The sequence below is a fragment of the Ruegeria sp. O5 genome (assembly GCF_056535105.1).
On record NZ_JBQERN010000002.1, the window covers coordinates 1 to 54,828 of the forward strand.

Consider the following 54,828-nt stretch of genomic DNA (forward strand, 5'->3'; position numbering starts at 1 on the left):
AACCGCCCACATATCTCTTCAGTTATCCATCAATGTCAAAGAACAAAACACCCAGAGCCAAAAACCAGACCGTAACGCCAATCCCTTAGCGCAACCGCCTAAACCTCAACCTCAGATGCCCACCGTCTCTCCGGCGCGTCTCAACCGTCTTTCCAGTCCGTCAGGCCAACCTCAGTTGCGCCGGTGAAGGGGTATTTACGGATTAGGCTTCCGACCTGCAACCCCCATTTTGAAAAAACTTCACATTTCTCACTACTCTCTCATTTAAATGTTGTAAATCAATAGTTTAAACAGATATTTCGCGATTCCCATCGGCCATTTCAGGTGCAGGCTCATCAGAAGAAGAGGGTGAAATCTGCACTTTGGCTGGAATCGTCGACCCCGTCAGCAAACGACGACATCGATATCCGTCTTGAGTCACTCGATCGACGCGGGCGTACCGTTTCGCTGAATGTCGAAGAACACTTGGAAACTGACTTCAGGTCACAATTGTTTTTTTACTCAATTGACGCAGTCTCAGGTGAGCCTGGCTCGGATGGCGAACAGCGGACCGGCACAATAATGGTTCTGATAGTAGGGAAGCCAGCATGGAGTTCGACTATATCATCGTGGGCGGCGGTTCGGCAGGATCCGTTCTTGCAAACCGCCTCACCGAGAACCCGGCTTCACGCGTTTGCCTGCTCGAAGCAGGTGGGAACGGAAACGGCCTAACTGTCAGGGTGCCGGCAGCTGTCGTGGCAGCCCTTCCGGGACGACCCAAAATAAACAACTGGGCTTTTGAAACCATACCGCAACGCGGGTTGAACGGACGCCGGGGGTATCAACCCCGCGGCAAAGCACTGGGTGGTTCGAGCGCGATCAACGCGATGCTTTATGTCCGGGGTCAGCGGCAGGATTACGATGGGTGGGCCGATCAGGGCTGCGACGGTTGGGATTGGGACAGCGTATTGCCGTATTTCAAACGGTCCGAGAACAATGAGCTTGGCGCAGACAGCTGGCATGGTGACAAGGGCCCGTTACAGGTGTCACAGCAAAAGGAACCTCGCCCGATCACCCGCGCGTTCATTGAAGCCGCGCGGCAACTCCAACACCGTCATACTGATGATTTCAACCGAGGCGATAACGAAGGTGTCGGGCTGTATCAGGTAACGCAGTTTCATGACCCGACAAAGAACGGAGAGCGGTGCTCGGCGGCTGCGGGTTACCTGTTCCCGATTGCCAACCGTCCGAACCTGACGATCATTACACATGCCCACGCGAAAGGGCTGGTCTTTCAGGGTAAGCGCGCAACTGGCGTTGTTTTCAGGGTCAAAGGCAAAGAGGCAGACACCACCGTTACCGCCACTCGCGAAGTTCTGCTGTGCGCGGGAGCATTAAAAACACCGCAGCTGCTGCAAATCTCTGGGATTGGAGCAAGCGCTGATCTTGAACCGCACGGGATCGCTGTTCTCAACGAACTACCGGGTGTAGGGCGGAACCTGCAGGACCACCTCGACTTTACGCTGACCTACCGGACCAAAGACACGAACAACTTTGGGATCGGCGCAACAGCGGCAATGCGACTGCTGAAGCACATCCATCAGTGGCGCAAGACCGGTGTGTCGATGGCGGCCACACCGTTTGCCGAAGGGGCGGCGTTTCTGAAAACCTCACCCGAGCTGGAGCGCCCGGATATCCAGCTGCATTTCACCATCGCAATGGTCGATGATCACGCCCGCAAACTGCATTACGGTTACGGGTACAGCTGTCATATCTGCAAGCTTCGCCCGGAAAGCCGGGGAACCGTTGGCCTGAGCAGCGCCGACCCAATGGCAATGCCTGTCATCGACCCGGGATTTCTTGCAGATGCACGCGATCTGGACACCATGATCAAAGGCGCGCGAATGACGCGAGACATCCTGCAAGCGCCAGCTTTGGCCAAATATCGGCATAAAGAGATGTTCGGAACCGATACAGCCAAATCTGACGCCGATTGGGAGGGGCATATCCGCGCCCGCGCCGATACGATCTATCACCCGGTCGGCACCTGCAAGATGGGTACCGACGATCTGGCGGTTGTGGATCCCGAACTTCGGGTGCGGGGGATTGAGGGGCTGCGTGTAGTTGATGCGTCGGTGATGCCAACACTGGTGTCGGGAAACACAAACGCGCCAACAATAATGATCGCGGAAAAAGCCTCGGACATGATTAAGGCAGCCGCGCAGTAAAGAACCTACCGGTCCTTCATCAGCGCCTCCAACCCCACCCGGTAGTTCGGGTAGATCAATTCGACACCCAACTCATCCTTGATCCGGTCGTTTCGGACGCGTTTGTTCTCGTTATAAAAACTGCGCGCCATCGGTGTCAGATCGGCCTCGTCAAATGAAACCGCCGGGGGCAGAGGAAGCCCCTGCAACTCGGCGGCATACCCGATGACATCTTGTGGCGGGACAGGCTCATCGTCGCAGACATTGTAAACACTGCCCGGATTCGGCCTTGTCATCGAAGCTTGCAGAACCTGCGCAATGTCATCCACGTGGATACGCGAAAACACTTGCCCCGGCTTGATGATGCGCCGCAGCCCACCGCGTGTGAGCTTAGAGAACGGCCCACGACCTGGGCCGTATATCCCTGCCAGACGGAAGATGTGAACAGGCAGGCCCGGCACAGCCGCCCATTGCTCTTCAGCCAGCATGCGCCACTTTCCACGCTTGGCGGTCGGTGTTGGCGGGGTGTCTTCGTCAACCCAGCCGCCCTGGTGATCGCCATAAACAGCTGTTGTCGATAAATAACCCACCCAAGTGAACTGACTTGCCCGTTTTCGGATCTCGTCGCCCAGCGCCGCCAGTACCGGATCGCCCGCCTCGCCCGGTGCCGTTGAGATCAGCAAATGCGTCACCCGATCCAGATTTGGAACCTCACCGGGCCAGATCAGCGGGTCCGCGCCAGAGGCACGTATCGCATCTGTGCCTTCGCCATCTCGTGTGGTGCCAAAAATCTGCCAGCCTTTCGGGGCAAGAATTCGGGAAAGGGCCTGCGCAGAATAGCCGTGGCCAAATGAGAAGAGTGTCTTGGTCATGCACCGTTGATGGGCTTCAGCGCATCGGGATGCAAGCGCCGCATGGACGCACTTGAATCGAATCTTCTGATGCGCCTTTCTGTGGATATGAGCAAAAAGAAACCAGACCTGCATTCTGCCTACGCGCTGAGCTCTCCGGACGAAAACAAACGCCTTTATGCGGAATGGGCCGGGGACTATGACGACAGCTTTGCCGCGCGTGAGGATTATCAGCTTCATATCCATACCGCGCGGGCGTTTGTGGGCGCGGGCGGTCAGGGGCCGGTTCTGGACGTCGGTGCGGGAACGGGCCTGTGTGGCGCGGTGTTGTCTGGGCTTGGTGTTGGGCCGATTGATGCCACGGATATCAGTTCGGAGATGCTGGAACAGGCTATGCGCAAGGACATCTACCGGGACGCGATCGAGGCTGACCTGACCCATGGCATCCCGGTTCCGCCAGACAGCTATTCCGGCATCGTGTCATCTGGCACGTTCACACACGGTCATCTGGGTCCCGAAGTGTTGCCTGCGCTGCTTCGAGTTGCACGGTCAGGCGCTACGTTCGCCCTGTCAATAAACGCCCGCCATTTCGAAAAGATGGGCTTCAAGGGTAAGCTGCACGAACTGGAACAGGACCAGATCCGCAACCTGACCCTGCCCGAGGTTCGCATCTATGGCGATCTTGCTGCAGGACCCAATAAGGATGACACGGCCTTCATTGCATTGTTCGAACGGGTTTAGTCCCCGGACAGAACCAGCCGCGTCAGGTATACATCTGCTTTTTGTAGGCCCTCGTGCGTGTCGTCGCCTCGGCTGAGCCATCGTGATAGGTGCCAAACCACTTGTCGAACGGAATTTCGGATGTGCCGTAGTTGCACTCGAAATACCTGTGGTGGAGCTGGTGAAAAAAGTCGCCCGCCCGCGCGGCTTCGGTCTCACCGGCCTTTAGCTTCTCGAACCCAGAATGGGACAGTATCGGGCTGACCTGCTGGAACGAGCTGTGAAACAACACATGCAGCGGATGGGAAGGCACGATCAGGTGGATGAAATACGTCGTGAAATACAGCATGTTTTCATACCAGTGATTCGAAATCCCTGACCATGGCCCGGTATTGACATTACGGTGATGGACCGCGTGCACATGTTTATAAAGCCTGGGATGATGTTCCAGCCGGTGCACCCAGTAAAAATGCAGACCGGACCACATGGGAATAAACAACATCCAAACCACGAACCACACCGGCGAGCTGGCCCAGGTAATCGTCGGAACCCAGCCATTTGCCATCGCCCAGAAGATGACCCACTGGTAAATGGTCGCCACCGTCATGGCGCTGCCCAGCGTCCACCAGATGTTATCCCAAACCTGATTGCGGAATGTGAATGTTCCGTTGTCCCGTGTCAGGTCCCTGCGATCAAACTTTTTGTACATCCCCTGCCCTTTGCGCATGTACAGCCACCAGTGCAGGCTTCCTGCCACCAGAGTTTGCGGTACCATGTTCAGCAGCCAGATCCGGAACATCCACCCGGGTGCAAAGCTTTTCATCGTCTCTAATGCAGGGAAAAAGAACGCATAAGCGATGACGGCCAAGGTCATGCACAGGGTCAGGGCGGTGATTTGCAACCACGCGCCGCTGTACCATTTTAGCACGGCCGCCGGACGTGGTGGCCAACTGAACAGCGGGTTGAGGCCCACTGGCCCGTCGGGGTGGTAATGCCAGCGGGCAGCTTCGGGGTCCTGCGTGGAATCTCGCATGTTGGTCACTCTGTCTTGCATTCAGGTTGCGTAATCCGAGCCTTCTGCATCAAGTATTTCCTTGATCGCTCGAAGATGCGCTTCCGCCTGATCGGGGTAGTCGTCCAGTTCCTGCGCTGTTTTCTCTGCAATCTCATCCGACAGCACCCGCAGGGGCAGGCCTGTTTGCAGTGCCCGGATGTATGTTTCGGCAGCGCGCTCGAAATAGTAGAGCCTGTTAAAGGTATCTGCAGGGTCACTGCCCGTAATCAGAACCCCGTGGTTGCCCATGATCATGACTTTCTTCTTCGGATCAGCCAACATCCCGGCGCACCGCTCGCCTTCGCTTTCAAAAGCCAATCCGCCAAATTCTTCGTCAACAACGTAGCGGTTGTAGAAGGTCGCGGTGTTCTGGTCGATTGGCGGAAGTGTACTGTCGGCCAGTGACGCCAGAACAGTTGCGAAAATCGAATGCACATGCATGACGCAACGCGCGTGCGGGCACTGGCGATGGATCGAGCCGTGCAGGCCCCAGGCCGTGGGATCAGGTGCGCCGGGCTGGGACATCACATCCGGATCGTTGGCGTTCAACAGCAACAGATCAGACGCGCGAATACGCGAGAAATGCGCCTGATTGGGGTTCATCAGGAACTGCGTCCCGTCTGCGTTCACAGCAAGACTGAAGTGGTTGGCAACGGCTTCGTGCATGTTCAGCCGGGCCGTCCAGCGAAAGGTTGCGGCCATGTCCACACGTTCTGACCAATGATCGATGTTGGGACGAAGGTTGGTGAGACTCATGTGACGCGTCCTTTGGTATCTGCGAATGACCAAAGCCTGCATTTGGTCCGGCAATTTGACCAACGAAAAAAACGCAACTATTCCATTAGCTAAACTTATGCCGGAGTTATGTCGATGCAAAACAGGCTTCCCCCGCTTGGCTGGCTGCGCACATTCGAAGCCGCAGCCCGCCATCTGTCATTCACCGGTGCGGCGCGGGATCTGAACATGACGCAAAGTGCGGTCAGTCAGCAGATCAAATCGCTGGAAGGCCATCTGGGTCAGCCACTGTTCCTGCGACGCCCGAAGGCGCTTGAGCTGACAGAGGCCGGAATCACCTATTTGCCGGTGGTGCGCGAGGCGTTTCGGACACTGATACGGGGCACTCAGGCGGTAACTGGCGCGCAACAGAATGCGGTCCAGGTGCAGTGCAACATCAGTTTCGCCGTGAACTGGCTGGCCCCGCGTCTGCCATTATTTCAGGCTGAACACCCGGATGTTCAGCTGAACATCTTCACCGAGCTGTGGGAACCGCGCGCGATGGCTGAAGGCGCAGCAGTCGAGATCCGGTTTTCCCTTCGACCCTCAGATACAACCCGGACAGAGGTGCTGCGCTCTGAATATTACTATCCCGTCTGCGCGCCGGGATATCAGGTGTGCCTGCAAGACCTTCAGGAAAAACCTCTGTTCGACTGTTCCAACCTGTTGACCAACTGGGCGACGTGGGCTGAAGATCAGGCTCTGAATTGGCAGAATCCGCCTATTACCTACGCGACAACCTATCTGGTTTGTTTGTCAGCTGCGATGGCCGGAGGTGGCCTGTGCCTGGCCCATGACACCATCGCAGGTCATTTGATCGATCAGGGACGACTAGTCGCACCATTTGAGCATCGCGCCCCGATGCCCGAGGCGTATTATCTGCTGCTCTCCCCTCAGGCCGAGGACACGCCCGGAGCGGTTACCTTTGCGAACTGGATACGACGAGAATTCGGGTCCGAAACGTAAACCCGGACGGGTTCCTGCGCGCTGTCGGCACCTATGTCAGCTTTCGATGACTGAGTCGGGCAGATTTGCAGAATTGTGATCCGTCGGCAGTAGTAAAGAACCGGGGTTGCGCCCACGCGCGCATTCGTGAAAGTTGAGCCATGGAAAACACACCCTTCCCAACTTGGCCCGATGTCGCCCCCCGATTGATCGCAGTTGCTGCCGGACGTGAGGCAGCAGATATGGTAATAAAGGGTGGGACTTGGGTAAATGTGCACAGCCGCGAACTGCTGCCGAACCATTCAGTTGCAATCGCTGCAGGCCGTATTGCATTTGTCGGTCCCGACGCCTCGCATTGTACCGGACCAGAGACACAGGTTATCGACGCGCAAGGCCGCTTTATCCTGCCCGGCTTATGCGACGCGCATATGCACATCGAATCGGGGATGCTGACCCCTGCCGAGTTTGCCCGCGCAGTTATCCCCCATGGCACAACCAGTATGTTCACCGACCCGCACGAGATCGCCAATGTGTTGGGGCTGGACGGTGTGCGCATGATGCATGACGAAGCAATGATGCAGCCGGTCAACATCTTCACTCAGATGCCGTCCTGCGCGCCCTCTGCACCGGGGTTAGAGACGACAGGCTATGAAATCACCCCCGAAGACGTGGCCGAGGCGATGAATTGGCCCGGGATCATCGGCTTGGGGGAAATGATGAACTTCCCCGGCGTGATTCACGGAGATCCCAAAATGCTGGCCGAGATTGCGGCCACGCAGCGGGCAGGCAAGGTCGTCGGCGGACATTACGCATCCCCTGATTTAGGGCCTGATTTCGCGGCTTATGTGGCTGGTGGACCTGCCGATGACCACGAAGGCACCTGCGAAGCGGATGCCATCGCACGGGTCCGTCAGGGAATGCGGTCGATGATGCGGTTGGGTTCGGCCTGGTATGACATTGAAAGCCAGATTACCGCGGTCACCGAAAAAGGTCTGGATGCGCGCAATTTCATCCTGTGCACGGATGACTGCCACTCTGCCACGCTGGTCAATGATGGGCATATGAACCGCGTCGTGCGCCACGCGATTGCCTGCGGCTGTGACCCGCTTGTGGCCGTGCAGATGGCGACGATCAACACCGCCACGCATTTCGGTCTGGAACGCGAGATCGGATCGGTCACGCCGGGACGACGGGCAGACATCATCCTCAGCTCTGACCTGACCGAATTGCCGGTCGAACTGGTCATAGCGCGCGGGAAGGTTGTTGCGGAAAACGGGGTGATCAAGGTTGATTGCCCCCACCTGAACTGGCCCGACAAGGCACGTCGCACCGTTCATCTGAAGCAGGAACTGGCCGCGTCCGATTTTGAGATCGCGGCGCCGAAGGGTGCAAACAAGGTAAGGGCCAACGTCATTGGCGTGGTAGAAAACCAGGCCCCCACTAAAGCCCTGAAAGCCGAATTGCCGATTATCGGCGGGCTTGTTGAAGGTGAGGGTGACGTATGCCAGATCTCACTGGTCGAACGACACCGGGCGACAGGGGGCGTCACCAATGCCTTTGTCTCGGGGTTTGGATATCAGGGAAAAATGGCCATGGCCTCGACCGTGGCACATGACAGTCACCACATGATCGTCGTCGGCACGGACCGTGAACAGATGGCGCTGGCCGCGAATCGACTGGCCGAGGTGGGTGGCGGCATCACGATCTTCCGGGACGGCCAGGAACTGGCGATGGTCGAACTTCCCATTGCCGGTCTGATGTCCGACAGCCCGGCCGCTGAAGTTGCGGCCAAGGCGGACAGGATGGTTCAGGCCATGCAGGAATGTGGCTGCAATCTGAACAACGCATATATGCAACATTCGCTGCTGGCGTTGGTCGTCATACCGGAACTCAGGATCTCTGATCTCGGGCTGGTTGACGTGCGCACATTCAAAAAAATTGATCTTCTGGAACCCTTAGCATGACGACACTCCTGACACCTGAAGCCCTTTCGCCAGAACAGTTCACCGATCCCGCAGCCGCAGTTGCGCGACTGGAGGAGCTTTACACTCAAGCAACAGAATTTCTTTGCGACAGCTTCTCGAAGGTACTGCAAAATGGAGCACCAACCGCCAGATACAGGGCCTATTACCCCGAGATTCGCATAAAGACGTCGACCTATGCTCAAGTCGACAGCCGCCTGAGTTTTGGGCATGTGGCGGAACCCGGTGTTCACGCTACAACCGTAACGCGCCCGGATTTATTCCGGTCCTACCTGACCCAGCAGATTGCCCTGTTGATCAAGAATCACGACCAACCGGTGACGATTGCAGCGTCGGACACACCTATTCCGGTGCATTTTGCCGTGGCGAATACGTCAGGTCTGGTTGTGCCGCATCAGGGGGCGGCTGCTTTCACCCTGCGCGATGTGTTTGACGTGCCGGATCTGACCACCACGAATGACGACATCGTTAACGGCGTGCACGATCATGAAGACGCCGTCGGACCCTTGTCATTGTTTACTGCCCAGCGCGTCGATTATTCACTTGCGCGACTGGCACATTACACAGCGACAGATGCCCGGCATTTTCAGAACCACGTTCTGTTCACGAACTATCAGTTCTATGTTTCGGAATTCGAGAACTACGCCCGTGAGCAGTTGGCTGATCCCAGCAGCGGGTATACCAGCTTTGTCTCGACCGGGAATGTTGAGATCACGGAGCCGGACGCAGAAATCGAGCAACCGCTGAAACTGCCGCAAATGCCAACCTATCATCTGAAGCGTGAAGATGGTTCGGGTCTTACTTTGGTGAACATCGGTGTTGGCCCCTCGAATGCGAAAACTGCGACCGACCATATCGCGGTTCTGCGCCCCCACGCGTGGTTGATGGTTGGCCATTGCGCCGGATTGCGCAACACGCAGGCATTGGGTGATTTCGTTCTGGCCCATGCATATCTACGTGATGACAAGGTTCTGGATGATGACCTGCCGGTCTGGGTGCCCATCCCGCCCCTGGCCGAGGTTCAGGTCGCGCTGGAACGCGCCGTGGCCGAGGTGACCGAGCTGGAAGGGTATGAACTGAAGCGGATCATGCGGACGGGAACAGTTGCATCGGTCGACAATCGCAACTGGGAACTGCGCGATCAATCCGGACCGGTTCAGCGCCTCAGCCAGTCGCGGGCCATCGCGCTGGATATGGAAAGCGCCACCATCGCCGCGAACGGCTATCGCTTTCGCGTTCCTTACGGCACTTTGCTGTGCGTGTCGGACAAGCCCCTGCACGGCGAACTAAAGCTGCCGGGCATGGCGTCTACCTTTTATACCACTCAGGTCGGGCGTCATTTGATGATCGGGATACGCGCTATGGAGCACCTGCGCGGCATGCCGTTGGAGCGTCTGCACAGCCGGAAATTGCGTTCCTTCGACGAAACTGCCTTCCTCTGACGCAAAAAAGCAACGTTTTCCCCATATTTTTAGGGGTTTCTGCGCTACTATTCGTTGTGTTTGGCCACAATATCCCGTTACAGTTACGCGGTGAGGCCCTATAGATCGGGCACGTTAAGGAGACCAAGAAATGGCAAAACCTATGACAAAGACTCAGCTGGTTGCTGCTCTCGCTGAGGAAATGGGAACCGATAAGAAATCCGCGAACTCTGCGCTTGAGGCCATAACCGGCCTGATCACACGCGAAGTTTCCGCAGGTGGTGCAGTGACCCTGCCTGGCGTCGGCAAAATCTACTGCCGCGAGCGCCCCGAGCGTCAGGTCCGCAACCCGGCAACCGGTGAAACCTTCACCAAAGAAGCCGACAAGGTTGTGAAAATGACCATCGCGAAAGCACTGAAAGACAGCGTGAACGGCTGATCCAAAGCGCTTGGAACCATGAAAAGGGGTGGCGGTTACGCGGCCCCTTTTTTGTGCCTGAGCTTCACATTTTAAAGCCTGCGCACATGTGTCCTAAGGCATCAGAGTTCTTATTCAGACTGTAAATATGGGCTACAATCCAACACCGGTTGTCCTTGGCACGTTTTTTACGGACAACCCTTTGATTTCCTGCTTGGCCCGCTAAATCCCAGTTCTATGGAACAGGATATAACCTTCACGCGACTGCCCCTCGTCTCAGCACCTGAGATACTGGCGCATATGAGAAATCCAATTCTTGCCGAACACATGCCTCTCCTGACGCAGGATTGGGATGAGGAAACAGTCGCCGGTTTCATTCACGCGAAAGAGTCGTGTTGGGCGCGGGACGGCCTAGGTCATTGGGCAATTCTGCACCGCGGACATTATGTGGGATGGGGCGGATTTCAAAAAGAAGGTGAAGAGTGGGATTTCGGGTTGGTCTTGAAGCCCGGTGCATTTGGACTGGGTGCAAAGATAGCACGTCAGGCCATCGCATTCGCAAAGCAGGACAATCGTATTCCGTTCGTGACATTCTTGCTGCCGCCTTCACGCACGAAACTGCGCGCAATGACCAAACTCGGCGCTTATTTTGTTGGGCAAGTAGACTACGCTGGCCACAGTTTCCTCAAATATCGTCTCGACACGAACTGAAGTGAACGACAAGGAATGAGGGCCGGATCGGGCAGCCCCTAAAAAGAGTTGCGGGCCCCAATGTCGAGGCCCGCTTTTGGTACACTAGATTCAAACAATCAGTGAATCGTCTCAACCTTGTGGAAGTCCAGATCGCGATCTTCCGGCATGGCATCGATACTCATCACCTCTTTGCGCTTGGTGACCAGGATATAGACCACGCAAGCCAGGTAAAGACCGACTACGACGGCTCCGATCCACTGGATTTGTAACCACTGACTCTGGAACAGCAGCGTTAGCACAAACAGCAGCGCGACGTTGCCAGCGACATAGGTCGCCTTGCCAAACCGCTCGGCGGTCATGTTCAGGTTGTCTGTATAGAGCCTAATCAGCGAGTCCAGCGAGTTGATCACAAAGGTCACGCCCACGATTACCATCGCGATATTGGTGATGCCTGCGGTGCTGATGCCGTTCAGGTGATAGTAGTAGAGAACGGTGAACCAGATCCCCAGCGGGATCGACGGGAAGATCAACAACGCCGCCAGCAGCTGCCAGGTTTTCAAACCGCCCACAAAGCGCGAAGTAAACTGGCCAATCATGATTGACCACGCAAACCACCAGAACAAGTAGAAGGCATGATAATCGGTCAGCGGCAGGACAAATTTGTGCACATTGGTGAAATAGGCACCAATGTTACTGCCGGTTTCGATAAACCCGGTCATTCCCATGCCAGCGGCCGCCCACATACCCAGAATCAGTGCAAGGAACAGAAAGGTCGAACCGACCGACAGGATGCGCACATATTTCAAATCGGTCGACGAGTATGCTGCCGCCAGAATGACCACAAACACGATGACGTAGAAGGTGGTAACGACAGATTCTCCATCTCCGACCTCTGGCAGGTAGCCAGGCAGGTAGATCAGGAACAGGCTGGCGGTAAAGGCGCAGGTGCCGATGATGACGACGTTGTTGATCAGCTTGACCAGCGGAATCTCAAAGAAGTTCACGCGGGGTTCGATCACGCAGAAATAGAAGGCTGTCAGGAAGTAAAACGCCCAGATCAGAAATCCCCAGAAACCGAACTCGATCGCCAGTGGATTGGCAAAGGCATAGGCCGGATCTTCGGCATAGCCACCAAATTCTGTCAGCGGGAACATGATCAGGCCAACATCCAGACCGGACGTAAACAGGATCGCGATGAACGTGAAAAGGTGGACAGGTGTAACGCCAACGCAGCGCAGGTTCCACCACTTCACGACGAAGAACGCGACCAGGCCCAACGCCAGCAGAACGCCAAAAGAAAGAATGTATTCCAGAAGCACCGACAACCCTCCCTTGATATGTCAGATCCCGGAGCCGATAACTTTAATTGTTCAGTCAATCAATAAAAACATCCTCGTGACTTTCGTTGCATCACGGATGTGTCTTTTTTGACGCGCAGCGCTTGCGACCCATCGGAAAATCGGGGAAAGTCCGCGCAAAGTGACAGGGGGTCTCCATGGATCTGCGCGCCATAGCCATGGGGCTTACTTTTGCCCTGATCTGGTCGTCTGCCTTTACCTCGGCGCGGATCATCGTGGCAGACGCCTCTCCCTTGTTTTCGCTGGCTCTGCGGTTTTTGATCTCAGGGGGTCTGGGGGTTCTGATTGCCCGGGCGATGGGGCAAAGCTGGCACCTGACCCGGAACCAATGGCGGGCGACAATTCTGTTCGGTATCTGCCAAAATGCCCTGTATTTGGGTCTGAATTTCTACGCTATGCAAACGGTCGAGGCTTCGGTTGCGGCGATTATCGCGTCCACAATGCCCTTGTTGGTGGCGCTGGCAGGGTGGCTGATTTTCGGCGAGAAACTGCGCCCTCTCGGGATTTTGGGATTGTTTGCCGGATTCACCGGCGTCGCCCTGATCATGAGCAGCCGGATCAGTTCTGGTGTCGACATGTTCGGCATCGCGTTGTGCGGCATCGGAGCTTTGGCGCTGACCTTTGCCACCCTCGCGGTCCGCGGTGCGACTTCGGGCGGTAATTTCATGATGGTCGTCGGTCTACAGATGCTTGTAGGTTCAGCCATGTTGTTCGTGGCTGCTCCGATCTTTGAGGCCATCTACATCCACCCGACGCTGCCATTGGCCTTGGCGTTCACCTACACAACCCTGTTTCCTGGGCTGCTGGCCACGCTGATCTGGTTCCTTCTTCTGGATCGCATCGGCGCGATCCGCGCAGCCACGTTCCACTTTTTGAATCCGGTATTCGGTGTCACGATTGCGGCCATATTGTTGGGCGAGAAACTGGGCGCGATGGACGCAATTGGCGTTACAATCACGACATTGGGTATTCTTGCCGTACAGCTTTCACGCCAACCTGCCAGCAAAACGACTTCGGCCTAACACAAGGACCTAAGTGTATGCGTCTGACCGACCGCACGACTGTGAGAGCTCTTTGAAATATCGCTTTGCTTTCTGTACGGCAGCCCCCAGATAATGGCACAAACGTCAAATCAGCCGGAGGATCCATGACACGCTACACCAAAGACCCCACGGTTATTGCGGCGCTTTCGCCCGAAGAATTTCACGTCACCCAACGCAACGGCACCGAACGGCCGGGGACAGGCAAGTATTTAGGGAACAAGGAACCGGGTATCTACGTGGACATCGTGTCAGGCGAACCGCTGTTTGCTTCGACCCACAAATACGAATCCGGATGTGGCTGGCCCAGCTTTACCAAGCCGATCATCCATGAGCATGTGGAAGAGTTTCGCGACACGACACATGGTATGATCCGGACCGAGGTTCGCTCGAAACACGGCGACAGCCATCTGGGGCATGTCTTCCCCGACGGCCCGCGAGAACATGGCGGCCTGCGATATTGCATCAACTCGGCCTCGCTCAGGTTCATCCATCGGGATGAGATGGAGGCTGAAGGTTACGCCGAATTCCTGATCCACGTGGAGGAAATCCAATGACTGAACAACGTGCTGTACTGGCCGGAGGCTGCTTTTGGGGTATGCAGGACCTGATCCGCAAGCTGCCTGGCGTCTTGCGAACTCGGGTGGGCTATACCGGAGGCGATGTGCCCAACGCCACCTATCGCAGCCACGGCACCCACGCCGAAGGGATCGAGATCTGGTTTGACCCATCGCAGATCAGTTTCCGCGACCTGCTGGAATTCTTTTTCCAGATTCACGACCCGACCACGGTGAATCGACAAGGCAACGACCGAGGCATGAGCTATCGTTCCGCGATTTACCACGTCGATGAAGCCCAAAGAGCAACCGCCCTGGATACAATCGCAGACGTGAATGCCAGCGGCTTGTGGCCGGGAAAAGTCGTAACCGAAGTCGAACCCGTCGGCGATTTTTGGGAGGCCGAACCCGAGCATCAGGATTATCTTGAGCGTATCCCGAACGGATATACCTGCCACTTCCCGCGCCAGGACTGGGTTCTTCCCAAACGTGCCAGCGCCGCAGAATAATGCACCACCTGCCCGGCCCCTCTGAACGAGTCAGAGGGGCTAGCCCGCCGCAACCCGCGGTCGCCCGCTAGCCTCGACCGTAATCATTGCTTCGACAAACACATCATTGGCCTCGACCCGCGCGGTTTTGATATCGCGATCCACGATCACCCGGATATCTTCTGCACCGGCTTCGCGCACCGCGCCTTCCGCTTCCGACCTCAGAACATTTTCCAGCAAAGCCAGCGCATCTTCTGATGCGGAAAAATCCTTGGGCCCGTCCTCGAGATGTACACGATACCGCCCTTCGGCAGGACTTGTCACCGTGCCTGTTCGCCGTAAGGTCAACCGCCCCACGACAGCGCCAATCGCATTGGCTACGCCCGCATGTTCCGGCAGTATCATCCGGCAGCGAAGCCGTTCACCAACCGCCGGGTAATAGCTGGGGGCAGATGCCCCAAGTCCCACAACATCAACGTTCAGGGCTGCGGTCAGCGACAACAAACCGCGATGCTGCGCCAATCCGCGCTGTGTCAGGATATGCCGCGCCAGCTCCTGCGGCGAATGCCCGAAACTGTCTGGCTCCTCATCAAAAGCAGCCTCTAACAAGGTCAAACTGGTCTGTTCTGTCAACTGGTCCACGATCATCTGCGCCAGCGCTTCGGCGGATTTTGCCAACATATCTCCGGACCCGACCCGTTTGCGCGCGACCAGTTCAAGTGCCTTACGGGCGGCGTCCGCATCCCAGGCATCCACCCGCCCCAGTACATGGCTGGCATCCGACGGCGTCACGCCCGAGATCTGAATGATCCCGCGGTCCACCAACCGGGTCAATGCGCCGCTCTCCATTCGGGACCGAAGCAAGGAACCGATCGGCAAAACCTGATCTCCCAACCGCTCCAACAGGGCTTCTTCTCGCACATCTATACCGTCGTCACGTATTCCCGGCACGCGACGGGCAAAGCGCGTATCGTGCTCACCCACCGTCGTGGCCCGCAATTGCTCGTCCAGAACGGCATGGACGATCTCGGGCGCTTCCGAGGCGATCAGGGACACCGGAAGAACGCGGCGCGGCCCCAGAAAAACACCGCCCTGCAACCCCTCGGTCACGACATGCACCTGACTGTCACCTCCAAGGCCATGGGTGCGCATCGCAACTGCCTCGACCATTGTGCGGAACCCGCCCACCTGTGCCCCGGCCGAGTCTATCGCGGGCTTACCGTCACGGATCAACGCCACGTCAGTTGTCGTGCCGCCAATATCCGACACCAACGCATTCTCTGCGCCGGTCAACCAGCGCGCGCCTACAATTGACGCGGCTGGTCCGCTCAGGATCGTTTCAATGGGGCGTTCACGCGCCTGTTCAGCACTCATCAACGCCCCATCACCGCGCACGACCATCATCGGGGCCATTATCCCCAACTCGCGCAGCTGGTCCTGCGCACGCCCGATCAAACGATCGATCATCCCGATCAGCCGCGCATTCAACACGGCCGTCACGGCGCGTTTCGGCCCATTCAGCTTTGCCGACAAGTGATGCGAACATGTTACCGGAGCCCCGGTTCTTTCCGTAACGATCCGTGCGGCTTCCAGTTCATGCGCGGGATTACGGGTGGCAAACTGAGCGGCTATGGCAAAGCCAGAAATCCCTTTATGAGAGTCTAAAAACTGCTCCAGCGCGGCAACGTCCAATGGCGCAGCTTCGCTGCCAGAATGAGAATGCCCACCAGACATAACCAGGGACGGGTCCCCTTTTAACGCGTCCTTCAAACCGTGCTTTTCAAGGTCGCTGTTTTTGAATCCGATATAGATCAACGCAACCCGCCCGCCCTGCCCTTCGACCAAGGCATTTGTCGCCAATGTCGTGGACAAAGAGGCCATTGAAATCTGATCCGGCGCAACTTTCGCCTGCTCCAGAACGGCAGAAATCGCCTTCCCCACACCAATTGCCAGATCCGCGCGTGTGGTCAGGGACTTGGCCGAGGCTATGACCTCTTTTTCATCCCGGATCAGTACCGCATCGGTATAGGTTCCACCCGTATCCACCCCCAAAGCCAGCGCCATCGGGTTCTCCTTACTGTTCGCTGCAGATTGGTGTAGCGATTGGGGCCGACACGTCCAGCCTGTTTGCGGCAATTATGAAAGTTGTTCCACCGCCCAGCGCGCTGCGTCTGCCACGGTTTCATCCGGGTCATCTGTCAAACTCTGGGCCGCAGCCCTCAGTTTCGACTGCCCCGAGTTTCCAATGGCATAAAGCACGTTGCGCACAAACCGGTCGCGCCCAATCCGTTTGATGGGTGAGCCAGAGAACTTCGCTCGGAACGAGGTATCATCAAGTGCCACCAGCTCTTCCAACGCAGGCGCTGCCAGATCTTCACGCGCGGCATAGCGTATGTCACTTGCGGCAACCGCAAACTTGTTCCACGGGCAAGCTGCCAGGCAATCATCACAGCCGTAGATTCGATTGCCCAGCTTTCCGCGAAGTTCAGGCTCTACAGGGCCTTTATGTTCGATGGTCAGATAGGAGATGCACCGCCGTGCATCCAATTGATACGGGCCTGGAAAGGCGTCCGTGGGGCAGCTGTCCAAACAGGCCCGACAAGACCCGCAGCGATCAATCTCAGCAGAATCAGCGGGTATATCCAATGTTGAAAAAACAGACCCTATAAAGGCCCAATTACCCCATTCCCGACTGACAAGATTTGTGTGTTTCCCCTGCCAGCCCAACCCGGCGGCCTGCCCCAAGGCTTTCTCTGGCACGGGTGCAGTGTCAACAAACACCTTAACCTCGCCGCCCGCCTCGGCAATCAGCCACCGCGCCAGACGCTTCAGTCGCTTTTTGACCAGATCATGATAGTCTTTGTTCTGCGCATAGACAGAAATCGCCCCGTGGCCGCGTTGCTTCAAGACGTCTGTCGGGTCATGTTCCGGCGTGTAACTCTCGGCCAGCATGATCACTGATCGCGCCTCGGGCCAAAGGGCTGCAGGATCACCGCGCCAATGCGTTCGTTCGGCCATCCATCCCATCTGCCCATGATACCCGGCACCCAGGTACGCGGCCAAACGCTCGGGAACTTCTGGAACATCCCACGGGCGGCAGACACGGCACGCAACAAACCCTTCTTCAAGGGCCTGTTGTACCAGCTTTTCCTTCAAATCAGATCCGCTCTTCATCTGGCCAAAAATATCCTCGGGGGGAATCGCGCATCTGCGCGATGGGGGGCAGACAGCCCCCCTGGCGCACCCTATCAGAAATCCAGATCAGCGTAATGGGGCGGCGGCCGGAAACCCGGCACCTGATCCGCCAGAATAGAGCGAAACGCAGGGCGTGATTTGATTTTCGCATACCAATCCTTGACCACCTGACTGCGGTTCCAATCCACGTCCGAGATATAGTCCAGCGAAGACAGATGCGCCGCTGCTGCGAAATCAGCCAATGTCATCTGGTCACCGGCCAACCACCGGCGGTGATCCAGCAGCCATGCCATATAATCCAGGTGGTACTTGATGGCCTTGGCACCCTGTTTGACGTTCTTGCTGTCCGGATAGCCCTGACCCGTCACTTTTTTGTTTACCCGTTCGTACAGCAGCTTCGACGTCACCTCATGGTGGAATTTGTCGTCAAACCAACCAACAAGGCGCCGCACTTCGTATCGGGCTTCGGGGCTTTTTGGCATCAATGGCGGTTCGGGACGGGCTTCTTCGATGTATTCGCAGATCGCTGCGCTTTCCGACATCATTTGTCCGTCCAGACGCAATACTGGTACTTTACCCGCGGGGTTACGGCGCAAAAAGTCGGGGTCCTGTTCCCAGTATCGCTCTTCGACAAGCTCAACCTCGATCTTCTTTTCCGCCAGAGACAGCCGAACCTTGCGGCAATATGGAGAGAGGGGAACATGAAACAGACGCGCCATGGGCTTCCAATCGAACCAGTGAGTACCCGACAGATTTAGCCTTGGCAGGCGATGGGTTTCAATCCTCGAAACAATCTGCGCGACCATCTGCGCGGATGGTGGCCGCCCCATCCAGAATAGATGCCGCCCGCCTGCGCGTTCTCGCCGTCGGGTCAGTGACCGATCTGTTGCGCGGTGACGGCAGAATGGCGGCAATCCGCGCCGCCTGAACCGAGGTAAGTTTTGAAGCACTGGTGTTGAAATACCTTTGCGCGGCAGCCTCGACCCCAAAAACGCCATTCCCGGTCTCAGCAACATTCAGATAGACCTCAAGGATGCGCTGCTTGCTCCAGAAAATTTCGACCACAGGAGTGATCGAAGTTTCCAGTGCCTTGCGTATCCAACTGCGCCCTTGCCAAAGAAATACGTTCTTTACCACTTGCTGTGTAATGGTCGAGGCGCCGCGATTTCCGCCGTCCTCAAGCGCATCGCGAATGGCCTCTACGTCAAATCCCCAGTGCAGGCAGAAATTTGCATCCTCTGCTGCCACGACCGAACGCGCCATGATCGGGGCCATTTCCTCGATCGGCACCCATTCGCGCTCAACCTTTCCCAATCGGCGCCATTCCGACCAGATCGTATGTGTTACAGGTGGGTTCACAACCGAATACAACAGGATTATCGCAAGCAAAGCTCCGGCAGTTGCCGCAACCACACGAGTCAGCCAACGGCGAATCTGGCGCACCGTTGGTGATTTCCTGTTGGATGCCTTGTTTTTCTTACCGCTTGATTTGCGGGCTGCTTTCTTCGCCATACCTCAGCTATACGACGCGCGGTCCGGGTTTAAAACGGCCTAAATCGCGAAGGCACGCGCTTCGCGCGGGTGAACAACCGGGCGTGCGGTTTCCACTGACATCGGATCATGACCTGCCAACTCAGGGAACAAGTGCAAGACCTCGCTCTGCGTTTCACGGTCCGAGGCCGACAACGCATGCCCCGGATAGTAGCTTTCGCTTTTGCCACCATTGGCAATGACGATCTCGTGCTGCTTGAACAAAAGGTGGAAATACTCCACCTCGCCACCTTCCACCCGGGTCACCGATTTTCCATTGACCAGAGCATGTGCGGGAATCAGCGCTTCAGCGTGCCCGGACAGGTACGAGGCCCGCCAGTCTTCAACCAGCATCCGATGCTGAGGCGAAACAAGCAGCGGACGATCCAGGTCGAACACCCCGGCCTCAAACCGGATTGGGGCCAGCTTTCCTTCGGCCGCCACCACTGTACGCCCAACCCAGATCAAAGGCTGGGGGCCATGATCCACTGTGGTGACCAGATCACCGACTTCAAGATCTTCTACCGCGCGTTCCCCATCCGGGGTCATTATCATGGTGCCCGGCGTGAAACAGGGTGGACCCAGATTGCCGACATTCAGTGGCCCCTGTGTGTTGACGAAGGTGGCTGAAACAAATGTTCCCGGCTGCAGGACCTGACCGTCTGTCGGTGTGAATACCCGAGATCCGTCAGCCAGATAAAACGTGGTGCCTGTATAGGTTACGTTCCCGACGCCCGCCACGTTGATGGTAACAGTGTCCCCTGGCCAGGAATTCGTGACGTCCTGACCGTTGACGGTGTCACCGCTTGGCGCATCGATTTCGTTGTCATCATCAGCATCGACTAAAGTGAAACTGCTAACAGCGACTGCCGTTCCCGCAGGCGGCGGGTTTGCTGGATCGAAAGTATAAAACTGATCCTGATACGGTGTTGGCATCCGGTTGCCCCTGTCTGCTTATCATCTGGTGCCTAGTTCGGCCCATGATTGTCGCCTGAGTGTGAAGAAAGATTGGCGATTTTCGGATAAACGGGCAAGACCTGCACTGAAACGTCGTTAACATACGAACCCCGCGTGGTGCAAATGACACGCGGGGCCTTGAGAGACAAAAGGTTTCGGCTTACTCCGCCGGAACTGCTTTGGCTTCAACACTCAGCGGGTGACTGAGTTTGTTCAGCATTTCCTTTGGGCAAACCTGCAGGAAGTTGCCTTTTTCCACATCCCAATGCTGAAGAATATCAGCAGCCTTGCGGCTTTGCGATTCAGCAGCATGGCGCATGATGAGCGTTTTCAGTTGCTCTTCCCAGTGGTCCACAGTGACCGGGCAAGTGACCAGCGTTTCCCTGTTCATCAGCGCCTCGGCCTTGCCTGCGGGATCATACAGATAGGCCATTCCGCCTGTCATGCCTGCACCAAAGTTGGCTCCGATCGCTCCAAGGATAACGGCAACACCGCCGGTCATGTATTCACACCCGTTGGAACCGCACCCCTCGACAACAACCTTGGCGCCAGAGTTCCGGACCGCGAACCGTTCACCGGCGCGACCGGCCGCGAACAGGTACCCGTCGGTGGCCCCATAAAGAACCGTATTGCCAATGATCGTATTGTCATCTGCTTTCAGCGGGCTGACCTGTGGTGGGCGTACGACGATCATGCCGCCGGACAGGCCCTTACCAACATAGTCATTGGCATCACCCGACACTTCCAGCTTCAGACCCGGGGCCGCAAAAGCTCCCAGCGATTGCCCGGCCGAGCCTTGCAGTTTCACATGCAGATGGTCGTCCTGAAAGGTGTTCCGCATCCCGAAATTCCGCACAATATGGCTGGACACTCGGGTTCCAACGGTCCGGTGTGTGTTCTGCACGGCATAAGACAGCTGCATCTTTTCACCATCCTTCAGGAACCGGGCCGCATCACGAACGATTTCGGCGTCCAGCGTATCCGGCACCGCGTTGCGCTCTTTGTCGCGGTTGTAGATGATGTTATGTGCCCCATCGACAGTGATCAGCAGCGGGTTCAGATCGAGATCATCCAGATGAGCGGACCCACGGCTGACCTGAGCCAGCAGATCGGCCCGACCGATGATTTCATCAATCGAACGCGCGCCGAGGCTGGCCAGCAGCTCGCGCACTTCCTGCGCGTAGAAGGTGATCAGATTGACGACCTTATCCGCATTGCCGGTGAATTTGGCGCGCAGGGATTCATCCTGCGTACACACGCCCACCGGGCAAGTGTTCGACTGGCACTGACGCACCATGATACAGCCCATTGCAATCAGTGCGGCGGTACCGATGCCGTATTCCTCGGCCCCCATCATCGCGGCCATGACAATATCGCGCCCGGTGCGCAGGCCACCATCGGTCCGCAGGGTGACGCGATCCCGCAGGTTGTTCATTGCCAGAACCTGATGCGCCTCGGTCAGACCCATCTCCCACGGCAGGCCGGCATACTTGATCGAGGTCGCAGGCGACGCGCCTGTACCGCCATTGTGACCCGAAATAAGGATAATATCCGCTTTCGCCTTGGCCACACCGGCAGCAATCGTGCCGACGCCCGAGGACGCAACCAGCTTGACCGTCACCTTGCAGCGCGGGTTGATCTGCTTCAGGTCGTAGATCAGCTGCGCCAGATCCTCGATCGAGTAGATATCGTGGTGCGGCGGCGGTGAGATCAGCGTCACGCCCTTGGTCGAATGGCGCAGGCGCGCAATAAGGTCAGTAACCTTCATACCCGGCAACTGGCCACCCTCACCGGGTTTTGCACCCTGAGCGACCTTGATCTCAAGCTCCTCACACTGGTTGAGGTATTCCGCAGTCACGCCAAACCGGCCTGAAGCCACCTGTTTGATCTTGGCCGAAGGGTTGTCGCCATTGGGCTCCGGCACGAAATGAGCCGGATCTTCGCCACCTTCGCCGCTATCGGATTTCGCACCGATCCGGTTCATCGCCACGTTCAGTGTCTTATGCGCTTCGGGCGACAATGCGCCCAGCGACATACCTGGTGTGACAAAGCGTTTGCGGATTGAGGTGATCGATTCCACCTCTTCGATCGGCACCGGCTTGCCCAGTGGTTTGAAATCCATCAGGTCGCGCAGATGGATCGGCGGGTTCGATTGCATCTTGGCAGAATACTGTTTCCACAGCTCATACGAGGCCTTGTTGCAGGCCATCTGCATCATGTGCATCGAGGTCGCTTCCCACGCGTGGGTCTCGCCCGATTTACGCGCCTTGTAGAAACCACCGATGGGCAGCACATCCAGACCGCTGCTCCAGCCCTTGGCATGGATTTCCTCGGCCTTGGCCTGAATACCTTTGATGCCTATGCCCGAGATACGGCTGGTCATACCGGGGAAATACTCGGCCACCATGGCACGGCTGAGGCCAACGGCCTCAAAGTTCAGACCACCGCGATAAGACGAAATGACCGAGATGCCCATCTTGGCCATGATCTTCAGCAAGCCCTGATCGATCGCCTCGCGATAGCGCGCGACGTTTTCGGTCAGGCTTCCGTCCAGCAAACCGCGGTCGATACGGTCAGCCAAAGAATCCTCGGCCAGATAGGCGTTCACCACAGTCGCGCCACAGCCGATCAGAACGGCAAAGTAATGCGGGTCTACACATTCAGCCGAACGGACGTTCAACGAACAGAAGGTCCGCAAACCCTGACGCGTCAAATGGGAATGCACAGCGCTGGTCGCGAGGATCATTGGTATCGCAATCCGATCCTCGCCCGACCGCATATCAGACAAGACGATATGCCCGGCACCGGATCGCACCGCCTCTTCGGATTCGGCTCTGATACGGGTCAAAGCCGCGCTCAATGCGCCTTGACCAGCCTCGAAGGTACAGTCGATTTCCGCTAGCGGCGCATCAAAGTTCTCAACCAGCTTGTCCCATTGCGCGTTACCGACAAAGGGGCTTTCCAGAACCACGATCTCGGTCTGGCTGCTGTCTTCATCCAGCACGTTCTTGAGGTTGGCAAACCGGGTTTTCAGCGACATCACGCGGTATTCACGCAAGCTGTCGATCGGCGGGTTGGTCACCTGGCTGAAGTTCTGACGGAAAAAATGGCTGAGCGGGCGGTATTGTTTTGACAAAACAGCCGAGGGCGTATCATCACCCATCGATGCCAAGGCTTCCTTGCCGTCTTCCGCCATCGGAGCAAGGATTTGTTCCAGCTCTTCCACCGAGTATCCAGCAGCAATCTGGCGCTTGCGCAACTCGCCACCCGCAAAGATCGGCGCTTCGGCCACACCCGCAAGCGTTTCGTCCAGATCGTTTATCTTGCCAACCCATTCGCCAAATGGCAGCGCGCGGGCCAATTTGTTCTTGATTTGGGTGTCGCGGTACAGCTTGCCTTTTTTCATGTCGACCGCCAGCATCTGACCCGGCCCCAACGCGCCTTTTTCGGTCACGGTAGCTTCGTTGATCGGCACCATTCCGGCCTCGGACCCGGCGATGACAAGACCATCGCCGGTCACGACGTACCGCATGGGGCGCAGCCCGTTCCGGTCAAGGCCGGCGCAGACCCAGCGCCCATCCGTCATCGCCAGCGCGGCCGGGCCATCCCATGGCTCCATCACCGAGTTGCAGTAGGAATACATGTCGCGCCACGCTTGCGGAAGTTCGACCGCCTGCTTGGACCAGCTTTCCGGAACCAGCATGGTTTTTGCCATCGGGGCAGACCGACCCGCGCGCACCAGCACTTCGAAAACCGAGTCTAATGCGGCAGAATCTGACGAACCACCTGCGATGATTGGCTTGATATCTTCTGCATAGTCACCAAAGGTTCCGCTGGCCATCCGGATCTCATGGCTTTTCATCCAGTTGACGTTGCCCTTGAGGGTGTTGATCTCGCCGTTGTGGGCCAGCATGCGGAATGGCTGCGCCAGCCACCATTGCGGAAACGTGTTGGTCGAATAACGCTGGTGGTAAATCGCGAATGCCGATTCAAAGCGTTCGTCCATGAGATCGGGATAGAATACAGCGACCTGTTCGGCCAGCATCATACCCTTGTAGATGATCGACCGGCAGGACAGCGACGCAAGATAAAGACCTGAAATGCCCGACGCCAAGGCCGCTTTTTCGATGCGGCGGCGGATGACATAGAGCTCGCGCTCGAAAGTTTCTTCGTCCACACCTTTGGAGTTCGAGATCAGGATCTGCTCAATCTCGGGTCGGGTTGCATTGGCCTTTTCCCCAAGGCAAGTCACATCGACCGGCACGTGTCGCCAGCCATAGATGTAGTAACCCATACGCAGAACTTCGCTTTCGACGATGGTCCGGCACCGCTCCTGCGCGCCGAAATCGGTGCGGGGCAGGAAAACCTGACCAACAGCAATCAGTTCATTCAGCTTTGGTTCATGACCCGTGCGGCGAACCTGATCATAGAAGAAGGGAACCGGAATCTGCACATGGATGCCCGCGCCATCGCCGGTCTTGCCATCCGCGTCCACGGCTCCACGATGCCAGATCGCTTTCAGGGCATCGATCCCGGCATCCACCACCTTGCGCGACCGTTTGCCATCCACGGACACAACAAGGCCCACACCGCACGAAGAATGCTCTTCTGCCTCGGAATAGAGACCATTTTCGGCCATCCACTTGCGTTTTGCTTCTTCTGCCCGCACCCAATCGGCATCATATTTGGTCATTGGCTGTCTCCTTCGTCAGAGGGGGAATACATGGCTTCGACCTCGGCTTTGGTCATTTGCCGACGTTCACCTGCGAACGCGTATCCCTCGGGCTTTTTGTCGATATAAAGTTCAAGTTTCAGCGGGTTACCTGTCGCATTTTCAAACAGGCCAGCCGCCATTTGTGTCTGTCCGTGCATCTCACCCGGCAGCGTGATCCGATACCAGAGCGAGGATCCGCAATCGCCGCAAAAAGCACGTTCTGCCCAGTCGGACGAGGTAAATGTCTTGACCGGGCCCAGCGCGGCATAGCCTTCTTTCGCCTGAAAGGTCACCAGCATCGAACTGGTCCACCGACGGCATTGATCACAGTGACACGCCCCCAGAGCATCCCGTACAGGGGTGGCGGTGACTGTGACCGCACCACACATGCATTGGCCTTGAAGTTCCGACATTTCGAACCCTCCTGAAAACTGGGGTTATTCCGCCGCCACGGCAGTTTTGGCGTTGAACCGGTCGATGATCGCGTCAGCGCAGTCGCGCCCGTCACGGATCGCCCATACGACCAGTGAGGCACCGCGCACGATGTCCCCGATCGCGTACACACCTTCCATTTCGGTTTCCCCGGTCTGGAATGCTGCCCTGACCGTTCCCCATCGGGTGACAGGCAAGTCGGGCTGCCCGAACAAGGTGGGCAGGTCTTCAGGTTCAAAACCCAATGCCTTGATCACCAGATCGGCGTCCTCGACATAATCCGCGCCTTCGATCACTTCGGGGGCCTGGCGACCAGATGCATCGGGCTGACCCAGACGCATCTTCTGCACCATCACGCCGGAAACCTTGTCGTCGCCCGTGAATCCCTTCGGTGCACTGAGCCATTCGAATACCACGCCTTCTTCCTCGGCGTTCTGTGTCTCGCGCTGCGAACCCGGCATGTTTGTCCGGTCACGACGGTACAGGCATTTGACCGATGTCGCGCCCTGACGGATCGACGTACGCACACAATCCATCGCGGTGTCACCACCACCGATCACGACAACCTTCTTGCCCTCGGCATTCAGCCGTCCGTTGTCGAAATCCTCAACAGTGTCACCAAAGCTTTTACGGTTTGATGCGGTCAGGAAATCGATTGCCTTCTCGATCCCGGCAAGACCACTGCCCGGCATGGACAGATCCCTCGACTTGTAAACGCCCGTTGCGATGATGATGGCGTCATGCTTTGCGTGAATTTCAGCGAATTTTGCGGCGTCCACGTCGCAGTTCAATACGAACTCGACACCGCCGTCCGCCAACAGGTCGTTACGCCGCTGGACGACTTCTTTTTCCAGCTTGAAGCCCGGAATGCCATACATCAGCAGACCACCCGCACGGTCGTAGCGGTCATAGACCGTGACCTGAACACCGGCCCGACGCAGCATGTCCGCCGCGGCAAGACCACCCGGCCCGCCACCGATAATGCCGACGCTTTCACGGCGCTCTGTCGCAGGGACCACTGGTTTGACCCAGCCTTTGTCCCACGCCGTGTCGGTAATGTACTTTTCGATCGTGCCGATGGTGACCGTTCCGTGGCCGGATTGTTCGATCACGCAATTTCCTTCGCACAAACGGTCTTGCGGGCAGATGCGGCCGCAAATCTCGGGGAAGGTGTTTGTCGCCTGGCTGGTTTCGTAAGCCTCTTCCAGCCGTCCGGTTGCAGTCAGCCGCAACCAGTCGGGAATGTTGTTATGCAGCGGGCAGTGCGATTGACAGTAGGGCACACCGCATTGACTGCAACGGCTGGCCTGTTCTGCTGCTTTCTCGGCAGCGAACTCGGCATAAATTTCGTTAAAGTCTTCTCTGCGGTCATTGGCGGCACGCTTTTCCGGCATGACGCGGTCGATCTGCACAAATTTCAGCATCGGTTGCTTGGCCACGGGTCAGACTCCATGAATTGGCTTGGTTGGATTTCTTTATGCGATGCGCAAACGGATGAAAAGTCATATATGCTGACCTATTGTGAGAATTTTCCACCCCCTCACTCGAAATCTGTGAATTCTTAAAGGAATTTTAGGTACGATTCGGACCTATATGAAGACTTTCCTTTTCCCCACCACCCTTATAGCCATACACCACATAAAAAACGTGGCGGCAGCACGGCAGGGCAGATGAGTCTTTTCCACCTGATTCTCGTGGCAATCATTCAGGGAATAACTGAGTTTTTGCCCATTTCGTCTTCGGGTCACCTGATCCTGCTGCCGAACTTGTCGGGCCTTCAGGATCAGGGTCAGGCCATAGACATCGCGGTGCACGTGGGAACCCTTGGAGCGGTCGTTCTGTATTTCTGGGCGGATGTGAAGCAGGCTCTTGCCGGGGTGCCGCGCGCCCTGACCGGCCGGACAGATACGCCGCAGGCCCGTTTGGCTCTTGGTCTGATCATTGCGACACTTCCAACCGTGATTGCAGGTCTGATTCTGCATCTGACCGGGTTAAGCGAGGCCATGCGTTCGATCGCTGTAATCGGGTGGACGATGCTGGGCTTTGGCCTGCTGCTTTATTGGATTGACCAGAAAGGCCCCCAAAAGAAAGAGGCGTCTGATTGGGGTATTCGCGATGCTTTCGTCATGGGGCTGTGGCAGGTTCTTGCGCTGATCCCCGGAACATCGCGGTCCGGGATCACCATTACAGGGGCACGTCAATTGGGCTATACCAGAGAAGACGGCGCGCGGATTGCCATGCTGATGTCAATCCCAACCATTCTGGCCTCTGGCACACTGCTTGCACTGGATGTGATACGCGACGCTGATGCGCAATTGGCCCGGGATGGGGCCATTGCCGCGGCATTTGCTTTTGTCTCAGCACTATTGGCGCTTAGCCTTATGATGCGACTGCTGCGCAGTGTCAGCTTTACGCCCTATGTGATCTACCGCGTCATTCTGGGCGCAGCATTGTTGTTCATGGCCTACAGCTGATCAGATACGCAGGTTTTTCGCAGAGTTCTGAATGTCATCATACTGCCCCGACGGGCGGAACTTCCACAGATATTCCGGCAGCACCGATTCCAGAGTGGTCGGCGCAATGCCTAGGTCCGCAAAGGACTTGGCCCCGTCAGATACCACGTTGTCATGACGCAGATTCCTGACTTGATCGCGGGTCAAAATGTTGTTCGGGAACAGCTGGAAGCTGACGAATTTTGCGATATCCAGCACACCCGCCATAATCCGGGCAGCAAAAAACGGCAGGCCGACAATGATGCGCCGCCGGTGGACAACTTCAAGCATCTGCTGCATCAGGGCGCGGAAGGTTTTCACTTCCGGCCCGCCAAGCTCGTACACGCCCGGCTCAGCCTGCCCCAGAATACCTTTGACCGCTGCATGGGCCACGTCGTCCACGTAGACGGGTTGGAATTTGGTCTCAGCACCAACCACTGGCAGGAACGGACCCATGCGTGTCATCCCAGCAAATCGGTTAAAGAACTGATCCTCGGTACCGAAGATTACAGATGGGCGAAGGATCACCGCATCCGGTATGTGCTTCAGCACACCTGCCTCGCCCAGCGCTTTGGTCCGGGCATAATCGCTGGCCGCGTTTGCATCCGCACCGATGGCCGAAATATGCACCATTCGACCAATGTCCTGCTGTGCAGCCAGGCGTGCAATACGCTCGGCCCCTTCGGCCTGAACGGCATCAAACGCGTTCTTGCCCAGTTCATTCAGCACACCTACGCAGTTCACCACGACATCGGCGCTCTGCATCGCCAGCGCGACCGAGGCGTCATCGCGGATATTGCACAGCACAGGCTCAACCTGTCCCACGACGCCATAGGGTTTCACGAACATGGCTTCGTTCGGGCGTCGTACAGCCACCCGCACACGCCACCCCTCACTCGCCATACGTCGCGCGATGTAGCGACCGACAAATCCCGATCCGCCATAAATCGTCACCAGTTTCGACATGAGAGGGCTCCTGCTGAGAAATTGCGCTCTAGAACTAACGCTCGCAGGCCAGCCAAACAAGGCACTAATTCGCCGCGCCGGTCATGAAATACTCAGGCCAAAATCTCAGTTCGAAAACCGAATTCAAAAAACTTTCAAAATTCATTCAGAATCCGGTTGACGCCCCCCGCCAGTCAGCTTAAACGCCGCTCCACGACACCTGCCCAGGTGGCGGAATTGGTAGACGCGCTAGCTTCAGGTGCTAGTGTCCGTATGGACGTGGAGGTTCGAGTCCTCTCCTGGGCACCATTTATTCCTCAAAAATATATAAATTCCAAGAACTTAACGGGAAGTTCAGACCTGTAAAGGTGACACAAGAGGTGACGCAATGCCTCTAATCATCTTTGCAGCAGAAGCGATTCTGATCATGGCTAGATATACTGAACAAAAGAACTCCAATGGTGTTTGGTAATTTCGTGGGCGTGTTCCCCCAGACGTTCGAAAGCACTACCCCAAGCTAAGCAAGCGAAACAACCTCGATTTGCTCTCCAAACGAAAGACCCCAAGGAAGCGACTGTTCTGGCTCAGAGAAATGTCACCGAACAAGATGGGTTATGGAAAAGTATCAGAAGGGCCGAAAGAGTATTTCAGGTTGATGGGAAAAGACCCCGAAAGCAGGCAGGAAATGGTCGCGCTCGAATAGTCTGTCTGACGTCAGACAGAGGTTGAAAACGCCCAGTCCGAGAACAAAAGGAGGCACCATCATGGCGATGGCGGCGGGATTATCGATAAGGGCGGATATATCTTTGGCGGCAAAAAGCGGAAACTTTCTTCTCCGTTGTTTTGCGACGGAAAAGTGTGCTCCTCAGCAACAGGTACTTTTGAGCACTGTCGTTGGAATGAATGCATACCCGGCAACATTGCAGATCGTTCAGACCTGAGTGGGTAACGCAGAGGTTCGAAATCTGGCAGGCGGTTGCCCGATCTCTTTCTTGAACGCGCGACTGAACGCTGCTTCTGAGGAATACCCACTCAGATCCGCGGCCTCGGCAACACTGACACCTTTCTCTACCAACGCGCTGCGGGCAATCTGCATACGCCATGCAGTCACATATTGCATCGGTGTGATCCCAAGCTTCTCGGAAAACCGCATTGCGAAACTTGTCCGAGACAATGCCGCCCTGTTGGCCAAAGAATCGACACTCCACTGCGCAGTCGGGTCATTGTGGAACGCCGTCAATGCGCGGGTAAGATGAACATCGGCGAAACCTGCGAGTTTTCCCCCTGTTCTGGCGGTATCTTCGATATGGCACCGGATAGCCTGCGCAAAAATCGCCTCTGACATCTTCAGCGCTATCAAATCACCTCCAAAACGGCCGAACCCTGCCTCGGACCCTATCACGCGCAACGTCGCTTCCAGCCAATCGCTGGCCTCGGCGCCATAATCCCGGATGACAATGCTTGGCGGCAATCGGTCAAGCAACAGATGCCTTGATCCTTCGGCTAGTGAAAAATGACCACAAATCAGCTGGTTCTCCATGTTGGGGTCGTTGCCGCCATACACCAGAACACCCTTACCATCATAGCCGGACCTTTCCAGCACGTCATCCAGCGGCAAGGCGTCTTCCGGGCCCGAAACACGACAATTCAACGTATGCGCCGCCCCGTGTGGAACCAGGATAAGATCGCCTTTGGTAAGGCGTAGCGCCCGATCTTCTCCTGCGACGCGCACTACGCACTCACCGCGATGTACATAGTGGAACCGGGCCACGTTCTGAAACGCCGGCACCTGGATCCCCCAGGGCTGTTCGCTAAGGCTGGTGCGGAAATACAGTGTCCCCTTGAGCGACAGGCGGGTCAGAATATCACTTAGCAGATCAAGCATGGTTGCTGATATTACCAAGAGTTCGATATCTGTCTACATGTTCGAACGATAGGGCATGTCTTCTGGACGGCAGGTAATTCAAAGACAAGGCAAACTGTACGCATATCAGGGCTTCAATCAACTTTGGAGATTCCAGATGAAAACCGCTTTCCTTTCTGCTGCTCTTGTCGTCGTCGGCTATGCTGCTGTTGCAGATGAGAACAAGATGAACGATCTTGAAATCGCGCATACAGCGTATACTGCCGGTGAAATTGACATCCGCTATGCGCATCTTGCTCTTGCTGTGTCCGACAATAACGACGTTCGGGATTTTGCGAACACAATGATCCGTGATCATGCGGCCGTGAACCAAGCTGCAGGGGCGTTGATCCAACAACTGAATGTAACGCCTCAGGACAACGCCCTCAGCCAGGCCCTGGTTAAAGGTTCGGTCGAGAAACGCGATGAGCTGAGCGGGCTGCGCGGCAAAGCCTTTGATTGCGCCTACGCTCAGAATGAGCTCGCCTATCATCAGATCGTGAACAAAACGGTTGAGGACGAGTTCATCCCCAACACCACCGTTGAGCCGCTCACCAACCTGCTGCAGGATGCTCTTGCCACATTCAAACAGCATGAAGGCCACGCCGAACAGATGGTGTCTGGGCTGGATTGCGGCTGATGGCTGTACTGTCACGCAGAAAGTTTGGTGCCGTACTGGGTGCGGCACCGCTTACTCTCCTGGCTGGCGCATTGGGTGCGTCCACCGGGGCAACCAGCCATCAGGTTTCCATTCGCAAATTCAAGTTCGCGCCTGAGGAACTCGAAGTTTCGGTCGGTGATGAGGTGATCTGGACCAATCTGGACATCGCGCCTCACACCGCAACGGAACAAGAGATGCAAGATTGGGACACCGGGCCGCTAGAGCGGAACGAAAAGGCAGCCGTGGTATTCGACAAACCCGGGGTTTATGCCTATTTCTGCATGTTTCACCCGCATATGAAGGGGGCTATCGTAGTGAAAGATTAATCAGCGGCTAAACGCGGGGAACTGAGCGTCGCCGTGTTTTGATTTCTTCATCAGAGTCACCTCATTCACCCGTAAAAAACCTACGTCCAAACGCCCCAATTATTCGGTGAGATTTCCACCCGGCGCGTTTGGTAATACGATTACAGCAACATCAGACCACACTCATCGCTCGGCAATCAGACACCCGCAGACGCGTGCCAGGCAAATGAGTATTCCAATGGCTTTACACCCGGCGTGCCTGTTCAACCCGCGGCCGAAGAATACGAAAAGCACACCTGCAAGAACGAGGGAGTGTCAGAGGCAGAGTATACGCGCAAAGTTGTCGTGATATTCGGTGGCGGACCAATTCCATTCCTAAAATCCTGCTGTTTTGTCACGTTTTCCTTTTGGATTGAAATAACGCGTCGCACCCGAAGAAATCGCACGCCATTATGCGCGGCGCCTTCAGATGCACTGGTTGGTCACCGCAGGGTTATTGTGTTGAATTCGGGCCTTCAGGATGCTTTCTGCTTTGGCCTTCTTAAGAGGATTACGGGTCTATTTCCCCACGATCAGCTGGTGGGTGCGGTCTCTGAAATCACAGATTTGAATCGATGTTTCTGGATGCGATTTCGGGAAAAACGACTAAAAGTTCACGGTTGTTTACTCCACCAGCTTGGAACGCGTTGCCGACTTTGGTCCCAAGATTGTGGCCGGAAATTGGAGTAAATTTGGTTTAGGTCTGCGTTTATGCCTCAATTTTGGCGACGGAGAGCGGCCTCTATTCAACTTATTGTTATATTGAAGAAAAATGTCGATCACAAAGGCGTTATTTTTTCGATTTCCGTGGCGGCACCCTTGGTACCTTGCGCCCTGTTCAGTGATGTGAATTGTGGCGCGGCTTTGAAACCCAAGCCGTCTATGGTATTTGCCAAGCGAATCCCTACGCCGCCCGCATTCCGAGGCGTGATGGTGTTCGCAAAAGGGCCATTACGGTTCAGTCGCCGCTGTTACGACAGATGGGCCATGAATGCCTCGACCACACGCTCATACACATCGCGCTTGAAGGGCACGATTTCCGCGATCAGCTGGTCGGGCTCTTGCCATTTCCAGCGGGTAAATTCCGGGTGATCAGTTTCAATGTTGATCTGATCGTCGGCGCCGGTGAAGCGCAGCAGGAACCATTTTTGTTCCTGCCCGCGATAGCGTCCTTTCCAGATGTGGGGCACGATGTCATGGGGCAGGTCATAGGGCAGCCAACCCTCGGTTTCGGCGATGATTTCGACCAGATCAGCCGTGACCCCGGTTTCTTCCCACAGTTCGCGCAGGGCTGCGTCGCGGGGATCTTCGCCCTTGTCCACACCGCCCTGTGGCATTTGCCAGGCGTCTTGTGGGCCGTCGTTTCGCATGCCCACAAAAACCCTCCCCTCGGTATTCATCAGCATCAGCCCGACGCAGGGGCGATAGGGCAGTTTGGCGATTTCTTCGGGGGTCATTCGCGGCCTCATCGGGTTGTTCCGCCCACCTCTAGCAATCACCGGCGCCACAGCAAAGAGGGTGACGTGGGGTTTCGCGTGACAAAGTTGACGCGAACGTCAATCTAGCGGGCAAATTCTGGAGGGAGAGTTCCGCCATGACTGCGTACCCGAATATGCTGGCCCCGCTGGATCTGGGCTTTACCACGTTGAAGAACCGCGTGCTGATGGGCTCGATGCATACGGGGCTTGAGGAAACCGGCGACTGGAACCGGGTGGCCGAGTTCTATGCCGACCGGGCGCGGGGCGGCGTGGCACTGATGGTGACGGGTGGGATAGGTCCGAACCTTGAAGGCTCGGTCCTGCCGGGGGCCTCGATGATGGTGAGTGAAAAGGACGTGGCGCACCATTCCATCGTGACGCAGCGCGTACATGACGCAGGCGGCAAGATCGCGATGCAGATCCTGCACGCAGGTCGTTATGCCTATGGGCCGAAATGCGTGGCACCCAGCCCGGTGAAATCACCCATCTCTCCGTTCCCGCCCACTGAGCTGGATGAAGAGGGCATCGAGAAGCAGATCAGCGATATCGTCAACGCCGCCGTACTGGCGCAAAAGGCAGGTTATGACGGGGTCGAGGTCATGGGGTCGGAAGGGTACTTCCTGAACCAGTTCCTTGTGACCCATACCAACAAGCGCACCGACCGCTGGGGCGGGTCTTATGAGAACCGGATGCGTCTGCCGATCGAAGTTGTGCGCCGCACGCGCGAGGCGGTGGGCACCGATTTCATCATCATCTACCGGCTGTCGATGATCGATCTGGTCCCCAACGGCTCGACCCATGACGAGGTGGTGCAACTGGCGCAGGAGATCGAAAAGGCCGGGGCCACGATCATCAATACCGGCATTGGCTGGCACGAGGCGCGGATCCCTACCATCGCCACCAGCGTGCCGCGCGCGGCCTTTGCCTGGGTGACCAAGAAGCTGATGGGCAAGGTGGGGATACCGGTGATCACATCGAACCGGATCAACACGCCCGAGGTGGCCGAAGAGGTTCTTTCGACCGGCTGCGCCGACATGGTCTCGCTGGCCCGCCCGATGCTGGCGGATGCGGATTTCGTGGCCAAGGCGATTGAGGGTGAGGCCGCAAAGATCGCGCCTTGCATTGCCTGCAATCAGGCCTGTCTGGATCACACGTTCAGCGGCAAGCTGACCTCGTGCCTCGTGAACCCGCGCGCCTGTCATGAGACGGAGCTGGTGATTGAACCGGCCAAAACGCGGAAATCCATCGCCATTGTGGGGGCAGGTCCTGCCGGTCTGTCGACCGCAATGATCGCGGCCCAGCGCGGCCACGATGTTACCCTGTTCGACCGCGCTGATGAGGTCGGCGGGCAGCTGAACATGGCCAAGCAGGTGCCGGGGAAAGAAGAATTCTGGGGTCTTGTCGACTGGTACCGCACCATGATGGATGAACTGGGCGTGAAAGTGGAACTGAACCGCGAGGTAGGCGCAGATGACCTGACCGGCTTTGACGAGGTGGTCATCGCCACCGGTGTCAGCCCGCGTGATCCGCAGATACCGGGGCAGGATCGGGACAACGTGCTGAGTTACATCGACGTGCTGCGCGGCAAGGCCGAGGTTGGCAAGTCTGCTGCCGTGATCGGGGCCGGTGGCATCGGCTTTGATGTGTCCGAGTTCCTGCTGGAAGAGGGCCACAGCGCCACGACCGACCTGCCGCTGTGGATGAAGGAATGGGGCGTGACGGACCCGGCTGAGCACCGTGCAGGGTTGGCGCCCGAGGGGCCGCAACCCAGCGCGCCCGCACGTCAGGTCACCCTGTTGCAGCGCAAGAAACAGGCGCATGGCAAGGGTTTGGGCAAAACCACTGGCTGGATTCACCGGGCAACGCTGAAGATGAAGAACGTCAATTTCGTGGGTGGCGTGAATTATGAACGCATCGACGATGACGGCCTGCATGTCAGCTTTGGCGAAGAGCGCGCAGACCCGACGGTGATCGCGGCCGATACCATTGTGTTATGTGCCGGTCAGGTGTCCGAACGGTCACTGGCGGACGCGCTGATCGAGCGGGGCATCACCCCCCATGTGATCGGGGGTGCGGATGTCGCCGCCGAGCTGGACGCCAAGCGCGCGATCAATCAGGGCACGCGGCTGGCGGCGAAGTTCTGATCGCCCCGGTTTAGCGTTTCCTAGTCGGACAGCGCGAGTTTTGCACCCAGTGCGCCAAAGGCCGTTGCAAAACTCCGCCTGATCCACTTCATCACCGTTGGACGGCGGATCACATAGTCGCGGGCCAGTGCTGCGCAGCCCCCGTATCCGACGAAGACAACAAAGGTCATGCCCATAAAGGCCAGTGCCAGCTGGATCAGCGCACCCCCTGCGTTCGCCGTGTCGGCTGGCAGGAACTGCGGCAGAAACGCCAGAAAGAACAGCGACAGCTTGGGGTTCAGCACGTTGATGAGCGTTCCCGTGATGGCAATCTTAAAACTGCTTTTCGCGGTCTTGTCGGCGGTGACATCCAAGGCGCCGCCACTCCTGAGGATGCCCCACGCCATGTAGAAAAGGTAAATGACACCAAGGTATTTCACGAGCTGAAACGCCACGGCACTGGTGTGCAGCAATGCGGCAAGCCCGACGATACTGGCCACGGCAGCGGGAACGATTCCCACTGTGCATCCGACCGCGGCGGCAACGCTGGCCCGGAAACCGCGGCCAAGGCCAACGGCCAGTGTGTAGATGACACCGGTGCCTGGCAGCAGCACGACGATCATGGATGTGATGAAGAATTCCAGTGACATTCAAACCCCCTGCAAATGCGCGCAGGGTCGCGAACATCCGCGAAGATGTAAATAGCGATCGGTCCGAGAACAGGGGTTGCGGCCCGGTGTGGCCGCTGGGCGGGGTGGTGAAACTTGGCTTTGAAAAGGGTTTTCGGGGTACCGTGTCCCCGGCCAAAACACCGGGACAGGGCAACGACGATGAAACCGGATTTCCTGACCCCCTCTGTCGTCACAAAAATGCCATTCTAAGATGAACAGAAACGTATGATTGCGTGGAAAACGCAGTATCGCAGGCGTCGGGGCCGGTTTGGAAACCACTGTTTCTGCGTTTCTCATACGCAAACGATCCGATTCAAATCCCTGATATTATCCCATGTATGCCCCGATTCCGCCCAGATTCAGAGCGATAGTCGGGTTGGAAATCAAGATCTGGGGAACGAGAATGGACCGACTGACCGAAATGGAAGCCTTCGCCAACGTGGTGGACCAGGGTGGCTTCACCGATGCGGCCAAGAAGATGGGCATCTCCAAATCGGCCGTGTCCAAACACGTCTCGAGCCTCGAAGCGCGTCTGGGAGCCCGGCTGCTGAACCGCACCACGCGCCGGGTGTCGCCGACAGAAATCGGCCTGGCCTATTATGACCGCGCGCGTCGCGTTCTGAATGATGCGGGTGAAGCGGATTCGCTGGTCACATCGATGCAATCGGCCCCGTCCGGACTGCTGCGCATCAGTGTTGCCACGGATTTCGGCGTCAATCACCTGTCGCCTGTCCTGTCCGATTTCCTGGCCGTCTACCCCGACATCACCGTGAACATGGTTCTGAACAACCGCTATGTCGAACTGATTTCCGAAGGATTTGATGTGGCCGTGCGCATCGGTGAGCTGGAAGACAGCACGTTGCGCGCCCGCAAGCTGACCGAAACGGTCAAACGCATGGTCGCCGCGCCCAGCTATATCGAACGGTTCGGGCGCCCGCAGAAGATCGACGATCTGAACGAACACAAGTTGCTGCACTATTCCAGCCAGTCGTCAGGCAATGTCTGGAAACTGACCGCACCGTCTGGCGAGAAGCGTCAGGTGCGCACCGCGGGTTGGCTGAGCGTGAATGACGGCCAGTCGCTGCTGAACGCGGCCATCTCGGGGCTGGGGATCGCGTATCTGCCCAGCTACCTTTATGCCGAAGCGTTGAAATCGGGGCGGGTTGTCGATGCCATGCCGTCCCTGCCGGACGAGGTACAGGGCATTTACGCCGTTTATCCGCCCGGCCGCTTCACACAACCCAAAGTACGGGCCTTCATCGATTTTCTGGTCGATGCATTCGAAGACAAAAGCCCGATGGATTGGTAGTTTCTCCCTGAAGACCAACCTTTGGCCCGCATGTCAAAGTGCGGGCCTTTTTTTATGAACCGATCACCGTCAGGCCGATGGATCGCGCGGAAGAGCGTAGGCTTTCCATCAATACGTTCTGGCCCGGCGGCGGCGTTTCGGCATTGCGCGCCAGCAATGCGATATCGCGATTGGCATTGGGAATGGACAGCGGGCGCAGCCGTACTTCGTCGCGGTAAATGCCCTGTCTGCGGGCAAACAGATCCGGCAGTACCGCAACCCCAACCCCCGAGGCCGCCATCAAGACAATGGAATCAAGCGTTGTGCCTTCATATTCATCCGAAACCACGCCACCGCATTCGGCTGCCAGCGCATAGACGATGCGCGACAGGCGGTGGCTTTGGTCAAGGGTCAGGAACAGCCGGTTCTGCAAGTCGGCAGCTCTGACGCCCTGGGGGTCCTGCCCCAGAACGTCGTCAACGGCCACCGCAACCCAGAGGGGTTCGTTGAACAAGCGGTGCTGAACGGTATTGGGGTGATCCTCGGGCGTTGACAGGATCAGGTCAAACCGACCGGATTTCAGGCCCTGTTCCAGATCGCGGGTGTTTTCCTCGCGCACGACAATGCGTAATCCGGGGCGCAGGCGGTGCACCTCTTTGATGGCTTGCGGCAGCAGGTACGGCCCGATCGAAGGCAAAACGCCCAGTCGCAACCTTCCTCCGACAGGCATATCGTTGGTCATGGCGTGGCGCAGGTCCTTGACCTCGGCAAGGATCTTTTGCGCGCGCGAGATGAACTCTTCCCCCTTTGTGGTCACCTGAATTCCACCACGGTTGCGGTCAAAGATCCGAACGCCAAGCTCTTGTTCTACGGTTGCAATTTGCGCCGACAGGCTGGGTTGACTGACATTCAGCACCTCGGCGGCCAAACTGAACCGCCCGAGGCGGCTGACCGTGACGATGTATTCCAATTGGCGCAGGGTTGGACGCATTTCATAGCCTGAAACTATATTAAACTTATAAAGATAGTATTTGGCGAAATCAATTTTGCAAGGCACCTAGCCCTGAAACGAGGGATCAGGAGACAAGTATGCCCGGAGTGATCGAGACGCTGTCCAGCAACCTGCTGGTGCCCACCATATTGTTTTTTGCCCTAGGGCTTCTGGCCGCTTTTGTGCGCAGCGATTTGTCTATCCCGGCGGGCGCGGCCAAGTTCATGTCGCTTTACCTGCTGCTGGCCATCGGGTTCAAAGGCGGTGCCAGCCTTGCCGCGCATGGCATCCACCTGCAACTGTTCCTGACCCTGCTGGGCGGCGTGGCCCTGTCCTTTACCATCCCCTTCGTGGCCTTTGCCCTGCTGAGGGTTATGACACGGCTGGATGCGTTAAATGCAGCGGCGGTCGCAGGGCATTACGGCTCGATTTCGATTGTCACCTTTGTCACCGCCACCAGCCTGCTGGATCTGGTGGGATTGACCCATGACGGGTTCATGGTGGCGGTTGCGGCAGCGATGGAGGTGCCGGCCATTCTGTCGGCGCTGTGGCTGGCGCACAAGACCGGCGGCAATGGCGTCAAGGATGACAAGCTGTGGCGTGATCTACTGGCCAATGGATCGATTGTGCTGTTGACCGGGGCGTTCCTGATCGGGGCCATAACCGGGGGTGAAGGCATGCAGATGATCGCGCCTTTCATCGTCACGCCCTTCACTGGCATCCTGTGCCTGTTCCTGCTGGATATGGGGCTTTCGGCGGGGCGCAGCCTGATCAGCAATCGCGACAAACTGTCGGTTGGCCTGTTCGCATTTGGCGTATTGATGCCCCTGATCGGCGCGCTGATGGCCTGGGCCGTCGGTGCGGTGATCGGATTGCCGCAAGGCAGCCTGTTCCTGTTCATGGTGCTGTCGGCCTCGGCGTCTTATATCGCGGTTCCGGCCGCCATGAAAATTGCACTGCCAAAGGCCGAGGCCGGGATTTATCTGACCCTGTCGCTGGGTGTGTCGTTTCCGTTCAACATCACGGTCGGATTGCCGCTGTACCTGTGGTGGGTCAGTTGACGAGCAAGACCGCCTCGACCCGGCGGTTCAGCTCGCGCCCTTCGGGGGTTGCGTTCGAGGTGAGCGGGGACAGATAGCCGACGCCCTGCGCCTCGATCCGGTCGGCGGCCACACCATGCGCATCAATCAGACGGGTGCGGACCGACTCGGCCCGGCTTTTGCTGACCGCGATATTGGCCTGCAACGCGCCGGTGTCATCGGTGTGCCCCACCAGCGCTAGGCGCATCTTGGGGTTTTCGGCCAGATACCCGGCCAGCAGGGTCAGAGAGGCGTATGTCCCTTCGCCCAACGCAACCTCACCGGTTGGGAAATGCAGATCGTCCAGTATCACGTGACCCGATGTTGCCAGCGCCTCAAGCAGCCCGCCCGACCCCTCGACTGCCTGTTCGATCACGACCGGAACAGGGTCCGGTGCATTCTGGGGTGTGACGCGGATCATCTGGACATACCCGTCCGGGGGGTTGCGGCTGACCAACAGGCTGAGGGCAACAGGCCCCTTGGTGGCCGACAGGAACCGGTAATCCTGAATGGCGACATACATATCCGGGGTCGGCACGACCTCGGTGCCAAAGCGGAAATCGAACCCGCCACAGGCGCGGGCATCACATTCGAACAGAATCTTATAGCCCTGCGCCTCGATCTGGTCGCGCAGCGGGGTCAAAAGCTGGAGGGTTGTGCTTGAGCCCGCCTGAAGCCGCCACGTGTAGCGTTCAACCCGGCCTTCGAGGGTGTCAGCAGGCACCGCGCCATTCGCGAAAGGCCCCGTTGGCAGGTCATAGCTGTCCAGCGGCGAGGTGCGGTCGCTGATCTGGCGGGCGCTGGCTGGCAGGGTCAGGTCCTGCGCCAGAACCGGCCCCGCCAGCAGCGTGGCGATAAGGGCGGCTGATCGGATCATCGAAACTGCGCGTGATACTCGGGGTTGGGTACCATTGCCGTGGCACTGGCCACCCGGTTGGACATGTTGAAGAACCCGGCAACATTGGCGATGTCCCAGATGTCGCGGTCGGAAAAGCCTGCGTCGCGCAGGTTCTGGCGGTCGGGCTCTTCGATCTCGGCGCTGGCGGTTGTCATTTTGGCGGCAAAGTCCAGCATTGCGCGCTGCCGGGGCTCGATCGGGGCAACGCGGTAGTTCATCACCAGCATCTCGCCCAGTTGCGGGTTGCCCGAAAGCTGCCGGACCGCCGCACCATGCGCGACCAGACAGTAGAAGCACTTGTTGATCGACGACACGACTACGGCAATCATCTCGCGCTCCAGCTTGGACAGGCCGCTGTTGGCCAGCATCAGATCGTTATACATCGCCGTGAACGTGTTCAGCTTGTCGATATCGAAGGCGTTTGCCTTAAGCACATTCGGCACCATGCCCAGCTTTTCGACACAGATATCAAAATATTTCTGCGTTTCCGGCGGCAGCGGATCGACCATGGGCAGGTTCAGCGCGGTGGGCATGTCTTTCTGTGTCATGGCGACCCCTTTTGTTCAGACAAGGTGACGGTAATGGTATTCACTGGCGATCTCCATCCCGAGGGCGCGATAGAGACCATTGGCACCTTCATTGGCCTTGGTGCAGATCACACTGAAGGTTTGAGCACCGTTGTCACCTGCCCAAATCGCCGCGGCGCGCATGGTCCACTGACCCAGCCCCTGACGGCGGTGCGCGGTCAGGATTTCAAGCGCATGTAGCATCGCGACATCGCCATGCATCGCCACGAAGGCTGCGCCGCTGGGTTGGTCGTTGTGGCGCAGCAGCAGACCGGTTTTGGGACCCTTCGCGCGCTCCATCACCGCCAGACGTTCGGGCCCGATCCCACCAGCCGCCCAGATTTCGCGCATGATTTCAAGCGGCTCCCAGACCGAAAACACCATGACCGGAGGGATCGGCTGATCGGTGAGGTGAGAGACGGGGCACGTATAGATGTTGACCGGATCAAGGATGTCATATCCCCGTTGCGCCAGCTTTGCGTCCAGCGCCTCATCCCCCGGGCGCAGGCAGAAGATGGATTTCTGCCCCATGGCCTGCATCGCGGCCTCAGCCGCGTCGATATCGGCATCGCTGGCCGGGGCCAGCGCATTGGCCGCAGAAACACGCGAGCCACCTCCCTGCCCTTCGCGCAGTTGAAACGGCCCCAGCCTGCGATACCGCGCGGCAGGCCATGTGCCGTCAACGATGTCCGCCCAGTCGCCTCTCAAAGCGCAAGCTCTTTCGCCAGACGGGTCATGGCCGCGTCAATCCGGCTGCCATCGGTGCCGCGCACCACCACGTTGGCCCCAAAGGCCCCATTGATCTGAAACGGATAGCAGCCGATGGACAGATCGCTGAAATCCTCGGCCAGCGCAGACAGGTTGGCGGCGATATCGCCTTCGCCCCGGTCCACGCGCAGGGTTTGCGACAGCAGGGGGCTGCCACCGGTCAGTGTGGGCAGGACGCTGGCGACCATGGCCTGAAACACCAGCGGCACCCCGGCCATCACATGCACGTTCTTCAGGGTGAAACCCGGCGCGGTCGAGACCGGATTGTCGATCAACGTCGCGCCATCCGGGATACGCGCCATGCGCAGGCGGGCGGCGTTCAGTTCCAGCCCGGATTTGTCGTAATGCGCCTGCAACAGCGCGCGCGCGTCGCCGCGAATGTCAATCGGGGTATCGAAGGCGCGCGCAATGCAATCGGCGGTGATATCGTCATGGGTCGGGCCAATGCCGCCGCTGGTAAAGACCGTGTCGTGGCTGTCAGACAGCGCTTTGACTGCCGCTTCGATGGCGGGGGCGTCATCGCTGACGATGCGGACCTCTTTGAGATCGATGCCGTGTTTTGCCAGTTCCTGCGCCAGAAAATGCATGTTTGCATCGCGGGTGCGGCCCGACAGGATTTCGTCCCCGATCACCAGCATTGCTGCGGTTGGATTGGCCATGGCGCGGACTCCTCTTGATCGTCTTCAGGGGCAGGTATAGGCCGTGAGACATGCGTTTTGGAACCCCTCTTGTCCCCGCCCGCCTGATCCGTCGCTACAAACGCTTTCTGGCCGATTGCAGGCTGGATGACGGGCGCGAAGTGACCGCCCATTGCGCCAATCCGGGATCCATGATGGGGCTGGCTGAACCGGGCCAGTTGATCTGGCTTGAGCCCAATGACGACCCGAAGAAAAAGCTGAAATTCGGCTGGCGGCTGGTGGATCACGAAAACGGGCATTTCACCGGGGTCGATACTTCCGTCCCGAACCGCGCCCTGCGGGCAGCGCTTGAGGCGCGCGAGATCCCCGAGCTGGCCGCTTATGACACTGTCCGGCCCGAGGTGAAATACGGGCAAAACAGCCGTATCGATTTCCTGCTGAGCGGCCCCGGCCTGCCAGATGCCTATATCGAGGTCAAAAGCGTGACGCTGTCCCGCCAGCCCGGTCTGGCCGAGTTCCCCGACAGCGTCACCGCGCGCGGCACCAAACATCTGGGCGAGCTGGCACAGATGGCGGCGCAGGGGCACCGGGCGATCATGCTGTACCTGGTGCAACGCACCGATTGCGACCGGTTCGCGCTGGCCGCGGATATCGACCCGGCCTATGCGGCGGCGTTTGAGGTCGCGCAGGCGCAAGGGGTAGAGCGGATGATTTGCGGGACGCGGATTGCGCCGGATGGGGTTTGGGTTGACGTCAGTACCTTTCCAGTAATCAACCAGCATGACCCTGGCCTGCTGACGTAGCCCAAAATGCGCGCGATTGACTAAGGAGCACTGATTGAGACTGTTTGGCGCGCGTCTAAGACGCAGCAACCGCTTGTGCCATGAGTTTCAAATGCCTCATATCTGTACCGCAGCACCCTCCTATCACTGAAATTGACGGGTTGTTATGCACGACGTCCGCAATCTCTTGCCCAAGCACATGGGGGTCACCTTCGTCTAATTCCTCGGCCTCATCCAGTTCCGCATGAGAGCAACTTGATGCGTTTGCGACAACGCCTCTTAGTCTTGGATGGCGATTTAGCGCATCGGAAAAGTGGGTCGGATGGGCACAATTGACCATGAAGAACTGCGCAGCCGCATCCGTGGCGACATCGATTTGATCCAGCGCGTCTACAAGCTTTGTTCCATCAGCCAGACACCCGTCGGTTTCAACTACCAATGACATCACTATCGGTAGTCCCAAATCCTGCGCAGCCAGAATGCAGCCCGCTGCTTCGCTAGGTCTGTTGAACGTATAAGCTGTCACCAAGTCGACGCTGGTTTGTTTCAAAACGGCAAGCTGCGCACTGTGATACTGACGGGCATCATCGATCGACATGGCCGGAACGTCCGTATAGGGATCGTGGCGTGGGCCGACGCAGGCAGAAACCAAAACGTCATCTCGACCAGCGCTCTGACGCACGTCTTCCATTAACGCGACAGCATCCCGGTTTATTTCATCCAGTTGTTCGGCATCGTAACCCAGAGGAGCAGCCCGATCGGCATTGGCCATCCAAGTCGGTGCATCAAGTATGCAACCCACCTCCATCTCGCCCGCCAACTGAACAAGCGCGTGCATTTGACCTGCAAGGACAGAACGGGTTTCTGGGTTCTCTAGCAATGGAAATGAGGCAAATCCCGGCAAATCTATGCCGTGGTTAAAGATCAGATCCGTGCCAGTTCCGGCAAAAACCAAGTACTTTTTGTCTGTCTCGTGCGGGAGCTGTCGTGGCACTTCAGTGCGCTCCTTAGTTGTTGGAGTTCATCGCAACAATAACAGGGCAGAGGCTGTCTGTGAAATTTGCTGTGTAAACTGAACAAACACCAAACCGTTATGCGTCAACGCAATGGTCGATGGGTCAAACCGGATTTGAAACCTAACTTCAGTTCAAGTTCTTGAACTCTCGTGGTTCTGCCCCATGTGCCGCCTGATACACTGCGCCCTCTGGTACTTTCTGCACAAGCAGCGTAAAAGAAGTGCCGCGCGTAACAATTGGAGCTTTGCGTCGATGAAAGAGCATCGTGGCCGCCTGACCAAGGACGGTATCCGCATCTATGAACAGGGTGATTTTGCCGGGATGCACGCGGCGGGCGCTCTGGCGGCGCGGATATTGGATGATATCGCCGCGCATGTCTTTCCCGGTCAGACCACGGGTGCGCTTGACGGGCTGATCACGCAGATGGTCGAGGATGCGGGCGCGACCTCGGCCACGATCGGCTATAAGGGGTATGAGCACGCCAGCTGCATCAGTGTGAACCATGTGGTCTGCCACGGTATTCCCGGTGACAAGAAGCTGAAGGATGGCGATATCCTGAACATCGATGTGACCGTCATCGTGGATGGCTGGTTCGGTGACACCTCGCGCATGTATGTGGCGGGCAAGCTGCCGCGCAAGGCCGAGCGTCTGATCCAGGTGACCCATGACGCGCTGTTCAAGGGCATCGAGATGGTCAAACCGGGCAACACGTTCGGCGATATCGGCCATGCCATTCAGGCCTATGTCGAAGCGCATCGGATGAGTGTTGTTCGCGACTTTTGCGGGCACGGTCTGGGCCGCGTGTTCCACGCGCCGCCGAATGTGCTGCATTATGGCCGTCCCGGCACAGGCGCGGTTCTTGAGGAAGGCATGTTCTTTACCATCGAGCCGATGGTCAATCTGGGCCGTCCCGAAACCAAGACACTGGCCGATGACTGGACCGCCGTGACCCGCGACAAGTCGCTGTCGGCACAGTTCGAGCATTCGGTAGGCGTAACGGCAAATGGGGTCGATATCTTTACCCTGTCACCGGGCGGCAAGTTTCACCCGACCTATTCGCCCTGATCGGCGGCCTGTTCGCGCAGGAGTTTCAGCAGCATCGTCTCAGCCCCCCAAGGGGTAACCGCATCGTGGATGAACACCGGCGCGCGCAGGGGCTTGGGGTCAGGTTTCGCCATGACCTCGGCGTCGCGGGAGACTGTCCAGACAAAGGGTGTCAGAGCATGATCCATGGCTGCACCCTAGCACAGTTGGGGTTCAGAGTCCCAACAGCGGGTGCGCCTGTGACATATCCGTGATCACCTCGGCCCCAAGATCGGCCAGCCTGTCACCACCGCCATGCGGCGCGTAGGCCACACAGCGCATATTGGCCCGGATTGCAGCCGTAACGCCATTGTGGCTGTCTTCGATGACCACCGGGGCCTGTGCGCCAAAATTCTCGGCCGCCATTTGGAACATCTTTGGATCAGGCTTGCCGGTGCCAAGCACATGGGCCGAGAACATCACATCTTTGAACCGGTCCCAAAGCCCGTTCTGGCCCAGCGTGATCTGCATCTTGTCCGGGCTGCCGTTTGAGGCCACGCAACAGGGGATGCCCCGCTGATCCAGCGCCGCAAGCAGGTCCGCGACACCAGACACCAAAGGGACACCGGCGCGAAGGCGGTCGTAGGTTTCGGCATAGACCTGATCAATCCAGTCTTCGGGAAGATCAGCGCCCATCGCACGCGCCTTGTCGCGCACCCCAACCATGGTTCCGCCCACAAACAGGGACATGCATTCGGGCAAGGACAGGTGCAGGCCATAGCCCGCCAGATTGTCCGCCAGCACCTGGTTCGAGATCACCTCGCTGTCGACCAGAACGCCATCGCAATCGAAAATGACCAGATCATGCACTTTGATCACCGTTCCGCATCAATGAGATATAGGTGTCGCCATATTTGCGGCTGTCGTGCAACGTGAACCCGGCCGGAGCCTGCATCCGTGAGTTTTCTTCCCAAACCAGCAGCGCATCATCCGCGATCCAGCCATTGGACAGCGCGGCGATGGCTTTCTGTCCCATGGCCTTGCCATAGGGCGGGTCCAGAAAGATCAGATCGTAGGGTGCGCCCGGATTTTCGCCCAACCGGGTTGCATCGCGGCGGATCAGGTCGGTGCGCCCGGCACTGCGGGTCAGGTCGATATTCTTGCGGATCAAACCCTGCGCCACGCGCCCGTCATCAACGAAGGTGACATGTGCCGCGCCGCGTGACAGCGCTTCGAGCCCAAGCGCCCCGGTGCCAGCAAACAGGTCCAGCACGCGCAGGCCGTCGAAATCGATCTGATGGGCCAGCACGTTGAACAGGCTTTCGCGCACCCGGTCGGTGGTCGGGCGCAGATGCGCGCCCGCATCGCCTTTGCCGACGGGGGTCAGGGCGCGACCGCGGAACTCTCCGGCGATGATCCTCATGCCTTGAGCAGCGATTTAAGGTCTGCATCAGGGTCGGCCACGACAGCCGGGTCGGCCGTTTTTCCCATTTCGATCAGGCGCTTGCCGACCATATAGGCACGCGGATCGTTCATCGCGTCGACCGCAATCAGTTTATCCCCGTTGTAATACCAGAAGGACACGGTCTGCCCGTCGCCCTGCCGGGTCACCACGCGGTCATATCCGGTGTTCAGACCCGCGATCTGAAGCTTGACCTCGTATTGATCCGACCAGAACCACGGGGTTGCCACATAGTCCTTGGCCGCACCCAACATGTTCTGGGCCACGATCTCGGCCTGATCAATGGCATTGGGTACGCTTTCCAGACGGATGCGGCCTTCGCCATGCGGAAAGGAGGCGCAATCGCCAGCCGCCCAGATCGACGGGTCGGACGTGCGGCCATGGGCGTCGGTCCTGATGCCGTTGTCCAGGTCCAGCCCCGCCATCTCGGCCAGTTGGGTTGCGGGTGCAATGCCGACGCCAACCACAACGAAATCAACGTCCAGCTTTGTTCCGTCAGTCAGAACCGCACCGGTGACCCTGCCGTTTTCGCCGATCAGATGATCCAACCCGACGCCTTCGCGGATGTCAGCGCCGTATGCACTGTGCAACGCGCGGAAATAGTCGCTGGTCTCGGGCGCTGCGACACGTTGCAGGATACGGTCGGCCATCTCGACCAGAGTGACCTTGACGCCGCGCTTGGCGCAGACGGCGGCAGCTTCGAGGCCGATATACCCGCCGCCCACGATCAGCGCGCGGGCGCCTTCGGTCACTTTGGGCTCCATCTCGTCGATATGGGCCAGATCGCGCACCACATGCACACCGTCCAGATCCCCACCAATCGCTGCGGGCAGGCGGCGCGGGTCAGACCCGGTGGTCAGCGCCAGTTCGTCGTAAGAAATAACCTCATCCCCCAGGGTGACCGTTTTGGCCTTGGGGTCGATACCGGTGACGCGCTGACCCAAACGCAGGGTGATGTTGTTTTCCGTGTAAAAACTTTCGGGGCGCAGGAACAGACGCTCAAGCTCCATCTCGCCCAGCAGATAGGCTTTGGACAGGGGCGGGCGCTGATAAGGCAGATGCGGCTCGGCCCCGATCAGAGTGATCTCACCCGCAAACCCGTCCTTGCGCAGACGAGCCACCAAAGAGGCGCCTGCCTGCCCCGCGCCGATCACGACAATATGGCTCATGCTTTGCCTACCCCGCAGTTTTCAAGTGGTCACCGTGTTCAGACCACCTATATTGCGGCTAAGCCCAATTCTGCAAATCCAAACGACAGGAGCTGAATAATGATTTCAACAGGAGATACCCTGCCCGAAGCAACGCTGATCCAGATGGGTGCGAACGGGCCGGAAGAGGTGCGGATTTCAGACAAGACCAAAGGCCGCAAGGTGGTGATCTTTGCCGTGCCGGGGGCCTATACCGGCACCTGCACGACCGCCCATGTGCCCAGTTTCATCCGCACAAAGAAACAGTTTGACGCCAAGGGCGTGGACGAGATTCTGTGCCTTTCGGTCAATGATCCGTTTGTGATGCAGGCGTGGGGGCAATCCACGGGCGCGACCGAGGCGGGGCTGACCATGGTATCGGACGCGGCGGCAGAGTTCACCAAGGCCATCGGCATGGATTTCGATGCGCCGCCCGTGGGGCTTTTCGCGCGGTCCAAGCGATATGCAATGCTGGTCGAGGATGGCAAGGTCACGGTGTTGAATATGGAAGAAAACCCCGGTGCCTGCGAAATTTCCGCCGGAGAAGGCCTGCTGGATGTGATCTGATTTTGATCTGCCCCGGTCCGACCGGGGCCTTTCGTCGCCAATTTAACTTGAAGCACCGCCCCAGAGCGCGAATACTTGGCGTATTCATACGGGGAGTTTTTTCATGAAACTTAACGCGTTCTACCTATTACTGTCCGGCGCCGCCCTTTTGGCGGCCTGCGGACCGGCCCCAACCCCGCAACAGCAAGCTGCACGCCAGCACGAAATCGCCTGTCTGGGCGGAACGTTGGGCGGGGCGTTGATCGGGGGCGCGATCGGCAACCAGTTTGGTGGCGGATCGGGCAAGACGATCCTGACCGCAGCGGGCGCTGCCGCTGGCGGCATCGAAGGTCAGAGATTCGCGTGCTGAGGAGGTCGATATGAAACAGTTAAGCCTGGTGATATTCATGGTGGCTTTGGCCGGTTCGGGTCACGCCGAAAGCGTGGCTGAACTGCACGAAAACGAGTTGAAGGCCATCGACGCCAACAATGACGGGTTCCTGTCCAAAGACGAGTTCGATGCTTTCTCGGATTATGCCTTTCAGACGATGGACGAAGACAGGAACGGCACTCTGGGTCAGGCCGAGGCCAAACCGTTCATGGACATCAAACTGTTCCGCAACGCTGACCGAAACGGCGACAACGTAATCTCAAGACCTGAATTTGACACCCAGATGGGTGAGGATTTCCTGTCTGCCGATCAGGACGGGAATGGTCAGCTTGATTAATGGCAGGAGCATGAGATGAACAAATGGCTCGGTTTGACAGCGCTGGCGCTGGTTGCGGCCTGTGACGTGCCGCAGGCCCCGTTGGTGACAGGCCCGGACGGACAGGCCCGCATTCAGATCAACCTGTCTGGCCTGACCTGCTATGAAACCAAGTGTCTGGATATCAACCCGGCCGCGCGCAGTGTGCGCCAGATCGGAAACAAGACCACGGGTATTCCAAGGGCGATTGACGTCAGCGACGGCACTGTCACGCCTGCCGAGTTCCGGCAGATGGGCACTGCCGCATCGCTGGCTGGCGGTGAAGGGTCAGGCCGCAACGACCGCTAGCACAGACTGTCCATCTTGCGGGCCAGTTTGGCATCCAGCGAGGACAGGCCGCCCACATCATGGGTCGACAAGACAACCTCGACCGTGCGGTAGACATTGAACCATTCGGGGTGATGGTTCCACTTCTCGGCCCAGATTGCCACCTGTGTCATCCAGCCGAAGGCATGGACAAAATTGTCGAAAATGAAAGTCTTGGTGATCGCATCGCGGCCTTCAACCATGGTCCAACCGTTTTTGAACAGCGGATCCAGCAGCGGGCCACGGGTTTCGGTCGACAAGAGTTCGGTCATTGCTGTTCCTCCGGGTTCGATTTCCTGAACGGGCCGTAATCCGTCAGAATCTCGATCTCTTCTTCCACTGCGTGGCCTTCGGCGTCCAGATATTTCTTGACCGCATCAGCTAAACCCGGATCGCCCACCCAATGCAAGCTATGCGTGCGTGTTGGCAGGTACCCTCGCGCCAACTTGTGTTCGCCCTGTGCGCCTGCCTCGACCCGGGCCAGACCTTGGGCAATGGCAAAGTCGATTGCCCTATAATAGCACAGTTCGAAATGCAGGCAGGGATGATGTTCGATGCAGCCCCAATAGCGCCCAAAAAGGGTTTCTCGGCCGATGAAGTTCAGCGCACCCGCAATGGGAAATCCATTCCGTTCGGCCAGCACAAGGGCCATGTCTTCTGCCATCGTGTCCTGTGCAATATCAAAGAACTGCCGCGTCAGATAGGGTGAGCCCCATTTGCGCGATCCGGTGTCCTGGTAGAACCGCCAGAACGCGTCCCAGTGTTCGGGGCGCAGCTGGTCACCGGTCAGAGTGCGGATCTCACCGCCAAAACCACAGGCCTGCGCGCGTTCTTTCCGGATAGTTTTGCGCTTGCGCGACGACAGCGCGCTCAGGAAGTCGTCGAAATCCGCATAGTTATCGTTCAGCCAGTGAAACTGCTGCGATCGGCGCAGCATCAGGCCCATCTGTTCGCCAGCAAGGGCTTCGTCTTCGGTACAGAAGGTCGCGTGAAGGGACGAGACCCGGTTGTCAGCTGCAAGCTGCACCGCCCCCTGAACCAGCGCCGACATGCCGATCCGTTCATAGCCCGGACGCACCAGAAACCGCCGCCCGGTTGCCGGGGTGAACGGCACCGCGATTTGCAGCTTGGGGTAATACCGCCCGCCCGCGCTTTCATAGGCATGGGCCCAGCTGTGATCGAAGATATATTCACCCTGGCTGTGCGATTTGGCATACATCGGGGCCGCCGCGATCAGCATCCCGTCAAGATAGGCGGTTAGGTATTGCGGCTGCCAGCCGGTGCCCCGCCCGACCGAGCCGCTGTCTTCCAGCGCAAGCAAAAAGCGATGCGTGGTAAAGGGATCAAGCGGCCGCCCGCCATCGGCAGCTTCGGGGCAGGCGCAGGCATCCCACTCTGCCGCTGGAATCTGCGACAGAGCGCCCAGTACCTGAATCTCGATCTGTGCCTGATCCATATGTCCTCCGCGCCTGTCCTTTATCTGTGACCGCACGGAGGGGGTTCAAGTCGAATGCGCGGCCAAATAGCCTTCGAAGGTCACATTGTCGGCAACCTTGCGGGCTTCTGCCTCTTGTTCGGGCGACCGGATTGTCCAACACAGGATCGGCACGCCCCGCGCCTTGAGTTCCGCCACGCGGGGGCGCGACAGGTCCGCGGCTTCGTGGCTGATGAAACTGGCGCCGACACGGTCGAAATCCGGGATATCGCGCAGGTGATCGCAGACGCTTTGCGGCAAAAGCTCGACACTGGGTTCATAAGCGCAGGTCGTGATCCCGCGCGGCAGATGCGGGGCGAGCCGCGCCAGTTCAGCGACCGAGTTGGGATTGAAGGACATCACGGCCACCGGGCCTTTGTAGCCCTGCAACGCGCGTACCGTGTCGCGTTCAAGCGCGCCCACATTCGTGCCCATCGCCCCGTCCTGATCCTTTAATTCGATCAGCAACGGCACCCGGCCCGCGACAATGTCCAGCACATCATCCAGTGTCGGAATGCCTTCTTCCCCATACAACAGCGGCGTGCCAGAGGCAGCCAGTGCCGTGACCTGCTGAATGGGCCCCGACTGCCCGGTCAGACGGGTCATGTCATAATCGTGAAAGACCATTGCCTGGTCGTCCGATGTCAGTTGAAGATCGATCTCGATCCCGTAGCCAGCTTCAATCGCGGCACGAATGGCCGCCCGGCTATTTTCCGGGCGGTTCTTGGTAATGTCATGCAGCGCCCGATGCGCAATCGGGGCCTGCAAAAACACATCTGGTAGGGGCGGCGTCATTCGATTTCGAAAATGCCTTCGATCTCGACCGCAACACCCAGCGGAAGCGACGCCGCGCTGACGGCGGAACGCGAATGGCGACCGGCATCGCCCAGCACCTCGACCAGAAAATCGGACGCGCCGTTGATCACCTGCGGCTGTGCCGTGAATTCAGCGGTCGAGTTCACGAATCCGGTCAGTTTGATCACGCGGACCAGCTTTTCGATATCGCCGCCGCAAGCCGCCTTGACCTGTGCCAGCAGGTTGATCGCGCAGACACGTGCCGCCGCAGCCCCGGCTTCGACATCCAAGTCGTCGCCTAGTTTACCGGTGATCAGCTTATCAGTCTTCGAGATCTGGCCGGATACATACAGGATATTGCCGACACGCACGAAAGGCACATAGTTGGCCGCAGGCGCGGGTGCTTCTTCCAGCGTTACACCGAGGCTTTCCAGTTTGGCAGCGATGCTCATTGCGAGGGTCCTTCCCTAAATTCAACTCTGCGGGACGCTAACCGGGAAGCACGAATTGGGAAAGACGGAAACCGGCAAATTTCGGCCTTCCTGCGATCTGAGCGTATCTTTACTGAAAATTCACTGTTGATCGACGGTCACTTTACCCCACCGTGATGAACAGGTTACACGCAAGGTGTTTCATTTAAGACCTGAAACGACTATGTGACTGCAACTTGTGCCGCCCCGGCACGTGGATTTTGGTGGATTATTGATTGAATGTCCGGCAGGCGCATGTGCCGGGCCATTTAGGAGAGACAAAGATCGTGTCGAGCAGATTTCGCCTGAAACACCTTGTTTTACTGTCGCTCATGGCCCTTGTGTCCGCTTGCGCAACGACGCCGCCCGAGGGTGCCTCGCGCAGTGACGTGTTTGATCCGTATGAAAATGCGAACCGGGGAATTCACAAGTTCAATCTGGGTGTTGACCGGTTTCTGTTCCGGCCGGCCTCGAAAGGCTATGTCAAAATCGTTCCTGACCCGATGGTCACCAGTTTCAGCACTTTTGCCGAAAACATCTCGCTGCCCGGTCAGGCTGTTGACTACCTGCTTCAGGGCAACCCGAAACAGATGGGCAACGCCCTGCTGCGCTTTGTGATCAACATGACCGTGGGTGGCTTTGGCCTGTCTTCGCCCGCTGATGAGCTGAACCTGCCACCGGTGGACACAGATTTCGGTGAGACCCTGCACGTCTGGGGAGTGGGTGAAGGCGCTTATATCGAGCTGCCATTTTATGGCCCGTCGACCCAAAGGGATGCGATTGGGGTTGTGGTCAACCTGTTCTCGAACCCGATCAATTTCAGCCCGACCCGCCCCGCCGACAACCTTGGCGTCTACGCCGAGATCGTGCGGCGCATGGGCGACCGGGGCCGGTTCTCGGATACTGTCGATTCCATTCTTTACGAAAGTGCCGACAGCTATGCGCAGGCCCGCCTGATCTATTTGCAAAACCGCCGCTTCGAACTGGCAAGAGATGACGAAGACGCCTATCTGGACTTGTATTCTGACCCCTATGCCGAAACCGGGACGGACCCGGTCAGGGACCCCTATCTTGACCCCTACGAGGACCCCTATGCTGAATAACGCGCTGAACCGTCGTCATTTTATCGCAGCCGGACTTGCGCTGGCAGTGCTGCCCGTACCTGCCTTTTCCCAGACCGAGGCCGCCGCCAAGGCGCTTGTGACCAGCGTGGTTACCGACATCAACCGGGTAATCGAGTCGGGCAAGTCTGAAAAAGCGATGCTGCGCGATTTCGAAAAGATCTTCGCTCAATATGCCGACGTGCCGATCATGGCGCGCTATGCGCTGGGTGCGGATGCCCGCTCAGCCAGCCCGACTCAGCTGAAACAGTTCACCGCTGCATTTCAGGGTTATATCTCGCGCAAATACGGCCGCCGTTTCCGCGAGTTCATCGGCGGTGAGGTCGATGTTCGCAATGCCCGCAAGATCAAGGCCGGGTTCGAGGTTCGCACGATGGTCAAGCTGCGCGGATCAGCCCCGTTCGATGTGACGTTCCTTGTTTCCGACAAATCCGGCCGCGACAAGTTCTACAACATGTTCATCGAAGGCGTGAATCTGTTGCTGACCGAACGCACCGAGATTGGCGCAATGCTGGATGCTCGCAAAGGCAACCTGAACCAACTGATCACGGACCTGAAAAAGACCGGCTGATGCGACTTGGGCGCAAATGAGCGACGGAAAACGCGTTTTCTGTGCAAATCTGAAGGGCCAGGCTTGTCTGGCCCTTTTTCGTGAGGGCCCCCTTGGGCAAATCTAGGGCATGTAGCTGCGCACCAGCGCGCCGGCGATCAAAGCCCACCCGTCAGCGATCACGAAAAACGCCAGCTTGAACGGCAAAGACACGATGGCAGGTGGCACCATCATCATGCCCATCGACATAAGCACCGCCGCAACCACAAGATCGATGATCAGAAAGGGCAGGAAGATCAGGAACCCTATCTGAAAGGCGCGCGCGATCTCGGACAGCATGAAAGAGGGCATCAACACCGATAACGGAGCCTGGGCGGATAGTTCGATCACGTCACCGCCGGGGCGCAGGGCCGCCATTGCATAAAACGTATCTGAATCCAGCCGGTTCGCCATGAAGGCGCGAAATGGCTCTAACGCGCGCTCCAGCGCGGGCTCGACCGCCATGGTTTCTTCCATCATCGGGCGTATTCCTGCGGTCCAGGCCTCGGTGAACACCGGGTCCATGATGAAATAGGTCAGAAACAGCGCAAGACTGACCAAAAGCATATTCGGCGGCGATTGCTGCAGGCCGACACCCTGCCGCAGGATCGAAAGCACGGTGATCAGAAACGGGAAACAGGTGATCATGATCGCCAGACCCGGAGCAACGCTGAGCACCGTGATCAACAGGATCAACTGGATGGTGCGGGCCGAGATCGAACCGCCTTCGCCCAGCGACAGGGTCACATCCTGAGCCGCCGCCAACGACGGCAGTGACACCACTACAGCCAGACCCAGCCAGATCACATAGCGCATCAGCCGATTCCGTTTTGCAGATCCGCAATCTCGGTCAGGCGCACGGCCAGTTGCCCAGCCTGATCGCCCTCCATCTCCTCAAGCACCCCGCGTGCCACCAGCTGATCCCCGACATACAGGTCGACCGGGTCCTCGATCCGCTTGTCCAGGGTCAGCACCGCGTTCTCACCCATGTTCAGCAAGTCCCGGATCAACGGGCGGGCGCGGCCAACCGAAACGGTCACTTCAATCGGAACCGTTTCGAAAGGATTGGGTTTTTCGGTTTTCGGGAACTGGGTGTCATTCATTGGACAAAGCCTTTCTTGCCTCAAAGA

At 57.8% G+C, this 54,828-nt stretch carries 58 protein-coding genes and 1 tRNA gene (1 of these 59 only partly in view); 26 read left to right on the plus strand and 33 right to left on the minus strand.

The window, feature by feature from the left end; translation table 11 throughout:
• Both ACR0M3_RS04525 and ACR0M3_RS04530 read left to right on the plus strand, forming a co-directional pair.
• Positions 1-187, plus strand: a 187-nt coding sequence (locus ACR0M3_RS04525; RefSeq protein ID WP_480909850.1) for a hypothetical protein, incomplete at its 5' end; no start/stop codon positions are given.
• Between the two features lie 400 nt (positions 188-587).
• Positions 588-2,207: a GMC family oxidoreductase gene (locus ACR0M3_RS04530; protein ID WP_480909851.1), complete on the plus strand. Its 1,620-nt coding sequence runs from the start codon at positions 588-590 to the stop codon at positions 2,205-2,207.
• 5 nt (positions 2,208-2,212) lie between these two features.
• On the opposite strand, the gene ACR0M3_RS04535 is transcribed toward ACR0M3_RS04530, so the two are convergent.
• Entirely contained in the window at positions 2,213-3,058 is an 846-nt protein-coding gene (locus ACR0M3_RS04535; protein ID WP_480623270.1) for an SDR family oxidoreductase, read from the minus strand.
• Positions 3,059-3,145: 87 nt separating this feature from the next.
• On the opposite strand from ACR0M3_RS04535, the gene ACR0M3_RS04540 reads away from it, so the two are divergent.
• Positions 3,146-3,778, plus strand: coding sequence for a class I SAM-dependent DNA methyltransferase (locus ACR0M3_RS04540; protein WP_209598901.1), 633 nt, complete (start codon positions 3,146-3,148; stop codon positions 3,776-3,778).
• 22 nt (positions 3,779-3,800) lie between these two features.
• On the opposite strand, the gene ACR0M3_RS04545 is transcribed toward ACR0M3_RS04540, so the two are convergent.
• Entirely contained in the window at positions 3,801-4,790 is a 990-nt protein-coding gene (locus tag ACR0M3_RS04545; protein WP_480547266.1) for a sterol desaturase family protein, read from the minus strand.
• 21 nt (positions 4,791-4,811) lie between these two features.
• Complete coding sequence (locus ACR0M3_RS04550; protein ID WP_480909852.1) at positions 4,812-5,567, minus strand: class II aldolase and adducin N-terminal domain-containing protein; 756 nt, start codon at positions 5,565-5,567, stop codon at positions 4,812-4,814.
• A gap of 114 nt (positions 5,568-5,681) precedes the next feature.
• On the opposite strand from ACR0M3_RS04550, the gene ACR0M3_RS04555 reads away from it, so the two are divergent.
• From ACR0M3_RS04555 to ACR0M3_RS04575, 5 genes are all read left to right on the plus strand, one after another.
• Entirely contained in the window at positions 5,682-6,551 is an 870-nt protein-coding gene (locus ACR0M3_RS04555; protein ID WP_480909853.1) for a LysR family transcriptional regulator, read from the plus strand.
• 140 nt (positions 6,552-6,691) lie between these two features.
• Positions 6,692-8,494: an adenine deaminase gene (gene ade, locus ACR0M3_RS04560; RefSeq protein ID WP_480487092.1), complete on the plus strand. Its 1,803-nt coding sequence runs from the start codon at positions 6,692-6,694 to the stop codon at positions 8,492-8,494.
• Positions 8,491-9,954 (plus strand): AMP nucleosidase, encoded by a 1,464-nt coding sequence (locus ACR0M3_RS04565; protein WP_480487090.1) that lies wholly within the window; start codon positions 8,491-8,493, stop codon positions 9,952-9,954. Before ade ends, ACR0M3_RS04565 begins: the two co-directional genes overlap by 4 nt.
• A 130-nt stretch (positions 9,955-10,084) precedes the next feature.
• On the plus strand, positions 10,085-10,372 hold the full coding sequence (locus tag ACR0M3_RS04570) for an HU family DNA-binding protein (RefSeq protein ID WP_117871130.1): 288 nt from the start codon (positions 10,085-10,087) through the stop codon (positions 10,370-10,372).
• A 279-nt stretch (positions 10,373-10,651) separates the two neighbouring features.
• Complete coding sequence (locus tag ACR0M3_RS04575) at positions 10,652-11,062, plus strand: hypothetical protein (protein ID WP_480484598.1); 411 nt, start codon at positions 10,652-10,654, stop codon at positions 11,060-11,062.
• A gap of 98 nt (positions 11,063-11,160) precedes the next feature.
• On the opposite strand, the gene ACR0M3_RS04580 is transcribed toward ACR0M3_RS04575, so the two are convergent.
• The gene (locus tag ACR0M3_RS04580) at positions 11,161-12,357 is read right to left on the minus strand and encodes a BCCT family transporter (RefSeq protein WP_480484607.1); all 1,197 of its coding nucleotides are present in this window, start codon (positions 12,355-12,357) and stop codon (positions 11,161-11,163) included.
• A gap of 182 nt (positions 12,358-12,539) precedes the next feature.
• On the opposite strand from ACR0M3_RS04580, the gene ACR0M3_RS04585 reads away from it, so the two are divergent.
• The 3 genes from ACR0M3_RS04585 to msrA all read left to right on the plus strand — a co-directional run bounded on the left by ACR0M3_RS04585 (position 12,540) and on the right by msrA (position 14,508).
• A complete protein-coding gene (locus ACR0M3_RS04585) occupies positions 12,540-13,424 on the plus strand; it encodes a DMT family transporter (RefSeq protein ID WP_480538264.1) in 885 nt (294 codons plus the stop codon).
• Between the two features lie 125 nt (positions 13,425-13,549).
• Entirely contained in the window at positions 13,550-13,999 is a 450-nt protein-coding gene (gene msrB / locus ACR0M3_RS04590) for a peptide-methionine (R)-S-oxide reductase MsrB (RefSeq protein WP_267363147.1), read from the plus strand.
• Positions 13,996-14,508 (plus strand): peptide-methionine (S)-S-oxide reductase MsrA, encoded by a 513-nt coding sequence (gene msrA / locus ACR0M3_RS04595; RefSeq protein WP_480909854.1) that lies wholly within the window; start codon positions 13,996-13,998, stop codon positions 14,506-14,508. Before msrB ends, msrA begins: the two co-directional genes overlap by 4 nt.
• A 39-nt stretch (positions 14,509-14,547) precedes the next feature.
• On the opposite strand, the gene ACR0M3_RS04600 is transcribed toward msrA, so the two are convergent.
• From ACR0M3_RS04600 to ACR0M3_RS04635, 8 genes are all read right to left on the minus strand, one after another.
• Positions 14,548-16,551, minus strand: a complete 2,004-nt coding sequence (locus tag ACR0M3_RS04600; protein WP_480909855.1) for a hydantoinase/oxoprolinase family protein — start codon at positions 16,549-16,551, stop codon at positions 14,548-14,550.
• A gap of 72 nt (positions 16,552-16,623) precedes the next feature.
• Complete coding sequence (gene queG / locus ACR0M3_RS04605) at positions 16,624-17,661, minus strand: tRNA epoxyqueuosine(34) reductase QueG (protein WP_480870899.1); 1,038 nt, start codon at positions 17,659-17,661, stop codon at positions 16,624-16,626.
• A 74-nt stretch (positions 17,662-17,735) separates the two neighbouring features.
• Complete coding sequence (gene fzlA, locus ACR0M3_RS04610) at positions 17,736-18,401, minus strand: FtsZ-binding protein FzlA (RefSeq protein ID WP_480909856.1); 666 nt, start codon at positions 18,399-18,401, stop codon at positions 17,736-17,738.
• Between the two features lie 58 nt (positions 18,402-18,459).
• Positions 18,460-19,194: a monofunctional biosynthetic peptidoglycan transglycosylase gene (mtgA, locus tag ACR0M3_RS04615; RefSeq protein WP_209598911.1), complete on the minus strand. Its 735-nt coding sequence runs from the start codon at positions 19,192-19,194 to the stop codon at positions 18,460-18,462.
• A gap of 39 nt (positions 19,195-19,233) precedes the next feature.
• Positions 19,234-20,148: a Hint domain-containing protein gene (locus ACR0M3_RS04620; RefSeq protein ID WP_480909857.1), complete on the minus strand. Its 915-nt coding sequence runs from the start codon at positions 20,146-20,148 to the stop codon at positions 19,234-19,236.
• Between the two features lie 181 nt (positions 20,149-20,329).
• A complete protein-coding gene (gene gltB / locus ACR0M3_RS04625; RefSeq protein ID WP_480909858.1) occupies positions 20,330-24,862 on the minus strand; it encodes a glutamate synthase large subunit in 4,533 nt (1,510 codons plus the stop codon).
• On the minus strand, positions 24,859-25,296 hold the full coding sequence (locus ACR0M3_RS04630) for a GFA family protein (protein ID WP_480506932.1): 438 nt from the start codon (positions 25,294-25,296) through the stop codon (positions 24,859-24,861). Before ACR0M3_RS04630 ends, gltB begins: the two co-directional genes overlap by 4 nt.
• A gap of 24 nt (positions 25,297-25,320) precedes the next feature.
• Positions 25,321-26,754, minus strand: coding sequence for an NAD(P)-dependent oxidoreductase (locus ACR0M3_RS04635; RefSeq protein ID WP_480506931.1), 1,434 nt, complete (start codon positions 26,752-26,754; stop codon positions 25,321-25,323).
• Positions 26,755-26,985: 231 nt separating this feature from the next.
• Between ACR0M3_RS04635 and ACR0M3_RS04640 the strand changes: the two genes are divergently transcribed.
• On the plus strand, positions 26,986-27,789 hold the full coding sequence (locus ACR0M3_RS04640) for an undecaprenyl-diphosphate phosphatase (protein ID WP_480538274.1): 804 nt from the start codon (positions 26,986-26,988) through the stop codon (positions 27,787-27,789).
• Here the strand turns inward: ACR0M3_RS04640 and ACR0M3_RS04645 are convergent, their stop codons facing one another.
• The gene (locus ACR0M3_RS04645) at positions 27,790-28,773 is read right to left on the minus strand and encodes a complex I NDUFA9 subunit family protein (RefSeq protein WP_480909859.1); all 984 of its coding nucleotides are present in this window, start codon (positions 28,771-28,773) and stop codon (positions 27,790-27,792) included.
• Between the two features lie 201 nt (positions 28,774-28,974).
• On the opposite strand from ACR0M3_RS04645, the gene ACR0M3_RS04650 reads away from it, so the two are divergent.
• Positions 28,975-29,061 (plus strand) — tRNA-Leu (locus ACR0M3_RS04650).
• Between the two features lie 622 nt (positions 29,062-29,683).
• Here ACR0M3_RS04650 and ACR0M3_RS04655 read toward each other — a convergent pair.
• On the minus strand, positions 29,684-30,637 hold the full coding sequence (locus ACR0M3_RS04655; RefSeq protein ID WP_480484587.1) for an AraC family transcriptional regulator: 954 nt from the start codon (positions 30,635-30,637) through the stop codon (positions 29,684-29,686).
• Between the two features lie 136 nt (positions 30,638-30,773).
• Between ACR0M3_RS04655 and ACR0M3_RS04660 the strand changes: the two genes are divergently transcribed.
• Both ACR0M3_RS04660 and ACR0M3_RS04665 read left to right on the plus strand, forming a co-directional pair.
• A complete protein-coding gene (locus tag ACR0M3_RS04660) occupies positions 30,774-31,295 on the plus strand; it encodes a DUF4142 domain-containing protein (RefSeq protein ID WP_480556396.1) in 522 nt (173 codons plus the stop codon).
• Positions 31,295-31,642: a cupredoxin domain-containing protein gene (locus ACR0M3_RS04665; RefSeq protein ID WP_480909860.1), complete on the plus strand. Its 348-nt coding sequence runs from the start codon at positions 31,295-31,297 to the stop codon at positions 31,640-31,642. Before ACR0M3_RS04660 ends, ACR0M3_RS04665 begins: the two co-directional genes overlap by 1 nt.
• 989 nt (positions 31,643-32,631) lie before the next feature.
• Here the strand turns inward: ACR0M3_RS04665 and ACR0M3_RS04670 are convergent.
• Complete coding sequence (locus ACR0M3_RS04670) at positions 32,632-33,117, minus strand: RNA pyrophosphohydrolase (RefSeq protein WP_480909861.1); 486 nt, start codon at positions 33,115-33,117, stop codon at positions 32,632-32,634.
• A 137-nt stretch (positions 33,118-33,254) separates the two neighbouring features.
• On the opposite strand from ACR0M3_RS04670, the gene ACR0M3_RS04675 reads away from it, so the two are divergent.
• A complete protein-coding gene (locus tag ACR0M3_RS04675) occupies positions 33,255-35,282 on the plus strand; it encodes an FAD-dependent oxidoreductase (RefSeq protein WP_480773097.1) in 2,028 nt (675 codons plus the stop codon).
• Between the two features lie 20 nt (positions 35,283-35,302).
• Here the strand turns inward: ACR0M3_RS04675 and ACR0M3_RS04680 are convergent, their stop codons facing one another.
• Positions 35,303-35,911, minus strand: coding sequence for a LysE family translocator (locus ACR0M3_RS04680; protein WP_480559310.1), 609 nt, complete (start codon positions 35,909-35,911; stop codon positions 35,303-35,305).
• A 424-nt stretch (positions 35,912-36,335) separates the two neighbouring features.
• Between ACR0M3_RS04680 and ACR0M3_RS04685 the strand changes: the two genes are divergently transcribed.
• Positions 36,336-37,241: a LysR family transcriptional regulator gene (locus ACR0M3_RS04685; RefSeq protein ID WP_209505110.1), complete on the plus strand. Its 906-nt coding sequence runs from the start codon at positions 36,336-36,338 to the stop codon at positions 37,239-37,241.
• Positions 37,242-37,293: 52 nt separating this feature from the next.
• On the opposite strand, the gene ACR0M3_RS04690 is transcribed toward ACR0M3_RS04685, so the two are convergent.
• Positions 37,294-38,211, minus strand: a complete 918-nt coding sequence (locus ACR0M3_RS04690) for a LysR family transcriptional regulator (protein ID WP_480909862.1) — start codon at positions 38,209-38,211, stop codon at positions 37,294-37,296.
• 98 nt (positions 38,212-38,309) lie between these two features.
• On the opposite strand from ACR0M3_RS04690, the gene ACR0M3_RS04695 reads away from it, so the two are divergent.
• On the plus strand, positions 38,310-39,272 hold the full coding sequence (locus ACR0M3_RS04695) for a sodium-dependent bicarbonate transport family permease (protein WP_480506523.1): 963 nt from the start codon (positions 38,310-38,312) through the stop codon (positions 39,270-39,272).
• Here ACR0M3_RS04695 and ACR0M3_RS04700 read toward each other — a convergent pair.
• From ACR0M3_RS04700 to ACR0M3_RS04715, 4 genes are read right to left on the minus strand one after another with little or no spacing between them, the layout of a single operon-like run.
• Positions 39,265-40,167 (minus strand): OmpA family protein, encoded by a 903-nt coding sequence (locus ACR0M3_RS04700; protein WP_480538283.1) that lies wholly within the window; start codon positions 40,165-40,167, stop codon positions 39,265-39,267. The two genes, ACR0M3_RS04695 and ACR0M3_RS04700, sit on opposite strands and share 8 nt — an antisense overlap.
• Positions 40,164-40,736, minus strand: coding sequence for a peroxidase-related enzyme (locus ACR0M3_RS04705; RefSeq protein WP_267365930.1), 573 nt, complete (start codon positions 40,734-40,736; stop codon positions 40,164-40,166). The genes ACR0M3_RS04700 and ACR0M3_RS04705 overlap by 4 nt, the downstream gene beginning before the upstream one ends.
• A 15-nt stretch (positions 40,737-40,751) precedes the next feature.
• Complete coding sequence (locus tag ACR0M3_RS04710) at positions 40,752-41,462, minus strand: GNAT family N-acetyltransferase (protein WP_480909863.1); 711 nt, start codon at positions 41,460-41,462, stop codon at positions 40,752-40,754.
• On the minus strand, positions 41,459-42,181 hold the full coding sequence (locus ACR0M3_RS04715) for a competence/damage-inducible protein A (RefSeq protein ID WP_480870891.1): 723 nt from the start codon (positions 42,179-42,181) through the stop codon (positions 41,459-41,461). Before ACR0M3_RS04715 ends, ACR0M3_RS04710 begins: the two co-directional genes overlap by 4 nt.
• A gap of 50 nt (positions 42,182-42,231) precedes the next feature.
• On the opposite strand from ACR0M3_RS04715, the gene sfsA reads away from it, so the two are divergent.
• Positions 42,232-42,963 carry a DNA/RNA nuclease SfsA gene (gene sfsA, locus ACR0M3_RS04720; RefSeq protein WP_480506527.1) on the plus strand — a complete coding sequence of 244 codons (732 nt, stop codon included), beginning with the start codon at positions 42,232-42,234 and terminating at the stop codon, positions 42,961-42,963.
• A 55-nt stretch (positions 42,964-43,018) separates the two neighbouring features.
• Here sfsA and ACR0M3_RS04725 read toward each other — a convergent pair whose 3' ends face one another.
• Positions 43,019-43,780 carry a homocysteine S-methyltransferase family protein gene (locus ACR0M3_RS04725; protein ID WP_480909864.1) on the minus strand — a complete coding sequence of 254 codons (762 nt, stop codon included), beginning with the start codon at positions 43,778-43,780 and terminating at the stop codon, positions 43,019-43,021.
• A gap of 430 nt (positions 43,781-44,210) precedes the next feature.
• Between ACR0M3_RS04725 and map the strand changes: the two genes are divergently transcribed.
• On the plus strand, positions 44,211-45,023 hold the full coding sequence (map, locus tag ACR0M3_RS04730) for a type I methionyl aminopeptidase (RefSeq protein ID WP_480909865.1): 813 nt from the start codon (positions 44,211-44,213) through the stop codon (positions 45,021-45,023).
• Here the strand turns inward: map and ACR0M3_RS04735 are convergent.
• Genes ACR0M3_RS04735 through ACR0M3_RS04750 form a run of 4 tightly spaced genes read right to left on the minus strand, consistent with a single transcriptional unit; the run spans position 45,011 to position 47,612 of the window.
• Positions 45,011-45,190 (minus strand): hypothetical protein, encoded by a 180-nt coding sequence (locus tag ACR0M3_RS04735; RefSeq protein WP_480909866.1) that lies wholly within the window; start codon positions 45,188-45,190, stop codon positions 45,011-45,013. The two genes, map and ACR0M3_RS04735, sit on opposite strands and share 13 nt — an antisense overlap.
• Before the next feature lie 25 nt (positions 45,191-45,215).
• Entirely contained in the window at positions 45,216-45,851 is a 636-nt protein-coding gene (locus tag ACR0M3_RS04740) for an HAD family hydrolase (RefSeq protein ID WP_480909867.1), read from the minus strand.
• Positions 45,844-46,404 (minus strand): 16S rRNA (guanine(966)-N(2))-methyltransferase RsmD, encoded by a 561-nt coding sequence (rsmD, locus tag ACR0M3_RS04745; protein WP_480909868.1) that lies wholly within the window; start codon positions 46,402-46,404, stop codon positions 45,844-45,846. Before rsmD ends, ACR0M3_RS04740 begins: the two co-directional genes overlap by 8 nt.
• Positions 46,401-47,612, minus strand: coding sequence for an NAD(P)/FAD-dependent oxidoreductase (locus tag ACR0M3_RS04750; protein ID WP_480909869.1), 1,212 nt, complete (start codon positions 47,610-47,612; stop codon positions 46,401-46,403). Before ACR0M3_RS04750 ends, rsmD begins: the two co-directional genes overlap by 4 nt.
• Positions 47,613-47,711: 99 nt before the next feature.
• Here ACR0M3_RS04750 and ACR0M3_RS04755 point away from each other — a divergent pair, with 99 nt between their 5' ends.
• The 4 genes from ACR0M3_RS04755 to ACR0M3_RS04770 all read left to right on the plus strand — a co-directional run bounded on the left by ACR0M3_RS04755 (position 47,712) and on the right by ACR0M3_RS04770 (position 49,231).
• Positions 47,712-48,197 (plus strand): peroxiredoxin, encoded by a 486-nt coding sequence (locus ACR0M3_RS04755; protein ID WP_209598443.1) that lies wholly within the window; start codon positions 47,712-47,714, stop codon positions 48,195-48,197.
• Positions 48,198-48,300: 103 nt separating this feature from the next.
• The gene (locus ACR0M3_RS04760; RefSeq protein ID WP_209598444.1) at positions 48,301-48,546 is read left to right on the plus strand and encodes a glycine zipper 2TM domain-containing protein; all 246 of its coding nucleotides are present in this window, start codon (positions 48,301-48,303) and stop codon (positions 48,544-48,546) included.
• 10 nt (positions 48,547-48,556) lie between these two features.
• The gene (locus ACR0M3_RS04765) at positions 48,557-48,904 is read left to right on the plus strand and encodes an EF-hand domain-containing protein (RefSeq protein WP_480909870.1); all 348 of its coding nucleotides are present in this window, start codon (positions 48,557-48,559) and stop codon (positions 48,902-48,904) included.
• Between the two features lie 15 nt (positions 48,905-48,919).
• Entirely contained in the window at positions 48,920-49,231 is a 312-nt protein-coding gene (locus ACR0M3_RS04770) for a hypothetical protein (protein WP_480538291.1), read from the plus strand.
• On the opposite strand, the gene ACR0M3_RS04775 is transcribed toward ACR0M3_RS04770, so the two are convergent.
• Genes ACR0M3_RS04775 through ACR0M3_RS04790 form a run of 4 tightly spaced genes read right to left on the minus strand, consistent with a single transcriptional unit; the run spans position 49,228 to position 51,970 of the window.
• Positions 49,228-49,521: a 4a-hydroxytetrahydrobiopterin dehydratase gene (locus tag ACR0M3_RS04775; protein WP_209505128.1), complete on the minus strand. Its 294-nt coding sequence runs from the start codon at positions 49,519-49,521 to the stop codon at positions 49,228-49,230. The genes ACR0M3_RS04770 and ACR0M3_RS04775 overlap by 4 nt on opposite strands.
• Positions 49,518-50,705 (minus strand): GNAT family N-acetyltransferase, encoded by a 1,188-nt coding sequence (locus ACR0M3_RS04780; RefSeq protein WP_480909871.1) that lies wholly within the window; start codon positions 50,703-50,705, stop codon positions 49,518-49,520. The genes ACR0M3_RS04775 and ACR0M3_RS04780 overlap by 4 nt, the downstream gene beginning before the upstream one ends.
• 45 nt (positions 50,706-50,750) lie before the next feature.
• Positions 50,751-51,518 carry a glycerophosphodiester phosphodiesterase family protein gene (locus ACR0M3_RS04785; RefSeq protein ID WP_480898571.1) on the minus strand — a complete coding sequence of 256 codons (768 nt, stop codon included), beginning with the start codon at positions 51,516-51,518 and terminating at the stop codon, positions 50,751-50,753.
• Positions 51,515-51,970, minus strand: a complete 456-nt coding sequence (locus ACR0M3_RS04790) for a RidA family protein (RefSeq protein ID WP_480898573.1) — start codon at positions 51,968-51,970, stop codon at positions 51,515-51,517. The genes ACR0M3_RS04785 and ACR0M3_RS04790 overlap by 4 nt, the downstream gene beginning before the upstream one ends.
• A gap of 350 nt (positions 51,971-52,320) precedes the next feature.
• On the opposite strand from ACR0M3_RS04790, the gene ACR0M3_RS04795 reads away from it, so the two are divergent.
• Both ACR0M3_RS04795 and ACR0M3_RS04800 read left to right on the plus strand, forming a co-directional pair.
• Entirely contained in the window at positions 52,321-53,091 is a 771-nt protein-coding gene (locus ACR0M3_RS04795) for an MlaA family lipoprotein (protein WP_209505277.1), read from the plus strand.
• Positions 53,081-53,680 carry an MlaC/ttg2D family ABC transporter substrate-binding protein gene (locus ACR0M3_RS04800; protein WP_267364620.1) on the plus strand — a complete coding sequence of 200 codons (600 nt, stop codon included), beginning with the start codon at positions 53,081-53,083 and terminating at the stop codon, positions 53,678-53,680. Before ACR0M3_RS04795 ends, ACR0M3_RS04800 begins: the two co-directional genes overlap by 11 nt.
• A gap of 102 nt (positions 53,681-53,782) precedes the next feature.
• Here ACR0M3_RS04800 and fliP read toward each other — a convergent pair whose 3' ends face one another.
• The 3 genes in view from fliP to ACR0M3_RS04815 are tightly spaced (each overlapping or abutting the next) and all read right to left on the minus strand, a layout consistent with a single transcriptional unit that may run on beyond the window.
• The gene (fliP, locus tag ACR0M3_RS04805; protein ID WP_267364619.1) at positions 53,783-54,514 is read right to left on the minus strand and encodes a flagellar type III secretion system pore protein FliP; all 732 of its coding nucleotides are present in this window, start codon (positions 54,512-54,514) and stop codon (positions 53,783-53,785) included.
• A complete protein-coding gene (locus ACR0M3_RS04810; RefSeq protein WP_267364617.1) occupies positions 54,514-54,801 on the minus strand; it encodes a FliM/FliN family flagellar motor C-terminal domain-containing protein in 288 nt (95 codons plus the stop codon). The genes fliP and ACR0M3_RS04810 overlap by 1 nt, the downstream gene beginning before the upstream one ends.
• Positions 54,794-54,828 carry the end of a FliH/SctL family protein gene (locus ACR0M3_RS04815; RefSeq protein ID WP_480898580.1) on the minus strand. The gene runs 562 nt beyond the window's last position, so 35 of the gene's 597 nt are visible here — the last part of the coding sequence; its start codon lies off the right edge, out of view — the gene reads right to left on this strand; the stop codon is at positions 54,794-54,796. The genes ACR0M3_RS04810 and ACR0M3_RS04815 overlap by 8 nt, the downstream gene beginning before the upstream one ends.

What these genes read in the sequence shown, in the direction of transcription:
- ACR0M3_RS04530 (WP_480909851.1), top strand. Translation starts at nt 588, where the DNA reads ATGGAGTTCGACTATATCATCGTGGGCGGCGGTTCGGCAGGATCCGTT.
- ACR0M3_RS04535 (WP_480623270.1), bottom strand. Translation starts at nt 3,058, where the DNA reads ATGACCAAGACACTCTTCTCATTTGGCCACGGCTATTCTGCGCAGGCC.
- ACR0M3_RS04540 (WP_209598901.1), top strand. Translation starts at nt 3,146, where the DNA reads ATGAGCAAAAAGAAACCAGACCTGCATTCTGCCTACGCGCTGAGCTCT.
- ACR0M3_RS04545 (WP_480547266.1), bottom strand. Translation starts at nt 4,790, where the DNA reads ATGCGAGATTCCACGCAGGACCCCGAAGCTGCCCGCTGGCATTACCAC.
- ACR0M3_RS04550 (WP_480909852.1), bottom strand. Translation starts at nt 5,567, where the DNA reads ATGAGTCTCACCAACCTTCGTCCCAACATCGATCATTGGTCAGAACGT.
- ACR0M3_RS04555 (WP_480909853.1), top strand. Translation starts at nt 5,682, where the DNA reads ATGCAAAACAGGCTTCCCCCGCTTGGCTGGCTGCGCACATTCGAAGCC.
- ade (WP_480487092.1), top strand. Translation starts at nt 6,692, where the DNA reads ATGGAAAACACACCCTTCCCAACTTGGCCCGATGTCGCCCCCCGATTG.
- ACR0M3_RS04565 (WP_480487090.1), top strand. Translation starts at nt 8,491, where the DNA reads ATGACGACACTCCTGACACCTGAAGCCCTTTCGCCAGAACAGTTCACC.
- ACR0M3_RS04570 (WP_117871130.1), top strand. Translation starts at nt 10,085, where the DNA reads ATGGCAAAACCTATGACAAAGACTCAGCTGGTTGCTGCTCTCGCTGAG.
- ACR0M3_RS04575 (WP_480484598.1), top strand. Translation starts at nt 10,652, where the DNA reads ATGAGAAATCCAATTCTTGCCGAACACATGCCTCTCCTGACGCAGGAT.
- ACR0M3_RS04585 (WP_480538264.1), top strand. Translation starts at nt 12,540, where the DNA reads ATGGATCTGCGCGCCATAGCCATGGGGCTTACTTTTGCCCTGATCTGG.
- msrB (WP_267363147.1), top strand. Translation starts at nt 13,550, where the DNA reads ATGACACGCTACACCAAAGACCCCACGGTTATTGCGGCGCTTTCGCCC.
- msrA (WP_480909854.1), top strand. Translation starts at nt 13,996, where the DNA reads ATGACTGAACAACGTGCTGTACTGGCCGGAGGCTGCTTTTGGGGTATG.
- ACR0M3_RS04600 (WP_480909855.1), bottom strand. Translation starts at nt 16,551, where the DNA reads ATGGCGCTGGCTTTGGGGGTGGATACGGGTGGAACCTATACCGATGCG.
- queG (WP_480870899.1), bottom strand. Translation starts at nt 17,661, where the DNA reads ATGAAGAGCGGATCTGATTTGAAGGAAAAGCTGGTACAACAGGCCCTT.
- fzlA (WP_480909856.1), bottom strand. Translation starts at nt 18,401, where the DNA reads ATGGCGCGTCTGTTTCATGTTCCCCTCTCTCCATATTGCCGCAAGGTT.
- mtgA (WP_209598911.1), bottom strand. Translation starts at nt 19,194, where the DNA reads ATGGCGAAGAAAGCAGCCCGCAAATCAAGCGGTAAGAAAAACAAGGCA.
- ACR0M3_RS04620 (WP_480909857.1), bottom strand. Translation starts at nt 20,148, where the DNA reads ATGCCAACACCGTATCAGGATCAGTTTTATACTTTCGATCCAGCAAAC.
- gltB (WP_480909858.1), bottom strand. Translation starts at nt 24,862, where the DNA reads ATGACCAAATATGATGCCGATTGGGTGCGGGCAGAAGAAGCAAAACGC.
- ACR0M3_RS04630 (WP_480506932.1), bottom strand. Translation starts at nt 25,296, where the DNA reads ATGTCGGAACTTCAAGGCCAATGCATGTGTGGTGCGGTCACAGTCACC.
- ACR0M3_RS04640 (WP_480538274.1), top strand. Translation starts at nt 26,986, where the DNA reads ATGAGTCTTTTCCACCTGATTCTCGTGGCAATCATTCAGGGAATAACT.
- ACR0M3_RS04645 (WP_480909859.1), bottom strand. Translation starts at nt 28,773, where the DNA reads ATGTCGAAACTGGTGACGATTTATGGCGGATCGGGATTTGTCGGTCGC.
- ACR0M3_RS04655 (WP_480484587.1), bottom strand. Translation starts at nt 30,637, where the DNA reads ATGCTTGATCTGCTAAGTGATATTCTGACCCGCCTGTCGCTCAAGGGG.
- ACR0M3_RS04660 (WP_480556396.1), top strand. Translation starts at nt 30,774, where the DNA reads ATGAAAACCGCTTTCCTTTCTGCTGCTCTTGTCGTCGTCGGCTATGCT.
- ACR0M3_RS04665 (WP_480909860.1), top strand. Translation starts at nt 31,295, where the DNA reads ATGGCTGTACTGTCACGCAGAAAGTTTGGTGCCGTACTGGGTGCGGCA.
- ACR0M3_RS04670 (WP_480909861.1), bottom strand. Translation starts at nt 33,117, where the DNA reads ATGACCCCCGAAGAAATCGCCAAACTGCCCTATCGCCCCTGCGTCGGG.
- ACR0M3_RS04675 (WP_480773097.1), top strand. Translation starts at nt 33,255, where the DNA reads ATGACTGCGTACCCGAATATGCTGGCCCCGCTGGATCTGGGCTTTACC.
- ACR0M3_RS04680 (WP_480559310.1), bottom strand. Translation starts at nt 35,911, where the DNA reads ATGTCACTGGAATTCTTCATCACATCCATGATCGTCGTGCTGCTGCCA.
- ACR0M3_RS04685 (WP_209505110.1), top strand. Translation starts at nt 36,336, where the DNA reads ATGGACCGACTGACCGAAATGGAAGCCTTCGCCAACGTGGTGGACCAG.
- ACR0M3_RS04690 (WP_480909862.1), bottom strand. Translation starts at nt 38,211, where the DNA reads ATGCGTCCAACCCTGCGCCAATTGGAATACATCGTCACGGTCAGCCGC.
- ACR0M3_RS04695 (WP_480506523.1), top strand. Translation starts at nt 38,310, where the DNA reads ATGCCCGGAGTGATCGAGACGCTGTCCAGCAACCTGCTGGTGCCCACC.
- ACR0M3_RS04700 (WP_480538283.1), bottom strand. Translation starts at nt 40,167, where the DNA reads ATGATCCGATCAGCCGCCCTTATCGCCACGCTGCTGGCGGGGCCGGTT.
- ACR0M3_RS04705 (WP_267365930.1), bottom strand. Translation starts at nt 40,736, where the DNA reads ATGACACAGAAAGACATGCCCACCGCGCTGAACCTGCCCATGGTCGAT.
- ACR0M3_RS04715 (WP_480870891.1), bottom strand. Translation starts at nt 42,181, where the DNA reads ATGGCCAATCCAACCGCAGCAATGCTGGTGATCGGGGACGAAATCCTG.
- sfsA (WP_480506527.1), top strand. Translation starts at nt 42,232, where the DNA reads ATGCGTTTTGGAACCCCTCTTGTCCCCGCCCGCCTGATCCGTCGCTAC.
- ACR0M3_RS04725 (WP_480909864.1), bottom strand. Translation starts at nt 43,780, where the DNA reads ATGCACGCGCTTGTTCAGTTGGCGGGCGAGATGGAGGTGGGTTGCATA.
- map (WP_480909865.1), top strand. Translation starts at nt 44,211, where the DNA reads ATGAAAGAGCATCGTGGCCGCCTGACCAAGGACGGTATCCGCATCTAT.
- ACR0M3_RS04735 (WP_480909866.1), bottom strand. Translation starts at nt 45,190, where the DNA reads ATGGATCATGCTCTGACACCCTTTGTCTGGACAGTCTCCCGCGACGCC.
- rsmD (WP_480909868.1), bottom strand. Translation starts at nt 46,404, where the DNA reads ATGAGGATCATCGCCGGAGAGTTCCGCGGTCGCGCCCTGACCCCCGTC.
- ACR0M3_RS04750 (WP_480909869.1), bottom strand. Translation starts at nt 47,612, where the DNA reads ATGAGCCATATTGTCGTGATCGGCGCGGGGCAGGCAGGCGCCTCTTTG.
- ACR0M3_RS04755 (WP_209598443.1), top strand. Translation starts at nt 47,712, where the DNA reads ATGATTTCAACAGGAGATACCCTGCCCGAAGCAACGCTGATCCAGATG.
- ACR0M3_RS04760 (WP_209598444.1), top strand. Translation starts at nt 48,301, where the DNA reads ATGAAACTTAACGCGTTCTACCTATTACTGTCCGGCGCCGCCCTTTTG.
- ACR0M3_RS04765 (WP_480909870.1), top strand. Translation starts at nt 48,557, where the DNA reads ATGAAACAGTTAAGCCTGGTGATATTCATGGTGGCTTTGGCCGGTTCG.
- ACR0M3_RS04770 (WP_480538291.1), top strand. Translation starts at nt 48,920, where the DNA reads ATGAACAAATGGCTCGGTTTGACAGCGCTGGCGCTGGTTGCGGCCTGT.
- ACR0M3_RS04775 (WP_209505128.1), bottom strand. Translation starts at nt 49,521, where the DNA reads ATGACCGAACTCTTGTCGACCGAAACCCGTGGCCCGCTGCTGGATCCG.
- ACR0M3_RS04780 (WP_480909871.1), bottom strand. Translation starts at nt 50,705, where the DNA reads ATGGATCAGGCACAGATCGAGATTCAGGTACTGGGCGCTCTGTCGCAG.
- ACR0M3_RS04785 (WP_480898571.1), bottom strand. Translation starts at nt 51,518, where the DNA reads ATGACGCCGCCCCTACCAGATGTGTTTTTGCAGGCCCCGATTGCGCAT.
- ACR0M3_RS04790 (WP_480898573.1), bottom strand. Translation starts at nt 51,970, where the DNA reads ATGAGCATCGCTGCCAAACTGGAAAGCCTCGGTGTAACGCTGGAAGAA.
- ACR0M3_RS04795 (WP_209505277.1), top strand. Translation starts at nt 52,321, where the DNA reads ATGGCCCTTGTGTCCGCTTGCGCAACGACGCCGCCCGAGGGTGCCTCG.
- ACR0M3_RS04800 (WP_267364620.1), top strand. Translation starts at nt 53,081, where the DNA reads ATGCTGAATAACGCGCTGAACCGTCGTCATTTTATCGCAGCCGGACTT.
- fliP (WP_267364619.1), bottom strand. Translation starts at nt 54,514, where the DNA reads ATGCGCTATGTGATCTGGCTGGGTCTGGCTGTAGTGGTGTCACTGCCG.
- ACR0M3_RS04810 (WP_267364617.1), bottom strand. Translation starts at nt 54,801, where the DNA reads ATGAATGACACCCAGTTCCCGAAAACCGAAAAACCCAATCCTTTCGAA.